This window comes from Microbacterium galbum (assembly GCF_032464915.1).
Taxonomy (GTDB): domain Bacteria; phylum Actinomycetota; class Actinomycetes; order Actinomycetales; family Microbacteriaceae; genus Microbacterium; species Microbacterium galbum.
This window is the reverse complement of sequence record NZ_JAWDIS010000001.1, coordinates 1130306-1186459: the sequence shown is the minus strand read 5'-3', so window position 1 is coordinate 1186459 and position 56154 is coordinate 1130306. Positions and strand designations below refer to the sequence as shown.

Here is a 56154-nt window from a genome sequence, read left to right as displayed (position 1 = left end):
TCGTCGACCAGCAGCTGACGAACCTCGGCTTCGAGGTGAACCTCGAGACCTACGACGTTCCGACCTACGGGCAGAAGGTCATCGGCAACGCCGCGGTCCCCGCGAACGAGATCACCCGCAGCTTCGTCGACGTCGGGACCGTGGCCGGCGTCCTGACCTCGCAGAAGAAAGGCGACGAGGACTGGTTCAAGGTCGGCACCTCGGATGCCACGCTGAACGACCTGTCGACGCGCATCGCCACGGCCACCGACCGCGACGCCCGCGCGAAGGTGGCCGACGAGCTGCAGGGCTATGTGCTGCAGCAGGGCTACTTCGTGCCGCTCACCCAGATCGTGCAGCGCGTCTACGTTCAGGCGCCCGAGGTGAACGGCGTCTCGTACAACGGCCTCGCCTACGCGTACTACCTGGACGCCTGGCTCACCCGCTGACGTCCTCCCGACCTTCGCGAACGAAAGGAGAGAGCATGCTCGGCACCTACGGCCGCTTCGCGCTGCGGCGCACGGGCCAGGCGCTCGTCGTCGTGCTGCTGGCGTACCTGTTCACGTTCTTCGTGATCAGCATCCTGCCCGGCGACCCGATCACGAGCACCCTGCGCAACCCCGACAACGGCTTCACCGAAGACGACATCGCCCGCATCGTGTCGTACTACGGCCTCGACCAGCCGTGGTGGGTGCAGCTGGGGTCGTCGCTCGGCCGCTTCGTCGTCGGCGATCTCGGCGTCTCCCTGCGCTCGAACCTGCCCGTCGGAACCCTCGTGCTCGACGCGCTCGGCTCGACGCTCAGTCTTGCGGCGGCCGCCCTGCTGGTCGCCGTGGTGCTGGCCGTCGCGATCGCGTACGGCACGCAGTTCCTCCCGCCCCGGTTCGGTCAGGGAGTGCTGCGCTCGCTGCCGTCGCTCTTCCTGTCCGTGCCGAACTTCGTGATCGGCCTGCTGCTGATCCACGTGTTCGCTTTCGGGCTCGGGCTGTTCAGCATGATCGACACCGAGACGCCCTGGGGAACGTTTTTCGCGGCGGTGGCCCTCGGCATCCCGGTCTCGGCGCAGCTCGCCGAGGTGCTCATCGCCTCGCTCGACCACGAGTCGCGGCAGGAGTACGTCGCGGTGGCGCGCTCACGCGGCCTCGGTCAAGGCGCGCTGTTCCTGCGTCACCTCGTGAAGCCCTCCGCGCTGCCGACGGTGACCGTGCTCGCGCTGATCGTCGGCGAGCTGCTGGGCGGCGCGCTCATCACGGAGGCGATCTTCGGTCGCGTGGGCATCGGGACCCTCGTGGAGCAGGCCGTCGCGAGCCAGGACCTTCCGGTGCTGCAGGCGGTGGTCTCCCTCGCGGCGATCGTGTTCGTCGTGGTCAACCTCGTCGCCGACCTGGCCTACCCGCTCCTCGACCCGCGGGTGTCGATCGGCTCGCGCGGGAGCACCGTCGCCGCCCCCGCGGCCGATGCACCCGCACCGGCGCTGCGTGAAGAGGTGAGCATCGTATGACCGCCGCACCCCTGTCCCCGGTCGCATCCCCGGTGCCGCCCGCGGCCGACCCGTCGCAGGGATCGGTGTCGGGATCCGCCCCGGGCGGGCCGCTCGCCCGCATCCGCGGCATCCGTCTGTCCGTTCCGGTCGACGTGATCGTCTCGTTCGCGGTCGTCGCCGTGGTCGTGGCGTTCTCGCTCGCGCCGTGGCTCTTCACCGCGCAGAATCCGGCGCAGGGCGTGCCCGCCGACAAGCTGCAGCCGCCGAGCGCGGCGCATCTGCTGGGCACCGACCACCTCGGTCGCGACCTGTTCGCGCGCATCGTCTTCGGCGCGCAGTCGTCGGTGACGAGCGCCCTGGTCGCCGTGGCGATCGGGGTCGTCGTCGGGGGCCTCATCGGCTTGCTCGCCGGATTCCTCGGCTCGTGGACCGACACCGTGCTCGCCCGCTTCGTCGACGTGCTGTTGGCGATCCCGGCGTTCCTGCTCGCCGTCGTGATCGTCAGCTCGCTCGGCTTCCAGACGATCAACGCCGCGATCGCGACGGGCGTCTCGGCCGTGGCGGTGTTCGCGCGGGTCATGCGGTCCGAGGTGCTGCGCGTGCGCTCGTCGGTGTTCGTCGAGGCGGCGCGGCTGCAGGGCGGATCGACCCTGCACGTGCTGTTCCGGCACGTGCTCCCCAACGCCTCGCGCTCGCTCATCCCGCTCGCCGTGCTGCAGTTCGGGCTGTCGATCCTCGTCATCGCGGGGCTCGCCTTCCTCGGCTACGGCGATCCGCCCCCGGCATCCGACTGGGGTCTGCTCATCTCGGCGGGCAAGGACTACCCGCGCGCGCCGTGGCTCGTCGTGTGGCCGGCCCTGGTGACCGTGGCCACCGTGCTCTCGATCAACCGCATCAGCCGGTGGCTGAGGAGGACGTCATGACCATCACCCTTCCCCTCCGCGAGGAGGCGGGCGCGACGCCCGCGCCCCTGCTGCACGTGCAGAACCTCTCGGTCGCGTACGGGCGCACCCCCGTGGTGCACGACGTGTCGTTCTCGATCCCGCGCGGCGGCAGCCTCGCGCTCATCGGCGAATCCGGGTCGGGGAAGTCGACGATCGCACGGTCGGTGCTGCGGCTTCTGCCGCGCGACACGGGTCGGGCGAGCGGGCGCGTGGAGTTCGCCGGCGACGAGGTGCTGGGGCTTTCCGAGACGCGGTTCCGGCCGTTCCGCGGCCGCCGCATCGGTTTCGTCCCGCAGGACCCCTCGCACGCGCTCAACCCCGTGCGCACGGTCGGCGCGCAGGCGCTCGAGGCGGCGGCGCTGACCGACGCCCCCGGCCGCCGCGCGGCCGTCCTCGACATCTTCGCCCGGGTGGGTCTGCCCGACCCGGCCCGCGTCTACGACTCCTACCCGCACCAGCTCTCCGGCGGCATGCTGCAACGCGTGCTGATCGGCCTCGCGGTGCTGCCGCGGCCCGATCTGCTCGTGGCCGACGAGCCCACGAGCGCTCTCGACGTCACGATCCAGAAGCGCATCCTCGACCTCCTCGACGAGCTGCGCGGCGAACTCGGAATCGGTCTGCTGCTGATCACCCACGATCTCGCGATCGCCGCCGAGCGCACCGACGAGATCGTGGTGCTCAAGGACGGGCGGGTCCAGGAGGCGGGCGCCACCGGAGACGTCTTCGCGGCGCCGACGTCGGATTACACCCGGCAGCTGCAGGCCGACGCCCCGGCCCTCAACCCCGACCGCTACCGTCACGCCGACGGGCGCGGGGTCGACGCGTGGACCACCGACACCACCGCCGCCCGCATCGAGGTGCACGAGATCTCGAAGAGCTTCGTCGTCGACAGCACCGCTCGCGCCGCCGTGGCCGGGGTCTCCTTCCGCGTCCCGCCGGGCACGACCCACGCGCTCGTGGGCGAGTCGGGTTCGGGGAAGACCACCACCGTGCGCCTGCTGCTGGGGCTCGAGACCCCCGACGCCGGCGAGATCCTCGTCGACGGCGCGGCGGTGACCGGGCGCACCGAGGCGGAGCTCCGCGGCATCCGTCGTCACCTCCAGCTCGTGTACCAGAACCCCTTCACCTCCCTCGATCCCACGTGGAGCGTCGGGCGGATCATCCGCGAACCGCTCGACCGGTATCGCGTCGGCACGCGCGCCGAGAGGTCCGCCAAGGTCGCCGAAGCCCTGGATGCCGTGGGCCTGCCGCCGCAGCTCGCTCGCCGCCGCCCCGACGCGCTGTCGGGCGGCCAACGTCAGCGCGTCGCGATCGCGCGCGCCCTGGTGCTCGAGCCCGACGTCATCGTGCTCGACGAGCCGACCTCGGCCCTCGACGTCACCGTGCAGGCGGGGGTGTTCGACGTCCTCCGCCGCCTGCAGCGCGAGCGCGGCCTCACCTACCTGTTCGTCTCGCACGACCTGGCGCTCGTGCGGCAGATCGCCGACACCGTCTCCGTGCTCCGGGGCGGACGCGTGGTCGAGGCCGGGCGCGTGGCCGACGTGCTCTCGCACCCGCGCGAGGAGTACACGCGCGCCCTCGTTGACGCGATCCCGTCCCCCGATCTCCGGAGCTCCCGATGACCGTTCTCGCCCCCTCCCGTCCCGTGCTCGTCCGGGCCTTCAGCGCGCCGAAGGGGTTCGGCGACCAGACCCTGCGCGAGCGCCGTCCGGACGCGATCGAGCTGCTCGGCGGCATCCCGGATCCGTCCGTGCTGCCGACCGCCGAACTCACCGAGGCCACGGCCCGCGTGGTCGCCCGGCCCGGCGCGCCGTCGCTGCAGTACTCGCGGACCGAGGGCATCCCGGCGCTGCGCGAGTGGATCGCCGCCCACGAGGGCGTGGCCGTGGAGCGGGTGCTCGTCACCAACGGCGGATTCCACGGGCTCGCCATCGCGGTGCAGACGGTGCTGGAGCGCGGCGACCTCGTCGCGGTCGACAACCCGGTGTTCCCGCTGTTCCTGCGCGGGCTCGAGCTCGTCGACGCGCGCGTGCTGCCCATCCGCGTGGGGGCCGAGGGACTCGATGTCGATGCGCTCGCCGCGGAGTTGCGCGCCGGAGCCCGGCCCGCCGCGGTCTACACGGTGCCCGAGTTCCACAACCCGTCGCAGTCGTCGCTGCCCACGGCTCGCCGCCGCGAGCTCGTCGACCTGGCCGAGAAGTACGGCTTCATCGTCTTCGCCGACGACCCCTACCGCGAACTGCGTTTCCACGGCGAGCCCGAGTCGCTCGCCCCGTTCCACGACTCCGACCACGTCATCCACGTCAACACCTTCACCAAGACCCTCGGCCCGGGTCTGCGCCTAGGCTGGGTCGTGCTTCCCGAACGCCTGGTCCCGGATGCCGTGGCCCTGCGCAGTCGCCAGGACTCGCACTCGTCGACGCTCGTGCAGGCCGTGGTCGCCGAGTTGTTGACGGGGGACGCCGGGCTGTTCGACCGGGTCCTCACGGGCGCGCGGGAGCTGTACCGGTCGCGGGCGCACGCCCTGGCCGAGGTGCTCTCGGCATCCGGTTCCTTCGACGTCACGGTGCCCGACGGCGGACTGTTCCTCTGGCCGCGACTCGTCGACGACCGGGTGGATGCCGATCGCCTCGCCGCCGACGCGAGCGCCGAGGGCGTGGAGTACCAGCGCGGCTCGTTCTTCCCCTCGGGGCCGGGGACGGATGCCGACCGGCACCTGCGCCTCGCTTACGGCGACGTCGACGAGGAGCGTCTGCGCGAGGCGGCGGCGCGGTTGGGGCGGGCGGTGGCGCGGCAGCGCTGAATCGCACGGCGGGACCGACCGGACTCGCGCAGGCTGGGCGGTTCGCGGCTCTCGCGAGCCGCGCGACCCCCGCGTTATGCGCGGTTGCGGTGAGCGGCGCCCGGTCAGTGATCGCCGGTCTCACGCCGCGACGGGCGTCAGGTGGCAGGCGCCCATCCCAGCAGCGGCCCGAGACGCCCCGCGATGTCGTCCAGGATCTGCGCGTAGTCATCGGCCGCGAAGTCGAACGGCAGCGCGAAGGCCACCTCGTCGACCTCCGGGAACGCCCGCGACGACAGCAGCTGCTCCGCGATCTGCTCCGCGGTGCCGACGAGGTCTTCGGCGAAGAGCAGCCCGCGCGGGCCCTGGGGGATGCCGACCCGCCCACGCCGCGCATCGGCATAGGCCTCGTAGCGCCGGCGCTGTTCGGGAGTCGCCGAGTCGGTGGGGATGACGACGAGTCCCTGCGAGACGCGGGCGTGCTCGCCCGCGGGATGCGACTCGCGGTACAGCCGGATCTGCGTGTGCTGCTCCTGGTCGAAGTCGGTGCTCTCGCCCGCCTGCACGACGCTGCTGGTCAGCAGGTGGAAGCCGTTCTCGGCCGCCCAGGCCGCCGACCGGGCGCTTCCCGCCCCGTACCAGAGGCGTTCGGCCAGGCCGGGGGAGTGCGGCTCGACGCGCTCGGAGAACTCCTCGATCCCCTCGATGCCGGCGCGGGTGCTCACGGGTTCGCCGGAGATGAAGCGGCGCAACCGCGCGAGGCGTTCGTACCCGAACTCCTCGTGCTCGACGGTGTCGGGGTACAGGGCAGCGGCGACATCGTCGAGACGCGGGGGAGGGCCCACCGAGAAACCCGGCTCAAGGCGACCGCCGGAGAGGACATCGACGGTGGCGAGGTCCTCGGCCAGCCGCAGCGGGTTCTCCCACCCGAGGGGGATCACGGCCGTCCCGAGCCGGATGCGACTCGTGCGCTGTGATGCCGCGGCGAGCACCGCGACGGGAGAGGAGATCCCGTACTGCAAGTGGCGATCGCGCAGCCATGCGCTGTCGAAGCCGAGGTCCTCGCCCCGCTCGATGATCGACAGCGTCGTCTCGTGTCCAGCCCGCGGATCGTCGCGGTCGAACAGGCCGATGGTGAGGAAGCCGAGGGAGCGCAGGCGGCGGGTCATGCCGGCGTACGCACCGCCGCGAAGCGGTTGCGCCGCCGCAGCGCGAAGCCGAGCTTCTCGTACGCGGCGATCGCGTTGACGTTCGTCGCGGCGGCGTGCATCATCGCGCGATCGCCGCGCTGCTGGATGTGGAAGGCGACGTCGAGCACGAGGCGCGAGGCGAACCCCTGGCGCCGGTGGTCGGCATCCACCGCCACCGCACTGATCTCGGTCCAGCCGGCGGGGTGCAGACGCTCGCCCGCCATGGCGACGAGACGACCCTCCCGACGGATGCCGATGTACCGGCCGAGCTCGTACGTGCGGGGTCGGAACGGGCCCGGCTGGTTGCGCTCGACGAGCGCGATCATGTCGGCGGCGTCATCGGCCCCGAGCTCGATCGCCTCCTCGAAAGGGCGCGTGTGCAGGGCGTCGGTCTCGACGAGCTGCACGCCCTCGCCGCCGCCGAGGTACTCCCAGCCCGCCGGGAGCTCGCCCTCGTAGCCCGACAGGCCGACCTCGGCGCCGGGTCCGACGAGCTCGTGCAGGGCGTCCCACACCCCGGGCTCGTCCCACGAGCGCACGGCGACGAAGGGTGCGACGTCGGCCGGATAGCGCCGCGCGAGGTCGCCCCCGATCGCGAACGAGGCGTGCGGGCCGGCGAGCGAATGCCACGCGGCGTTGTCGAGGACGGTGGCGTCGGCGTGGGGGAGAGGCAGGGTCGAGGCGGAGGTCACCGGGACACTCTGCGCCGGTCGCGGGCGCGGTGCAACTCGTCGGTCATCACGCGCAACCCGAAGCCGCGAGAAGGGCTGCCATTTCGTGTCCCGAGCGACGCTGAGAGGCGTGTTACCGGTCGTTTCGCCGTCTCGTTCCGTCCTCCGGGACGAAGGCGATACTGACCAGATGACGGCTTCGCACGCGACATGGGTCCTCGAGAGCGTCGACTGGGACGACCGCCGCGCGGTCGCGCTGCGCGAGGCGATGGATGCCGAGGTCTCCCCACGCTATGCCGAGGTCTTCGCCGCCTTCGACGCCGAGGTCGCCGCGCTTCTCGCCGAGGACTTCGCGGTCGATCCCGCGAGCATCGTCGACGCGGTGCTGGTGATCGACGCGTCGGGGGAGCCCGTCGGGCATGCGGCGCTTCGTGCCCTCGGCGACGAGCTGGAGGTCAAGCGGGTGTACGTCGACCCGAGGGCGCGGGGCCGGGGCGCCAGTCGCGCGCTGATGGCGGAGCTGGAGCGCCTGGCGCGCGGGCGCGGCGCCGACAGACTGATCCTGCAGACCGGCGATCGTCAGCCCGAGGCGATCGCGCTCTACGAGAGCATCGGGTACCGGGCGGTCGAGGTCTTCCCGCCGTACCAGCGGTTCCCGTCGTCGAGGTGCTTCGCCAAGCCGCTGCGCTGACCGAGCGCGGGGCACCCGACGCTTGCGCGACGCGGCCGAATTCTGTGCGGTTCCGGACCAGATCGGCCGCCATCCCGGCATCCGCTGTTGACTGGGAGGGTGACCCAGGAGCTTTCGCGCACCCGTGTCCGGCCGTCGAGCGCGGGGGCCAGGCTTCTGCCCGCCGTGCAGACCTCGTGGGAACCTCTCGCGAAGCAAGCCGTCGTGGCGGCTCTCGTCGTGGTGGCGGGTGTCGCGAGCGGGTCGATCCCCTGGCTGCTCGTCACCGATGCCGCGCGCATGTGGCAGGGCGTGGGTGTGGCACTCGCCCTGGTCGTGGTGACGCTGCTCATGGCGCGATGGCCCGCCCTTCGCCGGGCCGAGATCGTGGTCCCGCTCGGTGACTTCCTCGCCATCGGGTTGCTGCGGTACGGCACCGGCGACAGTCAATCGGTCTTCTTCGTCATCGTCGTGCTCCCGGTCATCTGGATCGCAGCCGGACGCGGCCGGTGGCGGATCCTCGTCCCGCTGCTCGGGGTCTGCGCGGCGCTCCTGCTGCCGCTGCTGCTCTCTTCGGAGCGCGGCCTGACACCCAGCGAGCTCGTCCGCCTCTCCATCGCGATGCTCGTGTACGCCGCGGTCGGCGGGGTGGTGAACGAGTTGTCGCGTCGGTCCCTGCTCAAGCTCTCGCTTTCGCAGCACCGTCGACGGCTCGCCGAGGCGGAGGTGTCGGAAGCCGCTTTCGTGCAGCGCTCGCTCCAACCCGCCGACGGCTCGGATCTGCCGGACGCGTTCCGGGTCGCGGGTGCGTGCGTTCCGGCTCGAACGGTGGGCGGCGACTTCTTCGACTGGTATCCGACGCCCGACGGGGGCGCGGCCGTCACCCTCGGCGATGTGATGGGCAAGGGCGCGGGCGCCGGCATGATCGCCGCCGCGGTGCGCACGGTCATCCGCAGCGGTCGCGACGATGCGGATCCGGCCGTGGCCTTCGAACGGACGGCGGTCGGCCTGAGCACAGGGCCGACCGATATGGTCGGCGCGCAGTTCAGTACGTGCTTCCATGCGCGCATCGCCCCCGACGGCACGATCCGGTGGGTCGACGCCGGTCACGGTCTGACCGTGCTGCGGCGCAGTGACGGCGCTGTCGAGTTCCTCCGGTCCGGTCACCTGCCCGTCGGTGTCGGCACCAGCTGGTCCAGCTTCGACGCGGCTCTGCATCCCGGCGACAGCCTCGTCAGCGTGAGCGACGGAGTGCTCGACCTGTTCGGAGGCTCCCTCGACTCGATCGACCGCTACGCCGCCCTGGTCGCCGCGCACCACGACATCGACGCCCTCGTGGACGACCTCATCACCCGCGCCGGCGCCCAGGAGCAGGACGACGACGTCACGGTGCTCGCCGTCACGTGGTCGCCACGCTGAGCGGATCCGGAACGTCTCAGAGGTCGTATCCGAAGGCCTTCAGGTCGAGGAAACGCCCCGGTTCCACCTCGACGGGGTTCTCGCGTTCCGTGAGCCGGCGGAACCCCAGCTTGCCGTAGAGCGCGTGGGCGCCGAGCATCTCGGGCCCGCTGTTCATGACGACGCGCGCCGCCCCGCGCTCGCGCGCGATCGCCAGCACGTGCCGCGTGAGCAGCTCCCCGATGCCACGACCGCGCGCCGACGGTGCCACGGCCAGCTGACGGAAATCGAGTTCGCCGTCCTCGGCGAGGGGTGACAGGCGCTCGCCGGGTCGGGGCGTCCACACCGTGCCCACGATTTCGCCGCCGTCCACCGCGACCCAGACTTCGCCCTGCGAGACGCGGCCCGCGACGTCGGCGAGCGAGTCGAGATACGCCTCGGACAGGCCGTCGTAGCTGTGACGGTAGGCGTCGGCGGTGACGCGACCGGCCTCGGCGTACTCGTGCGCTTCGACGAGACGGATCGTCACGGTCGATGGGGGCGTGGGGGTCATGGCATCCATTCTTCTCGCAGGACAGGCAGCGGGGCCCGGTCGCGGGCGACCGGGCCCCGCTGGAGGGTCAAGACTTCGGGAGTCCGGGAGGGTTGATCTCGCTCTTGTCGACGCCCTCCGACGTCAGGCCCCAGGCGTCGAGCACCTTCGCGTAGGTGCCGTCGGCGATGTAGGCGTTCAGCACGATGCCGACGGGCTCGATGAGGCCGTTGCCCTTCTTCGTCGCCGCGGCGATGTCGGCCGCGAGCGGCCAGCCGCCGGGGATGATGCCGACGAGCTTCGTCTGGCCGGTCTCGCGCGCGGCCCAGGCGGCGGTCGCGTTCGGGCCGAAGGTGGCGTCGACGCGGCCCGACTGCAGGGCGAGGGTCGCGGCGGCGGTGTCGTCGTAGTAGTTCAGCTCGGCGGGGGCCTTGCCCGCGGCGGTCAGCTCTTCGTTCCACTTCAGCAGCACCTTCTCCTGGTTGGTGCCGGAGCCCACGACGATCTTCAGGCCCGAGATGTCATCGGCCTCCTCGATCTTCGAGATCGCGCTGTCGGAGCGCACGTAGAAGCCGAGCAGGTCCTGGCGGTAGCTGGCGAAGTCGTACAGCTCCTTGCGCTCGTCGGTGACGGTGACGTTCGCGGTGATCAGGTCGTACTTTCCCGATTGGATGCCGAGCGGCCAGTCGGCCCACGCGACCACGACCGGGTTGTACTCCAGGCCGAGACCCTCGGCGATGAGCTCACCGATGTTCGGCTCCGTGCCGGCGACATCGGTCGCGGCTGTCGTGCCCTCGCGCTGGTAGCTGAGCGGCGGGACGAAGGCGCCGACCGCCACGGTGAGTTTGCCGGGTTCGATCGGGGTGAAGCCGCTCGCCTTCAGGGCGGCGACGGCCTCGGGCACGGCCGTGCCCGTGATGCGGGGGATGTCGCCCGTGTCGGGGTTCGCGCCGGCGGTGGCCGTGGGGGCGGCCGCGGCCTCCGCCTCGACGGGGCGGGTGAGGCCGATCGTGACGCCCACGCCGACGACGGCGACGAGGGCGGCGGCGATCACGCCGAGGGCGATCCCCTGTTTCTTGCTGAGGGCCATGGTGTGTGTCTCCTTGTGAGGGTGGGATGCCGCGGCGCAGGGTCGCGTCGCGGGGTCGGAGGTGGCTGAGCCTGTCGAAGCCACCGGGCGCATCGTGGGTGTCGGTCCCTTCGACGGGCTCAGGGACCTGGATTGCACCGGGCGCTTCGCCGGTCCCGGTCCCTTCGACGGGCTCAAAGGCCTGTGTCGGGGGTGCGCGTCAGCCGAGCACCTTCGCGAGGAACTCGCGCGTGCGCGGGTGCTGCGGGCGCACGAGCACGTCGTCGGGTGTGCCCTGCTCGACGATGCGCCCCTGGTCGAGGAACACCACGCGGTCGGCGACCTCGCGGGCGAAGCCGATCTCGTGCGTGACGATGACGAGCGTCGTCCCGAGCTTCGCCAGGTCGCGGATGACGTCGAGCACCTCGCCCACGAGCTCCGGGTCGAGGGCGCTCGTCGGTTCGTCGAACAGCAGCACCTTCGGTTGCAGTGCCAGGGCGCGGGCGATCGCGACGCGCTGCTGCTGGCCGCCCGACAGCTGCCGCGGGTAGGCGTCGGCCTTGTGCGCGAGCCCGACGCGGTCGAGCAATCCGCGCGCGAGCTCGGCGGCACCATCCTTGCCGAGGCGTCTCAGGGCCAGGGGTGCTTCGGTGACGTTCTCGAGCGCGGTCAGGTGCGGGAACAGGTGGAAGTTCTGGAAGACGATGCCCACCTGGGTGCGACGTCGCAGCACCTCGCGCTCGCGCAGTTCGTGCAGTCTGCCGTGGCGGAGCTCGTAGCCGATGAATTCCCCGTCGACGGTGACCGAGCCGGCATCCACGGTCTCGAGGTGGTTGATCGTTCGCAGCAGCGTCGACTTGCCCGAGCCGCTCGGGCCGAGCAGCGCCACGACTTCGCCGGGGTGCACCGTCAGGTCGATGCCTTTCAGCACCTCGGTGCCGTGGAACGCCTTGTGGACGTTGCGGACCTCGACGAGTCCGCGGGTGGGGGCGATGGCGCTCATGCGCGCACCCCGTTCGCGGCGGCGGGGCCGTCGGCATCCGTTCCGCCGGGAGGGGCGTCGCCGAGCCGTGCCCATTGCGCGCTGACCCAGCGGCGGGTGCGCTGCACCGGCGTCGGCGGAAGAGCGCGGGCCGAACCGCGGGCGTAGTGCCGCTCGATGTAGTACTGCGCGACGCTGAGGATCGTGGTGATGAGCGTGTACCAGACCACCGCGACCAGCAGCAGCGGGATCACGCGACTGTTGCGGTTGTAGATGACCTGCACGGCGTAGAACAGCTCGGGGATCGCGATGACGAACACCACCGACGCGCCCTTCACGAGCCCGATCACCTCGTTCGTGGCGTTCGGCACGATCGAGCGCATCGCCTGCGGGAGGATGATGCGGAACAGGCGACGGGATGCCGGGATCCCGAGGGCCGCAGCCGCTTCGTGCTGGCCCGGGTCGACCGAGACGAGCCCTCCGCGGATGATCTCGGCGGAGTACGCCGCCTGGTGAAGGCCCAGGCCGAGGATCGCCGCGGCGAAGGCGCTCACGAGCTGCACGGTGGGGAACTCGACGATCCAGAAGTCGGTCGTGAACGGGGTGCCGAGGCCGAGCGTCGGGTAGAGGTAGCCGAGGTTGTACCAGACGATGATCTGCACCACGAGCGGCACCGACCGGAAGAACCAGATGTAGCCCCACGCGACGGCGTTCAGCAGAGGGGAGGCCGACAGGCGGCCGAGGGCCAGCAGGGTCCCGAGCGCGAAGCCGACGACGGCCGAGATCGCGGTGAGCCCGAGCGTGTACCCGATGCCGATCAGCACCGGCTCCGCGAAGAAGTACTGCGCGAAGGTGCCCCACATGTAGCGGTCGTTCGTCACGAGGCTCCAGGCGAACTGGGCGACGACGAACAAGAGCAGGGCGCTGAAGATCCAGCGCCACCAGTGGCGGGTGGGGACCACGGCGATCGTGCCGAGGTCGACCTCGGCGGTCGACGCGGCAGGCGGTGCCGTGCGGTCGGCGGGTGCCGGCGCGGTGGTGGTCATGGCGTGCTCCTCGAGACTCCGGAACGACGCGGGGGCGTCGGTGGGTGAGGGTCACGGTACGACCGCCTCGGAGAGCTCCGCGAGGCGCGGATTCACGGGTCGAAACGCTCCGCCACGCGCCGAAACCCGGTGTCACGGGCGGTAATGCGCTCGACGGCAGAAGGGCGGCGCGCTAGCGGTGCGGACCGGGGTGCCGCGGTCCGGAGAGGCGCGCTGAGACACCGGCATCCGGAAGGCTTCCCACGGTGGGGACCCGACCTCGCCGGAGTCCGGCGCGGCTCGCGGTGCGGACCGGGCTCCCGGGCGGTGTTTCAGGCCTCGCGCAGGATCCGCGCCGTCACCCGCGTGCCGAACGCGAGCGCCTCGACGGGAACCCGCTCGTCGGCGGCGTGGAATTGTCCGAACACGTCGAAATCGGCGGGCACGCGCAACGGCACGAACCCGTACCCGCGGATGCCGAGCCGGCTCAGGTGCTTGTTGTCGGTGCTCGCCGGCAGCAGGTACGGCACGACCACCCCGTCGGCATCCTCCGCGCTGATCGCGCGCTGCAGCACCCCGACCAGCGGTGCGTCGACGGGCGACTCGATCGCCGCGATGTCGCGCGCCCACGTCACCTCGACGTCGTCGCCGACGACGGCGGCCAGCTCCGCGCGCACCGTGTCGTGCTGCCCGGGGACGATCCGCACGTCGAGGACGGCGCTCGCCGAACCGGGGATGACGTTGGGCTTGCCGCCCGCGGTCAGCACCGTGGGCGACGCGGTGTTGCGCTGCCCCGCGTCGAGGAGGGATGCCGCGAACCCGAGGTCGTCGATCCGCCCGCCCGCGCGCTCCCAGGTCTCGACGAACCGTTCGAGCGTCGCCGTGCGGACCACGGGGAACGCGTGCGCACCGACCGCGGCGACGGCCTGCGCCAGGCGCACGACGGCGTTGTCGGCGGTCGGACGCGAGCCGTGCGCGGCGCGGCCTCGGGCGGTGAGGGTCGCGGTCGAGACCCCCTTCTCGGCTGTGGCGACGAGGTACGCGCGCCGGTCACCGGGCAGCGGTAGCGAGAACCCGCCCACCTCGCTGATCGCCTCGGTCGCCCCGGCGAACAGCTCGGGGCGGTTCCGCACGATCCATCGCGCACCCCACACGCCCCCGGCCTCCTCGTCGGCGAAGAACGCGAAGATGAGGTCGCGGCGCGGCACGATCCCCTCGCGCCGGAATGTCCGCGCGATCGCCAGCAGCATGCCGGCGAAGTCCTTCATGTCGACGGCTCCCCGGCCGTACAGCATGCCGTCGTGGATCTCGGCGCCGAACGGCGGATGCGTCCAGTCGGCGGCATCCACCGGCACCACATCGAGGTGCGCGTGGGCGACGAGGGCACCGGCATCCGGATCCGACCCGGCCAGGCGCGCGATCACGCTCGCCCGCCCGGGAACGGGCTCGACAAGCGTCGTGTCGTACCCGGCGTCTTCGAGCTGCGCCTGCACGAACCGCGCCGCCCGGGTCTCGCCGTCGCCGATCGTCGCGGGGTCGCCGGTGTTGACGCTGTCGATGCGGATCAGGGCGCGGATGAACTCCAGCGCCTCCGCCTCGAGGGCGTCGGGCTGCGGGCCGCCCGGATGCGGCGACCCGGCCCCGGTCTCGTCGTCCACGGGGAGGAGCCGTCAGTGCTCGTGGGGACGGGCGTCCTCGCCGAGCTTGAACGCCAGGCGGCCGTGCGCGTACCCGCCGCCCGCGCGGATGGCGGTGGCGACCCAGGCGGCCTCGGCCAGCTCGGCCTCGGTCGCACCCGCCTTGACCGCGTTCTGCGAGTGCCCGTCGATGCAGTAGACGCACTGCGTGGTGATGCCGACGGCGAGGGCGATCAGCTCGCGGTACTTCAGCGGGATCGCGCGCCCCTCGGGAGCGAAGACCGCCTGATCGAACGCGGCGAATGCGGCGAGGATGTCGGGCGTCTCGTGCTTGTAGACCTTCGTGTAGGTCTTGTCGGCGGTGCGGTCGAAGTACTCGGACATGTGCTCTCCAGGTCGGGAACGGCGGGACGGATGCCAGAGCCCTACCGTAACCACCGCCCTCCGGCGCGCCGCGGGGCCGCCGTCACGCGCGGTCACACGCCGCTGTTCACCGCGCCCCCGCCTCAGTGCATGATCATCCCGCCGGTGACGTTGATCGCCTGCCCCGTGAGGTAACCGCCCGCGGGGGAGGCGAGGAAGTGCGTGACCCCGGCGACGTCCTCGGGCACGCCGAGTCGGCCGAGCGGTGACTTCGCGCTCCACGCCCTCACGTCGTCCTCCGAACGCGTGTCGGCGCCCATGTCGGTGAGCACGTAGCCGGGGCACACGGCGTTGACGCGGACGCCGTGGCATCCCCATTCCTGTGCGCCGGCGCGCGTGAGGGCGACGACCGCCGCCTTCGAGGCGGCGTAGTGCCCCTCGCCGCCGCCACCTTGTTTGGCGGCCATGCTCGCGATGTTGACGATCGTGCCGCCTCGCGCCTCGAGCATCCGGGGGGCGACGGCCTGCATCGTCACGAGCGTCGCTCGGGCGTTGACGTCGAGGACGAGATCCCAGTCGTCGACGGTGATGTCGAGCAGCGATGCGTGCTGGAACACCCCCGCGCAGTTCACGAGCACGTCGATCCCGCCGAGCGCCTCGACGGCTTCTCCGACCGCTCGTCGCGTGTCGAGGGGATCCCGCAGGTCGACGGCGAAGAACGCGGATGCCGCATCCTCGGCCGGGGCGCGGCGATCGAGCACCGCGACCCGGTCCCCGTCGGCGGTGAACCGGGCCACGATGGCGGCGCCGATGCCGCCCGAGCCTCCCGTGACGATGACGCGCTGCGACATGAGGTTCCTCCCGCGGGCATCGGGTCGCCCTGGCGGTCACGGTACGCCCGGCCCCGTACGCCGCGGAGACGGCGCTGTTTCGCGGCGGTAACAGGCGTCGGGGGGTGGGGAGGCGCCGATGTTTCGGCGGCGTGAAGCTTCGTCGTGACGGCGGCGACGGCGGCATCCGGCGGTCTACGCTCGGGGCGTCGTGCGATCAGCGGCATCCCGAACCCCACCGGAAGGACCCCCGTGACCGACGCCGTGCACCCGGCCATCACCGATCCGCCCGTGCGTGCGCACCTCGCGCGCCTCGCCGCTCAGGCAGGGACGATCCCGTCCGGGGCGACGGATGCCGACGGCGACGACGCCACGCGGATCGCCGAGTTGCGCGCGAACCCGTCGTGGGTGCGTCTGCCCGACGACCACGACCTCGAGTCGTTCGACCTGGATGCCGACGGCCTCGCCCTGCGCCTGTACCGGCCACGCGCCGGTCACCGCGGCACGCTCGTGTTCGCTCACGGCGGGGGATGGGTCGCCGGGGACCTCGACAACAACGACGCGCTGTGCCGCGCGCTGGCGCTCGCCGCCGGGACGCAGGTGCTCAGCGTCGACTATCGACTGGCGCCCGAGCATCCCTTCCCGGCCGGACTCGACGACATCGAGAGCGCGCTGCACTTCGCGGCGACCGGAGTGGAGGGGCTGATCGACCCCGCGCTGCTCGGAGTCGCCGGGCACAGCGCGGGCGGGAACCTCGCGGCCGCCCTCGCCCTGCGTGCGCGGGACGGCCGCGCTCCCGGCATCCGGGTGCAGGTGCTGCTGTGCCCCGTTCTCGACGCCCCCGATCCCGACCGTCCCAGCTACCGCGCCCACACAGAGAACCTGCCGCTGACCGCGAAGGGGATGCAGTGGTACTGGGGGCTGTACCTGCAGGATGCCGGTGGCGGGGCGCCCGTGGCCGCGTCGCTACCGCGGCCGGATGCGGCCGGTGCGGCGCCGGGTGGCACGACGGGGAACGGCGCGGCTGAGGTTCCCGTGGAGGCCGCGCCGCTGCGGGCGCCGGAGCTCGCCGGCTCCGCGCCGGCGGTGATCGTCGCGGCGGCCGTCGACCCGCTCTCGGACGAAGCCGAGGAGTACGCCGCGCGGTTGGCGGCATCCGGAACCCCCGTCGAATTCGTGCGGCGCGAGGGCGTGCCGCACCTTTTCCTCGTGTTCCCGTCCACGCCCGCGCGCGACGAGGTGCTCGCGCAGATCGCACCGGCGGTGCGGGCGGCGTTCGCCTGACCCGCTCGACCCTCGTCCCACTTGTGGTGGGTTGAGGGGCGCTGCACAGGCCCTTTCTGGGACACGCACCGCCAGAAGTGGGACAAGGTTCTGCTGGGGCGCTGCCTTCGCGCTGCGCTGCGCACCCCTGTCCCACTTGTGGTGGGTTGAGGGGCGCTGCACCGGCCGTTTCTGGGACATGCACCGACATAAGTGGGACGAGGCTCCCTGCAAAACCCCCGCCACCGGCCCGGAACACCGCGGAAACACGCCATTGTTACCGTCATCAACATGTCGCTCCTCGTCACGAACGCACGTCTCATCACGGTCCCCGCGGGCACCGACGACCCCGGCTACATCGAGCGCGGGTACATGCTGGTGCGGGACGGCCGTATCGCCGCGATCGGCGCGGGCGACCCCGATCCGGGACTCACCGCCGACGAGGTCCTCGACGTCGACGGCAAGTTCGTCGCCCCCGGCTTCGTCTCGAGCCACAGCCACCTCTTCACGAGCGGTTCGCGCGGACTCGGCGTCGACCAGACGCTGTACGGCTGGTGCACCTCCATGTTCAGCGTGCTCAACAACGCCTCGCCCGACCAGATCTATTGGGCGACGCTGCACGGTTCGCTCGACTTCCTCGCCAACGGCGTGACGACCGCCTACAACTTCACCGACCCGCTCCTGCCGTGGGAGCCGATGGTCGAGGGCAAGCGCGCCGACGGCGGCGGCATCCTGCGCGATCACGCCTGGCACACCCGACAGGCCGACGGATGCCATGACGCCGGGCTCCGCTTCGTCGACTCCATCGCGCTCGACGCGACCGTCGGCACCGACGACGAGATCTTCGCCCGGTTCGAGGCCTCCCTCGATCACGTCCTGGCCATGGACCCCGACATCGCGCTCGGTGCCTCGATCATGGGCCAGGTGCAGTGGTCGACCCGCCCCGACGCCGCCGAGATCGAGGTCGCCGTCATGGACCGCTTCGGCGTCACCAACCAGGCGCACTTCCTCGAGACGTACGAGGCGATCGAGCACCAGCAGACGAAGTTTCAGCTGTACAAGAACGCCGGCGCCCTCCGCCCCGGCATGATGTTCGGTCATTTCATCCAGACGACGCCGGAGATCATCGCGGATGCCGCCGCGGGCGGCGCGAGCATGTCGTGGCAGCCGGCATCCAACGGACGTCTGGCGTCCGGCATCGCGCACGTGCCCGAGATGCTGGAGCAGGGCATGAAGGTCGGCATGGGCCTCGACGACCAGGCGTGCACCGACGTCGCGGACCCGTGGCAGAACATGCGCGTGGGCATGTTCATGCAGCGCGCCCGCACCCACGACCCGCTGTCGATGATGCCCGAGCGCGTGCTGCGCCTGCACACCCTCGGGGGAGCGGAGATCATGGGTGTCGACGACCGGGTCGGCAGCCTCGAGGTGGGCAAGTTCGCCGACTTCGTGGTCGTTGATCCGCGGAAGCCCGACGTCGGCCCGCTGTGGAACCCGGTGCGCAGCTACGTGCTCGCGTGCGGCCTCCGCAACCTGACGCAGGTCTACGTCGGCGGGAAGCTCGTGAACGAGAACGGCGTCTCGACGAACCCGCTCGCGGTCGAGGCGTCCGAGGTGCTGCACACGCAGCTGCCCGCCCTGGCGGACGAGTTCGGCGTCATCCTCTAGTCCGACGGTTCCGCCAGCCCTGCGGCTCCGTTCTGCCCCGCGCCTCGCGCGCGCGGCGGTTCCTATCGCCCCGAGCGTCCAGAACGCCCGGACGTGCCGTGGCAGGCGCCCGGGTGTTCTGGACACTCAACCACGGGGACGCGCGCGTCACCCTCCGAACTCGGCCCGCACCTCGGCGATGTCTCCGAGCTCGTCCCGGAGCCGCGCGACGAGCTCCCCGCCCTCGGCGACCCATCGATCCCGGTCGGGGATCTCCTCGTCGAGGTCTCGGTCCTGCCAGTGCTCGTTCCAGGCCTCGAGCGCGTCCTGCAACTCGGGCGAGAGCGGCAGGACGTCGCGCTCGAAGGGATAGTTCTCGGTGTAGCTCTCCCACAGGGGAAGGCAACTGACCCACTCCGGGAAGACGCGGATGAGCCGACGACCGTCCTCGAGCCGCGGCGGCTGGGTGGATCGCAGGGACCGTTCCTGCCAGCTCCGGTGAGCCAGGCGCGATCGCTGCTCCTCGGTCTCGGGCTCCATGAGAACCACGCTACGCGTCACGTGATCGCCGCCGAGAGGATTCCGGTCCGCTCGACAGGCTCAGAGTCCTCGCTCGCGGCCGCGGCGCAGGCGCTTGAGCTCGCCGGAGCGTCCGGCCGAGCGCGCGGCGGTGAATGGCCGTCAGATCACCGACCATCCCCCGTCGCTCGGCAGCAGCGCGCCGTTGACGTTGGCGGAGTCGTCGCTCAGCAGCCAGGTGATGGCGGCGGCGAGCTGTTCGGGCTGGGCGACGGGCGGGACGACGACCTGCAGAAGAGGGCCGACGCGTCCCGCGGCGTAGGCGCTCCCCATCGGAGCCTCGATGTTCGTCGCGACCGCTCCCGGGGCGACGGCGTTCGCGCGGATGCCCTGCGGTCCGTGGAAGAACGCGACGCTCTTGGTGAATCCGGCGATCGCGTGCTTAGACGAGGTGTACGCCACACCGGCGGCAGATCCGCGCAGCGCCGCCTCCGAGGCGACGTTGACGATCGCGCCCCCGCCGGCCGCGATCATGAGGGGGAGCACGGCGCGCGTCAGGCGCATCGGGCCGGTCAGGTTGACGCTCAGGACCCGGTCCCAGGTGGCGTCGTCCACCTCGCTCGGCGGCAGGAAGGCATCCATGATCCCGGCGACGTTCGCCAGTCCGTCGACGTGATCCCCCGCCGCCTCGATGAGGGCGGCGATGGTGTCGGGCGCCGAGACGTCTCCGACCACCGTCTCGACGGCGAGGCCGCTCAGCTCCTCGCGCAGGGCGTCCAGCCGCTCGGCGACGACGTCGGTCGCGATGACGCGGCCGCCTTCGTGCGCGATCCGCGTCGCCGTGGCGCGCCCGATGCCGGACCCGGCGCCGGTGACGATGATGGTCTTGTCTGCGAATCGTGCGACGGTCGACGCGGTCATGATCTTCTCCTCCGTGAGGGCGCGAGTGCGCCACTCCCGGTTTTAGCACTCAGTGCCGAAAGGTGTCTATGGAACATCCGAACGAGCGTGCCGCGGGGCGACCGCGCACGATCGATCCCGGCCGCGTCTCCCTCGTCGCGCTCCGTCTCTTCGATGAGCAGGGGTTCGACGCGGTGTCGATGGACGACGTCGCAGCCGCGGCGGGAGTGAGCAGGCGGTCACTGTTCCGCCTGTTCCCGAGCAAGGCCGCTCTCGTCTGGGACGGGTTGGAGGAGTCGCTCGAGCGCTTTCAGGCCGCTCTGACCGAGAGCGCGAAGGAAGACCCGGTCTGGGAGGTGATCCGCCGCGCCTTCGAGGCCAGCGCGGCCATCCCCGCCGAGTCGATCGAAGTCACGCGCCACCGGCTTCGCGTCATCCGTGCGAACCCGTCCCTCGCGCAGCTCGGTGCCCCGACGATCGGGACGATGACGGATGCCGCGGCGCTCTTCGCCGCGGAACGGACGCACGCGCGACCCGACGACTTCTCGATCGTCGTCCGCGTGCATGTGCTCGCCGCGGCGGTCGATGCGTCCGTGGTCTGGTGGGCGCTCCACGGGGGCGAGGAGACTCCGCGGAGTGTGGCGGGGCGAGCGCTCCGCGAGATCGCGATCTGATCCCGAGGGCCGGGTCTCGCGCGTGCGTCCCGGGCTCTCGACGGACTCGGGGACCTCGCTCGTGCAGCGCCGCCGCGTCCGTGGTCACCGCCGCGCCACCCGCAACAACGCCTCACCCGCAGCCGCGATGCCCGCGGCCAGCGCCAGCGACACCGCGATGGTGACGAGAGCCGTCGCAGGCCCCGTGGCATCCAGAGCCGCTCCGGCGATCACCCCGCCGATCGGCACGCCGAGCGACATCGCGGCGGTCGGGTAGGCGAGCGTCTCGGTCACGCGGCCCTCGGGGGCGCGCGCGGATGCCACGAGGATGCCGGAGACCATCACCGGCGACACCGCGAGACCGAGCAGCAGGATGACGCCGAAGAGCAGCGGCACCGAGCCCTGGGCGAACGGGAGCCCTGCGGCGACGACGGCGGCCAGGGCGGCGAAGCCGATGTACCGCGCGGCGGGGGACAGTCGCCACGTCCGCGCCCCGGTCACGACCGATCCGATCGCGATGGCCACCGCGAGGGCGCTGAAGGCGGGCCCGGCGAGCCAGGGACGGTCGCCGACGTCGGCCCACCCGACGAGGCTGACGTCGAACGCCCCGAAGACGCCGCCGAGCGCGACGCAGGCCAGGGCGATCGGCACGACGCCCGCGGGCGGGAGGACGAGCCCGCGGCGCGCCCCGCCCGGCTGCGGGGGAGGCTGCGTTGCGCGCTGGGCGGCGAGCCATACGCCGCCGACCACTCCGAGCCCGAGCGAGCCCAGCATCGCCACCGCCGGATCCAGGGCGGCGGCCACCGCCGTGATCGCGGGCGGACCCGCGATGAACACCATCTGATCGGCGATTGTCTCGAGCGCCAGCGCCGGGGTCCGCTGGGACTCCGGCGCGAGCACGGTCCATCGCGCACGCACCGCGGAGGTCAGGTCGGGGGTGGCTGCTCCCGTCGCGAACGCCGCGACAAGCCACGTCCAGAACGGCGCGCCCGTCAGCACGAGCGCGAGCAGACCGGATGCCGCGAGCACGAGGCATCCGAGCGAGATCAGGATGACGCGGGCCTGGCCGTGCCGGTCCATCCGCGACGACCAGAGAGGTGCGGCCACGGCCATGCCGCCCACGAGCGGCGCCACGACGAGCCCCGCCGAGGCGAAGCTCCCGGTCGTGGCCGACACGAGCAGGATGATGCCGAGCGACAGCGTCGCGCGCGGGAAGCGCGCGAGGATGCCGGCGGCCACGAAGCTGCGGGCCCCGGGCAGGCCGAGCACCTGTCCGTAGGCGCGGACGCCGGTGGCCGGGGCGGCCGTGACGCTCACGTCGTCATCCCTCGGATGCCGGCATCCGGATTCGTCACGCCGTGTAGTCGAATCGGCTGATCTCCTCGAGCGCCTCGACGACGAACGAGACGCTGTCCTCGAACAGCTCCGCGCCGTGGGCGGCGTTCGCCCCCGTCGGGTCGCCGAGCACGCCGGTGGGGCCGAAGTCGTTCGAGAGCCACCCGAAGGTCACGGGCTTGCCGTTGAAGCCAATGTGCCGGAAGTCGCCGATGTGCGCCGGAACCGTGGCCTCGAATTTCGTGGCGTCCACGAGCTCGGGGCGCAGGTGCATGATCATGCTCGTCTCGCCGTGACCGGCGTGGATGCCGGTCCCGTGCTCGTCGGGGCCCCCGTCGGTGCCGTCGAACGAGGGCACGCGCGCGGCGGGCATGAAGAACGTGCGCAGTCCGAAGCGGCGCCGCAGCTCACGGTTCGCGACGTTCAGCAGCGCGACGTTGCCGCCGTGGCCGTTGAGGAACACGAGCGTGCGCGCCCGGGTCGTGAGGATCGAGCGGCCGATGTCGACGATGGTCTGCAGCATGGTCTCGGGCGTGAGCCACAGCGTCCCGGGGGCCCACGAGTGCTCGTCCGACTTCGTGATCGACAGCGTCGGCAGCTGCCACACGTCGAGCCCCTGGGCGGCGGCGCGCGCGACGGCGGCCGTGGCGGACGCCTCGGCGACGATGGCATCCGTCGCCAGGGGCAGGTGCGGTCCGTGGTGCTCGATCGCCCCGGTGGGCAGCACCAGGATCGAGTCCTCGGTGAGGGCCTCGGCGGCGGCGGAACCGCTCAGCTCGGCGAGAAGACGGGTCATGAGATGATCGCTCCCTTGCGCGCGCCGGTGTAGTCGGGGTTGAGCTTGCCGGGGTTCAGCAGGCCGTTCGGGTCGGTGAGGCGCGCGGTCTCGACCGTCTGCTCGACGTTGAAGTCGACGTTCCACTGGTGGGGGTTGTGCACGCCCACGCCGATGGCGTTGAGCGCGGCGATGCCGCGGTAGACGTCGTCCTCGCTGACGTAGGGGGCTGCCAGCATGCCGATCGGGAACGCCTTCGTCGACTCGATGTGCAGCTTGCCGCCGGCGAATACGCTCTCGACGGCCTCGATGTCGTCCGCGAGCGGCGCACCCGCGACCTCGAGGTGGAACACCTCGTGCGGCTGGCTCTTCTGGTACCACTCGATCGGGTGGTTGTAGCTGAGCATCGACAGGCGGATGCTGGCCTGCGGCCCCTCGCGCACCGCCTCGACACGTCCGCCCGCGCCCTCGACGATCGCGGTGATCTCCTCGATCAGCGACGCGTCGACGATCGCGCGCAGGCTCGATCGGCCCTCGGGGATCGCCTCGTCGGAGGGGAGGGATGCCGAGATCTCGGGCCCGTCGCCCGACACGAGCCGCGGGGTGGGCTCGAGATTGCCGATGGTCTGCAGCACGGCGAGGGTGCCGGCGAAGTCGGGGAAGCTCGCCCACAGCCCACGCCACTCGCGCAGCGGTTCGAGGCGGACCGTCGCGCGCACGATGACCCCGGCGGTGCCGTAGTTGTGCACGTACTTCTGGGCCTCGTCGCCCTCGACGTGGATGATCTGGTCGCTGCCGTCGGCGTGCACGACGTCGAGGGCGGCGACGAAGCCCCGATCGTTGGAGCCGTGTGCGATCGACCCGGTGCCCCCGGAGCCGCCCGAGAGGAAACCGCCGATCGTGGACTGCGCGGTCGACGGGTACATCCACAGCGCCTGGCCGGCGGCCCACGCGGCCTGCTCGAGCAGCACCATCGGAGTCCCGGCCTCGGCGGTGATGTACCCGTCGCCGACCTCGACGATGGCCTTGGCGCGCGTGGTGTCGATCACGAGGCCGCCCTGCATCGGGATGGCCTGACCGTAATTGCCGGTGCCCTTGCCGCGCACGGTGATCGGTACCCCGTGACGGGATGCCGCGGCCACGGCCGTGGCGATCTGCTCGGCGTCGGCGGCGAACACGACGAGGTCGGCGAGGCCCAGGGGGAGCTTCGCGGCGATGATCGGTGACATCGGGGAGCCGTCGACGCTGGCGCGCTCGCGCACGCGCGGTTCGGTGCTGACGGCGGCGGGGCCGAGCAGGTCGAGCAGTTCGTCCTCGAGGGAGAGGACGCGGGTGGCGGTGTCGCTCATGGGTGTTTCTCCGGGTGGGGCGGGTGGGGTGGATGCCGCGGTGCGGCCGAGCTCGTCGTCGTCACCGGTCGTGCGGTGGGGCGGAGGTGGCTGAGCCTGTCGAAGCCACCGGGGGTGTCGGGGGCTCCGGTCCCTTCGACGAGCTCAGGGGCCCGGGGCGCGAGAGGGAGCCGAACGGCCCGGCCCGCACGAGGCGGACCGGGCCGAGCGGGTCAGAACGAGATCGAGGTGTCGATGAACTCGTTCGTGTAGAGGTCGGCCGGGGTGTAGCCCGACGCGGGCGGGGTGCCGAGGTCGGTGTAGACCTTGCCGGCCTTGTCGAAGAAGTCCGCGAAGCGGTCGTCGTCGAAGTTGCCGTAGGTGGAGTCGGGGCCGTCGCCCACGAGGCCGAGGTCGACCTGAGTCTTCACGGAGTAGTCGGCCACGCCCTGCGTGTAGGTCCAGCCGGTGGCGTACTCGTCGACGAGCTTCAGGATGAGGTCGTTCGCGGCGGAGGGGTCCTTATAGTACGCGACGCCGGCCTTCTGCAGCACGGGCACGAGCTTCGACAGGCACGGCGACAGCTCGTCGAAGGAGTCGGACTTGACCGAGACCGACGACTGGTAGGTCTGCCACCCGGCGTCGTGGATCAGGGCGAAGTCGACCGGCTTGCCCCAGGCCGACACCTCGTTCTGGTAGACGTACGGCTCGGCCGAGGCGAAGCCCTGCTGCATGTCCTTGCCGCCGGCGGCGACGAAGTTCGAGGGCGTGCCGTCGTACGAGCCGTCGAGGATCGCCGAGTCGGCGAGACCGGCGCTCTTGAGGTACTCGATGTAGGCGGAGCCGTCGAAGTAGCGCCAGACGCCGCCCTTCGCCGTGAGGGCGGCCTTGACGTCATCGATCGTCTTGACGTCGGGGTAGGTCTCCGGGTCCCACATGACCATCGTCGGGCTGATGTCGAGAGGGGCGAAGACGGCCTTGGTGGGCGTGGTCGACGAGAGCTGGATCGCCTCGTCGGTGCTGATGTAGCCGAGGGTGATCGCGTCGTCCTGGTACATCTGCGCCGAGACCGTCTGGAAGCCGATGGCGGGGCCGCCGGCTCGGATCTCGAGGTTGACGCCGGTGTATTCGCCGTCCGACATGAGGGGACCCGTGACCGCCTTGGTGTTGGCGTCGATCGTGTAGTCGTCCTTGATCATCTCGTAAAGGTGACCGTGCTCGGCCTCGGGGTTCCAGTCGGTCTGGACGACGATCGTCGAGGGGCAGTCGGTCGAGAGGTCGACCGAACCGATCTCCATGTCGGAGGAGGCGGCCGGCGCACTCTCCGCCGCGCTGCCGGCGCAGGAGGTGAGGGTCAGGGCGATCGCGACGGCGCCGGTGACGGCGGTGCCGCGGAGAAGGGTGGAGCGCTGCATGCTGGTTCGCTTTCTGTGACGTCGGTGGTGCTCGGGTGCGGGAGGGGGAGCTGCGGTATTTCGGGTACGCCGGATGCCGCCTCCGGCGCATGCGCGCGGGAGGGCGGTGCGGTGGCATCCGGGGTCTAGAGGGCGCTTTCGTACCAGCGGCCGACGGCCACCTTCGACAGCCAGCCGAAGAACGCGAAGATCGCGACGCCGAGCAGGCAGGCCGCGAGGATGGCGGCGAACAGCTCGGCGCTCTGCAGGCGCGACTGGTAGTTGGCGATGAGTGAGCCGATGCCCGGCTCGCCGCGGCGGAAGAAGTAGTCACCGACGATCGCGCCGATGACCGACAGGCCCGCCGAGGTGCGCATGCCGACGAAGATCGAGGGCAGGGCGGCGGGGAGGGTGAGCTTGGTCAGCACCGTCCACTTGTTCGCCTTCTGCAGGCGGAACAGCTCGCGCTGCGACTTGTCGACCGACTGCAGGCCGAACAGCGTGTTCGAGACCATCGGGAACAGGGCGATCAGCACGCAGACGATCACGCGGGCGGTGAACTCGTACCCGAACCAGAAGCCGACCAGCGGCACGAGCGCGAGGATCGGGATGCACTGCAGCATCACCGCGTAGGCGTAGGTCGAACGCTCGACCCACCGCGCCAGCGACATCGCGATCGCCCAGCCGATGCCGAGGATCATCGCCACCGCGAGGCCGGTGAGCGCGACGCCGGTCGTCCGGAACAGGGCGATCCAGATGTCGGCGCCCACCTGCGGGTCGAAGAACCCCAGCGTGAACATCTCGTGCGGCATCGGCATGAGGAAGCCCTTGCCCGACGCGGCCAGGGCGATCGACACGGCGTACCAGCCGCCGAGCAGCACGACGAGGACCGCGAGCGGGGGACCGATGACGGCGGCGCGGGATCCGAAGCCCCGACGACGCGGTGCCGTGCGGGTGCGGGGCGGCTCGACCGGGGGAGTGGATGCCGGGGGTACGGCCGCCTCGTCGACGACGGGCTCAGCGGAGGTGGTGCTCATGAGTGTCCTTCCCGGAGGGCGTGGGAGACCTCGCCGACGAGCTTCGCGAACTCGGCGGTGTAGCGGATCTCGGGGTCGCGCGGCATGTCGAAGGGGACCTCGAACGTGTCGACGAGGTGGCCGGGGCGACCCGACATCACGACGACCTTCGTGGAGAGGTAGATGGCCTCCGAGACCGAGTGGGTGATGAAGAGCCCGCCGAACTTCTGCTCGACGAAGATCTTGATGAGCTCGTCGTTCAGGCGTTCGCGGGTGATCTCGTCGAGCGCACCGAAGGGCTCGTCGAAGAGGAAGAGCTCGGGGTCGAGCGTGAGGGAGCGGGCGAGCGAGGCGCGCATCTTCATGCCGCCCGACATCTGCTTGGGGAGGTGCTTCTCGAACCCCTTCAGGCCGACGAGGTCGATCGCCCACTGGGCCTTCGGGGTGCGCACGCGCTTGGGCTGCCAGTTGAGCTCGGCGAGCAGCTCGACGTTGGCCTGCACGTCGCGCCACGGCAGCAGGGTCGCGTCCTGGAAGACGTAGCCGATGCGGTCGGTGTTGACGGTCGCGGTGCCCTCGCTGGCGGATTCGAGACCCGAGGCGATGCGCAGCAGCGTGGATTTACCGCAGCCCGAGGGGCCGACGACGCTGACGAACTCGCCGCGCTCGACAGTGAGGTCGACGCCCGAGAGGGCGGTGGTGCCGTTGGGGAACGTCATGGCGACGTTGCGGAAGTCCAGGATCGGCGCGGTGGGATCCGCGACGGATGCCGGGGCGGGGGAGGCCAGGGTCACGGGGGCGCTCACTTTCCGTGGGGTCGGGTTACGACGCCGTCGCGGGTGCGGCGGTGCGGGTGGGGACGGACGAGGAGAGGGCGGCGGTCTCGGTCGCGACGCGGGTGCGGCTGACGAGACGTCCCCGATGGATGACAACGCGGTCGGCAGTGGCGAAGGCGACGGCTTCGCCGAGGGAGTCCGCCTGGATCGCCAACAGTTCCGCCCGCGCGCCGGCGACCGGTCCCGCGAACGGCAGCCCCATCACGTCTCGCGCGCCGACGGTGACGGCCTCCAGGGCGTCCTCCGGGGCGAGGTGCCCGGCGCTGACGAGCAGCGAGGCGGTCTCGAGGTGGTCGCAGCGGCCCACCGGGTTGAAGGGGTCGCGCACGTTGTCGGCTCCGGCCGCGACGCGGACGCCGGCGGTCTTGAGCCGTCCGATCGGCGCGATCCCGCGGGGCACGGCGTGCTCGGCATCCCATCCCTGCAGGTACAGGTTGGTGATCGGCAGGGCGATGACGCCGATGTCGGCGGTGCGGACCTGCTCTGCGAGGGCGGTGAGGTCGGCCGCGGGCATCATGCTCAGCCGCACGCAGTGGCCCGCGGTCCGTGGCCGGTGCCAGCCGGTGACGGCTCGGGCGTAGGCGGCCAGGGTGTCGGCTCCCGCGAGGCTCTCGTCGGTGTGCAGGTCGAGGCCGACGTCGCGGCGCCGGGCGAGGGCGACGAGGCGTTCGAGGTCGGCGACCGGGTCGTCGGCGAGATGCGGCGCACCGCCCACCAGGTCGACGCCCGCGTCGAGCGCGGCCTCGAAGACCTCGTCGGCGACCGTGGGGCCGCCGAGGGCCACGAGCTCGAGGTCCATGACTCCCGCGAGCTCCGCCCGCAACCGGACCAGGGCGCGGACACCGGTGAGGGCGTCCTCTCCGCGCAGGAGGTCGACGTGGGTGCGGACGGAGGTGATCCCGGATGCCAGCATCCGCAGCGCCGTGGAACGGGCCCGGCGCAGCGTGTCGTCCTCGTCCAGGGTCAGGGCGAAGGCGTGCCAGCTCTCGATGGCGCGCTCGAGGTCGCCGAACGGGGGCCGGATGGCATCCCACGACTGCGACTTGTCGAGGTGGGCGTGCGGCTCGGCGCCGGCGGCGGTGACGAGGTAGCCGGGGAGGTCGAGCACGACGCCGTCGGTCTCGGGCAGCGGGGTGCCGGCCGGGACCACCGCGAGCACCGTGTCGCCGTCGAGCGCGATGTCGACGATGTCGCCGGAGGCGAGTCGCACACCCCGCAGAGCGGCGATCGAGACGGGTGGAACGGCGGACACGAAGACCTCCGGAGAGTCGGGAAGGCAGGAGTCGAGACGAGCGCCACGGCGATGGGGCGAGCCGCTCGGGGCGGCTGCGTCAGTGTTGGTGTGAGCAACATCTGGCGGTGATCCGATGCTAGGAAGCGTGCGTTTCCGCCGTATTTCTCCCGCGTGACCCTCATGACAAACATGTCGGACAGGCTGCGGTTCGGTGCGTGAACGCGGGATGCCGACAGCGTCCATGCGTTCGTCGCGGACGACGCGCGCCCCCGCCTCTCGCGAGGGTGGTCGACGTCGGCTCAGCGCGCCCGAGCGAAGATCCCGCGCGCGTCGGCGTAAACCGCCTGCACACGGTCGACGTGGCGACCGAAGTCGAGCGCCGCGGCGCTCGCGGCGGCCCCCCGGGCCAGGCCCTCCCGCAGCGTCGCATCGTGCGCGAGGCGACGCAGGGCGCGGGCGAGCGACCCCGGTGTGGCGTCCGTCGTCACGAGTCCGTTCTCGCCGTCTCGCACGAAAGCGCCGGCGGCCTGGGGGGTCGCGATCACCGGGCACCGCATGAGCAGGCTCTCGGCGATCACGAGCCCGAACGTCTCGGGCCAGAGCGAGGGGAACACCAGCGCCGTCGCGGAGGCGATCAGGTCGGCCTTCTGCTGGGCGTCGACCCATCCGGCGTAGGTGATCCTCCCCGTCGCCGCCGCGCGTTCGATGGTCGGCCGCTCGGGGCCGTCGCCGGCGACGACCAGCTCTGCGTCGATGTCGGCCTGCTCCCACGCCCGCAGCAGCAGGTCGATGCCCTTGGTCGCCTGGAGCTTGCCGAGGAACACGAAGCGCGGACGGGTGCGTCCCCCGGTCTCGATGTGGGCGGGTGAGACGGCGGGTGCCGGCCACCCGTGCGGAACGACCCGCTGCTCGACACCCTCGGCGGGCATGCCCAGGGCATGGTGACGGGCCAGTGCGCGCTCGCTCGGGAACACCAGGATGCTGGCGCGTTGGGCCGCGAGCCAGTTGGCGCGAGCGCGCAGCCGCTGCACGCCGCCGAGACGCGCGGGCTCGTGTCCGTCGCGGATGGAGGTGGACGTCGTGTCGACGAGGCAGTAGTCGTGCGCGGTGTGCACCACCGCGCCGTGTCGAGCCCGGAGCACCTGAGCGCCCACGCCTTGGAAGCGGTGGACGTGCACCACTGCGTCGGACCGCGCCTCCTCCGGCATCCAGGTCGCCGGTCCGAGGGTGCCGAGCACGTCGAGCGCGTGGAACGCGATCTTGGCGGCGGTGCCCGCTCCGTGCTGGTCGGGGCGATACGGGCGATAGGTCGCGCGCACGCGCACGGCCACGCCGGCTCGGCGCGCCCGCTCGACGGTGTCGGGGTCGGTCCACGCGGTGAGGATCTCGACCTCGTCACCTCGCCGGGCCTGCTCGGAGGCCAGGGCGAGCACGTACGACTCGGCCCCGCCCAGCGATGCGACGAAGCTGCTCTGGACGTGCGTGATCCTCACCTCGGCTCCCTTCCCGGGCGGACACTACGCGTCGGTGGAAGCGTCGACGCCCCCGGTCTCGCGTGGCCGCGCGGCATCGTGAGCGCGCACCGTCCCCGTTCTCACCCGCTGGCGGAACTCGCCGCGACCGGCTGCTTCACCCGCCCTGTGCGGGAGCGCGGCCGGGGGAGTGCGCGAGCGATATCCGCAGAGTGGGCTCGAGCGCCGCGCCGTCGGCGCCGGGGAGGACGCACGTGAGGATCGTCAGTGTCGCGCCGGTGGTGCCGTTCGACGGCATTCCGCACGCCGGAGGCCAGTACTACCTCCTCCACCTGCGGGCGCTCGCCGACGACGGACACGAGGTCACCCTCGTCGCCCCCGACTCCGACGACAATCGCGCGGCCCGCGCGCGATCCACGGTGACCGCGACCATCGTCCTCGTGCCTCTCCCCGCCCCCCGACGCGGTCTGCGGCGCCTCACCGCTCTCGACGAACGGCAGCAGCGGCGGTTCTTCCCCGTCCGCCCGGTGAGGCGCGTGCGCCGCGCCTTCGCCCAGTCGGCCGAGGTGCGCGCGCTCTTCGCCGCGGCCGATGCCGTGGAGTTCCAGTGGACGCAGATGGGGTGGTTCGCCCGCTGGGTGGGGGCTCCGGCCCGACGCCTCGTCTTCGCGCACGACGTCATGCTGCAGAGCGCGGAACGCTTCCTCGCCGCGGCCGGATCGCGGTGGTCTCCCCGGGGCCTGGTCGCCCGCGTGCGACTCGCCACCGTGCGCCGTGACGAGCGGCGGGTCTACACCGACGTCGGCACGGTTCTCGTCTTCAGCGCGAAGGATGCCGCGGTGGTGCACCGCGCGGCGCGTTCCGCGGCCCCGGTCCGCGTCGTGCGGCCGCCCCTTGCCGAGCCGGCCGCGCCGGGTGCCGCCTCCGTCGCAGCGTCGGCCGTCGCGACGGCCACGGGTGGGGGAACGGTGCTGTTCGTGGGGGCGTTCGACCGCTCCGTCAACGCCGACGCCGCCCTGTGGACCCTGCGCGAGATCGCTCCCCGCGTCCACCGGCGGCACCCGGGCGCGCGGTTCGTCTTCGCGGGCGCGAACCCCACCGACGAGATGCGGCGGGAGGCGGAGCTCGTGCCCGACACCGTCACGGTGACCGGTCGCGTCGACTCCCTCGAGGAGTACTACGCCGACGCCGCCCTGGTCCTCATCCCGCTGCGATCGGGTGCCGGCGTGAAGTTCAAGACGGTGGATGCCATGGTGCGCGGCATCCCCGTCGTGTCGACCTCGATCGGCGTCGAGGGCATCGTCGACGACGTCCTCTCGGCCTTCGCCGTCGCCGACGACGCCGCGGGTCTGGCGGACGGCGTCTGCGCTGCGCTCGACGATCCTGCCGGCGCGCGCCGCCAGGCTCGCGCGGTGCAGCCCGCGGCGGCTGCCGAGTTCTCGGTGGAGCGCTTCCGGCGCACGCTGGCCGATGTCTACGCCCCCGCCTCCGACGAAAGCTGAGCTCGTGACCTCTTCTTCTCCTCTCCCCCGCGTGGTCGGGGCCACCGTCACCTACGGCGCGCGATCGGCGTCATGTCTGGCGACCGTCGACGCGTTCCTCGCCGCGGGGGTGAGGGAGGTCGTCGTGGTCGACAACGGCTCGACCCCGTCGTCCCGGCAGGCGCTTGTCGAGTATGCGCGCGAGCACGCGCCGCGGGTGCACCTGCACCACCTGGAACGCAACGAGGGATCGGCGCTCGCGTTCGGGATCGCCCTCGCCCGGGCCGTCGAGGCGGGGGCCGACCATGTGTGGGTGCTCGATGACGACAACCTTCCCGCCGGCGACGCGCTGGCGGCGCTCCTGCGCGAGGAGCGGGCTCTTCGCGCGGCGGGACACGGGCTGTGCGCGGTCGCCCCGACCCGGGCCCCGGGAGCCGCGCCCGCCGAGGTCGCCGAGGCGAGCCGGGTGGAGCAGGCGCGGGAGCAGCCGCGCGAAGACCGGTCGTTCGCCGGCGTCGAGCTGACCCTCTTCGCCCGCCGCGCGGGGGAGCGCCTGGGGCTGCGGCGTCCGGCGGCTGCGAGCGGGGCGGATCTGGCCTACGCCCCGTATGGGGGGCTCCTCGTGGGGGCGGACGTCATCCGGCGCATCGGCTTCCCCGACACCGCTCGCGTGCTCTACGGCGACGACCTGGAGTACACCTCGCGCATCGTCGCGGCGGGCGGGCTCATCCGTCTGTCTCGCGACGCCGTCGTGGTCGATCCGCGCGGCGAGCGATGGATGCCGCCCGGGTTCGAGGTCCTGGCGATGTTCCGGTCCACGAACGACGCCCTGCTGTACTACTCGGTCCGCAATCGCATCCACCGTGAGCTGCGCACCGGTCGTCGGCGCAGTCCCGCCCGCTCGGTGAATGCCGCCCTGTTCTGGGCCCTGTGCCTCGGCTGTACGGTGCTGACGGGGCGTCCCGGGAAGCTGCGCGTGCTCCGTCGGGCGGCTGCCGATGCGCGGGCCGGCCGTTTGGGTCGCCGCGTCGAGTTCTGAGTCGCCGTGCGCGAGGGGTCCTGCGACCAGCGGGTGATCGTGAGGGTGAAGCCCTAGAGCTCGAGGGTGATCCGATCGCACGCGGCTCGCGAGACGCACGGCATCATCGTGCGGTTGGCCTCCTGCTCTTCCGGAGACAGCACGGAGTCGCGGTGCTCGACGTCGCCGTCGACGACCGCGACCTCGCAGGTGCCGCACGTGCCCACGCGGCAGCTCGAGGGCACGACGATGCCGTTCTCCTCGACCACGTCGAGGATCGACCGCTCCGGCGGAACGGTCACGGTCAGGCCCGACATCATGAGGTCGACCTCGAAGGGCTCCGTCCACACGGGCGGACCGAGCACCTTCGCCTCGAAGCGTTCGACGTGCAGGCTCCCGCGCGGCCAGACCGCCATCGTGGCGTCGAGGGCCTCGAGCAGACGCGCGGGTCCGCACGCGTACACGACCGTGCGGGCGACGGGCGTGCCCAGGCGTCGGGGGATGTCGAGTCGGCGCCCCTCGTCTGCGGCGAACACCTCGACGCGGTCGCCGTGGCGCTGCTCGAGCTCATCGACGAAGGCCATCGTCGCACGCGACCGTCCGACGTAGAGCAGGGTCCAGGCGGCCCCCGCCGCCTCCGCGGCCTCGATCATGGGCACGATCGGCGTGATCCCGATGCCGCCGGCGACGAACACGTACGAGCGCCCCGCGGTCGGGGCGAAGAGGAAGTGGTTCGCGGGGCCCCGGACCCGCAGCGTGGCCCCGACGTGCGCGTTCTCGTGCAACCACACCGAGCCCTCGCGCTCGCGGAGCACCCCGATGCGCCACGTGCCGCGCGCGCTCGGCGAGCCGCACAGCGAGTATTGCCGCTCGAGTCCGTCGGGCAGCACCACGTCGATGTGCGCCCCCGGTGACCAGTGCGGCAGCGTCCCCGTCGCGCGCTCGAGGTCCAGCACGACGATCCCGTCGGCGGCATCCCGTCGCTCCCGCACCACGGCATCGAAGCTCACCCCTGCGCTCACGCGTTCTCCTCCTCGGTCAGACGTCGGTCGGATCGTCGGCGCCGTCGCCGTGGACGACCTCCTTGACGATCAGCAGGCGATAGGGCGTGCCGTCGGGCGAGTGCCAGCGGTGCGGCGTGCCCGAGCGGCAGTACACCGAGTCGCCGACGTGCAGCGTGCGCTCGCCGAAGGCGCCGAACGAGATCACGATCGAGCCCTCGAGCACCGTGAGGAACTCGTCCTCGTCGTGCACGTAGTGATCGCCCGGCTGCGGGTTGGACCCCGTGAACTCCAGCGGCTCGAAGCGGCGCGGGCCCTCCGCGAGCAGGCGCGCGGTGCCCTCCGCGTACGGACCGGTCACGCCCTCTCCGGCCGCGACGAACGACGGCTGCGCATCGGCGTCGGCACGCGGGGGCTCGGAGCCCGCGATCAGCTCGACCCGGCTCGTACCCAGGGCCCGTGCGAGCCGCTCGAGACTCGCCATGCTCGGCCGGGCGAGCCCGCGCTCCAGCTGGCTGAGGAACGGATGCGACAGCTCGGCCGCCTCGGCGAGCTGGGTGAGCGTGAGTCCGCGCGCCTTCCGCAGGCTGCGCAGGTGCGCGCCGAGGCGCTCGTCGCTCGTGGGGGTGTGCGTGTCGGGGGTCGGAAGCGCGGAGAGGGGGACCGCCGGTGGAGCCATGGACGTCATCGTGCCACCCTCTCGAAGAGGCGGGCGACGATCTCGCCCTCGTCGGCCGTCGCGAGGCGGCCCTCGTCGACCACGATCCGCCCGCCCACGACGACCGTGCGCGGGCGCCGGCCGGGCGAGGCCCAGAGCAGCCCCGCGACGGGATCCGCGACGCCCGCATCGGCCACGCCCGAGACGTCCCACAGGCACAGGTCGCCGGCCGAGCCCGGCGTCAGGCGTCCGAGTTCGGGGCGACCGAGACCGTCGGCGGAGCCCTCCGTGGCCATCGACAGCACCTCGGATGCCGGCAGCTGCGGTCCCACCAGCGCCGAGACCTGCATCGCCAGGCGCGCGTCCGCGAGAAGATGGCCCGCGTCGTTGCTGCCGCCGCCGCTGGTTCCCAGGCCCACCGCGATCCCCGCGTCGAGGAGACGCCGAACCGGGGCGACTCCCCAGCCCATCGGCACGTCGCAGCCGGGCGCATGGGTGGCGGTGACCCCGGATGCCGCGAGGCGGGCGATCTCGTCGGGGGCGACGTCGCAGAGGTGGGCGAGCGTCACGTCGGGAGCGAGCCAGCCCCACTCATCGAGCAGATCGAGGGGTCGTCGTCCGTAGCGCTCGAGCGCGATCGCGACGTCGACCACCTCGTTGGCCTGCGTGCGTCGTCGGAGCCCGTGGCGTCGGGCCACCTCGCCCAGCAGCTCGAACGTCTCGCGGGGATCGCTGTGCACCCCGGCGGGCCCGACCGCGACCTGCAGCATCCCGTCGACCGAGACGCCGCCGGCGCCCTCGGACACGAGCGCCGAGACGATCGCCTCGGCCGAGGCGGCGGCCTCCTGCGGGTCGTCGCGCGCGGTTCCCCGCACGAACGCGAGGCGTGCACCGAGCCCCGCGGCGGCGTCGGCCGCGGCCCGCGCCATCCCGACGGTGTCGGCACCGCTCGGCCAGGTCAGATGGTGATCGGCGACCGTCGTCACCCCGCTCAGCAGCGCTTCGGCGAGGCCGGCACGCGCGGCCAGCAGCGTCAGGTCGGGGTCGACGCCCGCTTCGCCGTATGCCGACGCCATCGCCGGAAGCCACTCGCGCATCGGGATGCCGCGGGTGCCGGGGAGCGTACGGAACGCGGTCTGCAGCAGGTGGTGGTGGGCGTTGACCAGGCCCGGCGTCACGACGCACCCGCTCGCGTCGACAACCCGCGCTCCGGTGAGGTCGGCCGCGTCGACGACCCGCCCGTCGGCGATCACGACGTCGCCCGTGCGCACGCGGCCCGCCGCCTCGACGACGGCCACGGCGCCGCGCACCACGAGCGCGCTCATGCGGTCCTCACGCCGCACGCGAGGCCGGCGTCGTCCGCGGCCGAGACCCGGGCGCGCGCTCCCGAGGAGGGGCCGTGTCCCGCGGCACCCGGTCCGTGCAGCCTCGCCCCCGCCTTCTCGCGCAGGGGTCGTGCGCTCGCCGCGTTGCGGGATGCCACGATCTCGGCGATCACCGACAGGGCGGTCTCTTCGGCAGAGGCGCCTCCGAGGTCGAGGCCGAGAGGGGAGTGGAGCCTCGAGAGCTCGGCATCCGTCACTCCCGCGTTCCGCAGCAGTTGCGCGCGGCGCGCGACGGTCGCCCGCGCGCCCATCGCGCCGACGAAGCCCACCGGCATCCGCAGTGCCGTGCGCAGGGCAGGGATGTCGAGCCGCTCGTCGTGCGTCAGGACGCACACCGCGGTGCGCTCGTCGGCGTCGTCGACGGTCGCGAGGTACTCGTGCGGAGCGGCGACGACGACCTCGGCGGCGTCGGGGAAGCGCTCGCGCGTGGCCAGGAGCGCCCAGTCGTCGCACACCGTGACCCGGAATCCGGCGGCCGAGCCGAGCCGGCACAGCGCCGCCGCGTGCTCGCCGGCGCCGAGGACGATCAGGCGCGGGGCCGCGGGCCGCTCGAGCACGACCGGTCCTCCGTCGAGATCGAGGCGCACGGTCGCCTTCCGTCCGGCGCGGGCTGCTTCGAGCGCCGGGCGGACGCTGTCGTCGAGCGGGTAGGCCACGACGTCGACCGCACCCCCGCACGCGAGGCCCGCCGCGATCGGGGTGACGGTGCCGTCGTCGGTGAACCCGAAGCGCGCGCGACGCACGTGTCCGGTGCGCAGGGCGTCGAGACCGAGCATCACGGCGTCGTTCTCGACACAGCCTCCGGAGATCGATCCGATGACGCGCGCGTCGCGCGTGACGACGAGGGTCGCGCCCACGCCGCGCGGGGCGCTGCGCACCACGGCGGTCACCGTGACGGCCGCGAGCGGCACCCCGGCATCCATCAGAGGCACCAGGTCGGCGGCCAGATCGAGCATGGGACGACGGTAATCGGGGCGTGTTTCGCGCACGCTACGCTGTCGTGACCATGCCCGCCGCGCCTCCCGTCGCCGTCTCGGGGCTCGTGCTGGCCGCGGGCGCGGGTCGTCGTTTCGGCGGTCCCAAGGCTCTCGCGCGCACCCCCGCGGGAACGCCGTGGATCGCCCTCGCCGTCCGCGCGCTGACGGAGGGCGGATGCCGCGACGTCACGGTCGCGCTGGGAGCCGGGGCTGAGGAGGCCGTCGCTCTCGTTCCTCCTGTGGCGACGATCGTGACCGTGGCCGACTGGGAGTCGGGGATGGCGGCCTCCCTGCGGGCCGGCCTCGGCGCGCTGGGATCCGGGGCGGGGATCGCCGCTGTCGTCGTCCCCGTCGACACCCCGGGGATGCCGCCCGCGGCCGTGGCGCGCATGCTCCGGCACGCGGATCGGGACGCGCTCGCGCAAGCGGCGTACGCCGGGGCCCCGGGTCATCCCGTGCTGCTCGGCCGATCGCATTGGGCCGCCGTCGCGGACGCCGCCCGGGGCGACGTGGGCGCGCGGCCGTACCTCGTCGCGCAGGGCGCGTCGCTCATCGAGTGCGGCGATCTGTGGTCGGGCGCCGACCGCGACACCCGCTGAAGACTGTCTCGGCCGCGTCTTTCCGGGGATCCGGCACGTTCGGTCACGGTCTGATCACGGCGTGGACAATTTTGACGTGCCTATAGACAAAACCCCCCGCGGTGGATATTTTTTCGGAGCCGTCATAATTCGACGGACCAGAGTGCCGGGACGATGACGTACCCGATCCGACGCCGGGGAGGGCGCGGGTACGGACCACACGGTCCCTGCTGTTCAGAGAGGAACGCAGATCACATGCTGAAGAAAATCCTGACCGGTGCGGCCATCGCCGCACTCGCGGTGGGCCTCGGAGCCTGCAGCTCGACGCGCCCCGCCGAGGGCGGCGGAGACGCCGCCGGCGCGAGCGGCGACTGCAACGTCGGCATCGCGATGCCGACCCGCAGCCTCGAGCGCTGGATCAACGACGGCGAGCAGCTGCAGAAGAAGCTGCAGGATGCCGGGTGCACGGTCGACCTGCAGTACGCCGACAACAAGACCGACCAGCAGATCAGCCAGATCCAGAACCAGATCTCGGGTGGCGCGAAGATCCTCGTCATCGCCGCCATCGACGGTTCGACGCTCGGCCCGGTCCTCGAAGAGGCCAAGTCGCAGAACGCCACCGTCATCGCCTACGACCGCCTGATCAACGGCAGCGAGAACGTCGACTACTACGCCACCTTCGACAACTACAAGGTCGGCACCCTGCAGGGCCAGTACATCGAGGAGCAGCTGGGCCTGAAGGACGGCAAGGGTCCCTTCAACCTCGAGCCCTTCGCCGGCAGCCCCGACGACAACAACGCCAAGTTCTTCTTCGCCGGTGCCTGGGACGTGCTCCAGCCCTACGTCGAGAAGGGCCAGCTGGTGGTCCCCAGCGGCAAGTCGCCCGCCAACGACGACGCATGGGCGTCGATCGGCATCCAGGGCTGGGCGTCCGACAAGGCGCAGGCCGAGATGGACAACCGTCTCTCGTCGTTCTACGGCGACGGCAAGAAGGTCAACGTCGTGCTCTCGCCCAACGACAGCCTCGCCATCGGCATCGAGGCGTCGCTGAAGTCGGCCGGCTACACCGCCGGCGCCGAGTACCCGATCATCACGGGTCAGGATGCCGACAAGGCCAACGTCAAGGCGATCCTCGACGGCACGCAGTCGATGACGGTCTGGAAGGACACCCGTGCCCTCGGCGACCGCGTCTTCACGATGATCCAGGAGATCAAGGACGGCAAGGAGGTCGAGGTCAACGACACCAAGACCTACGACAACGGCAAGAAGGTCGTCCCGTCCTACCTGCTGACCCCCGAGGTCGTCGTCAAGGACGACGTGCAGTCCAAGCTCATCGACTCGGGCTTCCTGAAGGCCTCTGACGTCGGGCTCTGATCCCCATCGGCCGGGGCGGGCTCGCCCGCCCCGGCCCTCTCGCGGCGGGGCGGGTTCGCCCGCCCCGCCGCTCGATCCTCGCCATCGCAGCGAGGGAGCTGACGGAGGAAACACACCATGACCGAACCGATCCTGCGCATGGCGGGGATCTCGAAGTCGTTCAACGGCGTGCCGGCCCTGGCCGACGTGTCGATCGACGTGTACCGCGGTGAGGTCCACGCGATCTGCGGCGAGAACGGCGCCGGCAAGTCGACCCTGATGAAGGTGCTCAGCGGCGTCTACCCGGCGGGCTCCTTCGAGGGCACCATCACCCTTGAGGGCGAGCGGATGGAGTTCCGCTCGATCAACGACAGCGAGGCCGCCGGCATCGTCATCATCCACCAGGAGCTGGCGCTGAGCCCCTACCTCTCGATCGCCGAGAACATCTTCCTCGGCAACGAGAAGTCCAAGCGCGGCGTCATCGATTGGAACGCCACCAACACCGCCGCCGCCGACCTGCTCAAGCGCGTGGGGCTCCGCGAGAACCCGGCCACCAAGATCTACGAGCTCGGCGTCGGCAAGCAGCAGCTGGTGGAGATCGCGAAGGCACTGGCCAAGGAGGTCAAGCTCCTCATCCTCGACGAGCCGACCGCCGCCCTCAACGACGACGACTCGGCGCACCTGCTCGACCTCATCGACCAGCTGCGCACGCAGGGCATCACGTGCATCATCATCAGCCACAAGCTCAAAGAGGTGCTGCGCATCGCGGATCGCATCACGATCATCCGCGACGGCCGCACCATCGAGACGATGCACCGCTCCGACCCCGACACCGACGAGGGGCGCATCATCCGCGCCATGGTCGGCCGCGACCTCAACAGCCTGTTCCCGCCGCGCGAACCCGACATCGGCGAAGAGCTGTTCCGCGTCGAGAACTGGACCGTGCACCACCCCGTCGACACCGAGCGCGTCGTCATCCAGGACGCGTCGTTCATGGTGCGCGCGGGCGAGATCGTCGGCTTCGCCGGTCTCATGGGCGCCGGTCGCACCGAACTCGCGATGAGCATCTTCGGTCGCATGTACGGCACCGGCATCTCGGGCGAGGTCTACAAGAACGGTCAGCAGATCGACGTGCGCACCGTCGACGCGGCGATCAAGCACGGCATCGCCTACGCGACGGAGGACCGCAAGAAGTACGGTCTCAACCTCATCGGCGACATCCAGGTCAACGTGTCGGCATCCGCTCTGGCCCGCCTCGCCCGCCTGGGCGTGGTCGACCGCTATCGCGAGTACAAGGTCGCCGACTCCTACCGCTACAAGATGAACATCAAGGCGCCCAGCGTCGCCGCGATCACCGGGCGCCTCTCCGGCGGGAACCAGCAGAAGGTGGTCCTGTCGAAGTGGATGTTCACCGGACCCGACGTGCTGATCCTCGACGAGCCCACCCGCGGCATCGACGTCGGGGCCAAGTACGAGATCTACGGGATCATCAACGAGCTCGCGGCCCAGGGCAAGGCCGTCATCGTCATCTCGTCGGAGCTGCCCGAGGTCATCGGCCTCTCCGACCGCATCTACACCATCTCCGAGGGACGCATCACGGCCGAGGTCAGCCGCGACGACGCGACGCAGGAGACCCTCATGCGGCACATGACCGCCGGAAGGAACTGACAGCAATGGCCACCGCATCCACCCAGACGGTCGAGGCGCCGACGCAACCGGGTCCGCGCCGCCGCGGCATCCTGTCGCGCATCAACTTCCGTCAGTTCGGCATCCTCGCCGCTCTCGTCATCATCATCGTGTTGTTCCAGGTGCTCACGGGCGGGCGCCTGCTCATGCCGGGCAACGTCAACAACCTCATCCAGCAGAACGCCTATGTGCTGATCCTCGCGATCGGCATGGTGATGGTGATCATCGCCGGCCACATCGATTTGTCGGTCGGTTCGGTCGTCGCGATGGTCGGCGCCATCGCCGCGATCGCGATGAATCAATGGGGTCTGCCCTGGTTCGTCGCCGTACTGCTCTCGCTCGTCGTCGGTGCCGTGGTCGGTGCGTGGCAGGGCTTCTGGGTCGCTTTCGTCGGCATCCCGGCGTTCATCGTCACCCTGGCCGGCATGCTGCTCTTCCGCGGCCTCACGCTCGTGCTCCTCACCGGTGGCACGATCAGCGGCCTCCCCGACGGCTTCACCGCGATCGGCGCCGGCTGGCTGCCGCCGTTCCTGGGCTACCTCGGCAACTGGGACTCCCTGACCCTCGTGCTGGGCGCGATCGCGTGCGTGCTGCTGATCGTCCAGCAGCTGCGCACCCGGGCCACGCTGCGCCGCCTCGAACTGCCCCGCGAGCTCGCGTGGTCGTTCTGGCTCAAGAACGCCATCGCGGTCGTCGCGATCATGGCGGTCGCCTTCACGATCGCCGCCTACAACGGCACCCCGATCGTGCTGATCATCCTCGCCGTGCTCGTGCTGGCGTACACGTTCGTGCTCAACCGCACCACGTTCGGTCGCCACATCTACGCGATGGGCGGCAATCTCTTCGCCGCCGTGATGAGCGGCGTGAAGACGAAGTGGGTCAACTTCTTCATCTTCGTGAACATGGGCGTGCTCGCGGGCCTCGCCGCGGTGGTCAGCACCGCTCGCGCCGGTGGCGCCGTGGCATCCGCCGGTCAGAACTACGAACTGGATGCCATCGCCGCGGTGTTCATCGGCGGCGCCGCCGTGCAGGGCGGCATCGGAACGGTCGTGGGCGCGGTCGTCGGTGGCCTCGTCATGGGCGTGCTGAACATGGGCCTGTCGATCCTGAGCGTGGACGCCGCCTGGCAGATGGCCATCAAGGGCATCGTGCTGCTCCTGGCGGTCGCCTTCGACATCTTCAACAAGCGCCGCAACGGCGGTGTCTGACCGGATGGGGAGCGCGGCCCCGGGGCCCGCTCCCCATCCGCGTCGCCGCTTCACCCGCCGCGTGCTCCGCTGCGTTTCTCGTCCGTGTGACTCCGATGGGATGATGGGGGAGGTGCTCCCCTCATGACCCCTGCCGTGTTCGAGCCCGCGACCCCGCTCGCGCCCCCGGCCGGTCGTACGACGAACGACCTGATCCGGCAGCAGAACCTCGCGTCGGTGCTCGCGCTGCTCCACTCTCGGGGAGCGCTCTCACGCGCGCAGCTGGGGGCGATGACGGGGCTGAACCGCTCCACCGTCACCGGGCTCATCATGGAGCTCACCGAGCTCGGCCTCGTGCGCGAGGCGCCGAGCGGGGAGCGCACCGGCAAGGTCGGGCGCCCGACCCTCGACCTCGAGCCGGAGGACCACGTCGCCGCCCTCAGTGTGCGGGCCGAACCCCACGCGGTCACCGTCGCGCTCGTCGGTCTCGGGGGAGTGGTCCACGCCCGACTCCGACACGACACGGCCTCGGCGCCCTCGCCCCGCCGCTTCGTGCAGATCGTCGCGTCGTCGGTCGAGGCGATGCGCGCCGACATCGACCGGCACTACCGCGTGGTGGGGGCGGGTCTCGCCGTGCCCGGGCTCGTCAACGCCAACGGCTCCGTGCTCGTCTCGCCCACTCTCGGCTGGCGGCGCGATCCGGTGTCCGCCCGGCTGAGCGACGAGCTCGGGATGCCGGTGACCGCGGGCAACGACGCCAGCATCGGCGCCCTGGCCGAGTCGCGCTTCGGGGTCGGGGTGGGCGTCGGCAACCTGCTCTACCTCGGTGGCGCCATGCACAGCATCGGCGGCGGCCTCATCATCGACGGCACCCTGCTGCGTGGCACCTCCGGCTATGCCGGGGAGCTCGGGCACACCGTCGTCGACCCGCGGGGTCGCGCGTGCGTGTGCGGACGTCGAGGGTGCCTCGAGGCCGAGGTCAGTCTCGACATCCTCGAACCGCTGCTGGGCCGTCGCAAGCTCGACGAAGACGAACTCGACGTGGAGCTCGGCGTCGCCCGCAACCCGCGCGTGATGACCGAGGTCACGCGTCAGGTCGAGATGCTCTCGCTCGCCCTCACCAACTTCGTCAACGCCTTCGCCCCCGAGACCGTGGTGCTCTCCGGGTACCTCGGGGCGCTGCTCTCGGTGAGCCGTGAGCGTCTCGCCGACGCCGTCCGCGTGCATCCCCTCGGCGCCGAGGGTCGCACCATCCGGCTCGAGCGTGCGCACCTGCGGTCGCGGCTCATGCTCATCGGCCCGGCGGAACTCGCCTTCGCCGACCTGCTGTCGAACCCGGCGGGCTTCCGCGGCTGACCGCCGTGGCCCGGCGGCCTGCCGTCGCCTCGCGGCCTCGCGGCCTCGCGCCCCGTCCCCCCGCGCCCGCGCCCCGGCGAATCCCCGTCGAGTGTCCAGGACGCGCCGCATCCGCCGGACGGCGGCGGCGTGTCCTGGACACTCAACGGGTGAGGGGGCGGAGGCGTCAGCCGCCGAGCACGACGTTCAGCGGCTCCTCGCCCGCGGCGAGGCGTTCGATCTGACGGCGGACGAGGCGCGCGATGCGCGGGCGCATGGCATCCGTCGCCCCTCCCACGTGCGGGGCGATGAGCACGCCCGGAAGGCTCCACAACGGGTGGCCCTCGGGCAGCGGCTCGGGGTCGGTGACGTCGAGCGCCGCACGGATGCGACCGCGCCGCACGTGGTCGACCAGAGCGTCCGTGTCGACCAGCGGTCCACGTCCGACGTTCACGACGAGCGCGCCGTCGGGCAGGGCCGAGAGTGCCGCGTCATCGAGGATGTGGCGCGTGGAGTCGCCGCCGGGGAGCGAGGCGATGACGATGTCGGTGTCGGCGAGAACCTCGGCCAGCTTGCCGAGGGGGAACACCTCGACGTCGTCCTGCAACCGGCCGTGTGAGGCGACGGCGCGCAGGTGCACCTCGAAAGGCTTCAGGCGCGCGGCGATCGCGCGGCCCACCCCGCCGAAGCCCAGCAGGGTGACGCGGGCGTCGGCGAGGCCGGGCGCCCCGCCGCCGGTCCACTCGCCGCGGTCCTGGGCGCGCACGAACTCGGGCAGCCGACGTCGAGCGGCGAGGGTGAGGGCCACGGCGAGCTCCGAGGTCGCCGTCTCGTGCACGCTCGCCGCATTGGCGAAGACGAGTCCCTCGGGCAGTCGTCCCTCGACGTTGTCGTACCCGATCGACTGGCTCTGCACGAGCCCCACCTCGATCTCGCGCAGACGCTCGATCACGCCGGTCATCGACATGTACGGCGGCACCACCATGTCGAAGCGTTCTCGGGGAGCGGCATCCTGCATGTCCCACACGACCACCTCGACGCCGTCGGGCAGTGCGCCCAGGTCGTCGCGCAGCTGGGGGGTGGGCACGGACACGAGAAGAGGGGTGGAGGTCGTCACCCGATCGACGCTACCCGCGGATCCCGCGGCGGGGAGGAGTCTTGCGCGCGGCGGCCGATGTGCACGCCCACCGGCACGTCGTAGGCGAGGTACTCCGCGAGCAGGCGGTCGGAGTCGCGCTCGAACAGGCGACGCGAGAGGGCGGCGGCGAGCTTCGTGGCGCCGCCGACGAGGCCGGGGATCTGATGGCTCAGCATGCCCTGGCTGATCCGCGCACCGTGATTGAACATGTGGATGCGCGACAGCGCCGAACGGCGGGGCGCACTTCGGCTGACGAGCCCGAAGTCGTCGTCGAGGTACGGGAACGCCGCCAGCCCCGGGTTCTGCGCGATCTGCGCGGGCGACAGGCGATCGCTCCACCGCACGGCGTCCGCGGCGACGCCCGCCAGCTCGGGGCGCCGTTCTAGCTCGGCCACGATCCCCGTCGCCGCGAGCACGACGTCGTAGTGATGGATGCCGTGCGGCGTCGCCACCGCGATGTCGCGGCCCGTCCACGACACGCTCTCCCACGGCGAGGAGGTGAGGAAGCGGAACGTGTCGAACGCGTGCGCCCGCCACAGCGCGTTCTGCGTCGCGGGCTGGTCGACCGCGGAGAGGTGCACGTTGAACGCCCATTTCTGCGCGTCGGTGAAGGAGCCGTAGTTCTCGATGAGTCCGGCGAACTCCATCCAGCGGTACGGGCTCACCTGCGGCATCGACGGGCGGCGCATGTGCACGTCGACGCTCGCCGCCCCGTGCTCGAGGGCGGTGGCGGCGTTGTCGAACGCCCCGGTGCCGGCCCCGAGGATGCCGATGCGCAGGCCCGCGAGGGCGGAGAAGTCGATGTCGTCGTGCGTGTGATGGACGCGATCGGCCGGTAGGCCGTCGAGCAGAGGGGGAAGGTGCTTACCGCCCGCGCCCTCGATGCCCGTGGCCAGCACGACGTGCCGGGCGGGCAGCATCCACTCTCCGTCAGGCCCGTCGAGGTGCATGGTCAGGGGGTCGTCGGCGCCCCCGACGACGAGGGAGCGCACACGGGTGGATGCGACCGTGGTCACGGCCGAGGCGTCGCGGTACCAATGCAGGAAGCCCTGCCACGCCACCGTCGGGAAGTACTCGATGGCCTCCCAGGCCGCGTCGCCGTAGACGGCCTCGAACCACGCCCGCGGGCTCACCGCGGGGGTGCCCCAGGTCGGCCACGCGATGTCCTTCGGGGTGCGCAGGGTGTGCATGCGCGCGTAGGTGGTCCACGGGCCGGCCGCGTCGGCGCGGGCTGCGTCGATCACGACGACGTCGTCGATGCCGCGGCGCCGCAGGCCCCGGGCGAGGACCAGACCGGCTTGACCGGCGCCGACGATGACCACCGGGCGCACGCCGTCGCGGGTGCCGGCCCACGTGCGTCCGTCCCCGGCGCTCAGCTCCGCCTGGTGCGCGGCGTCTCGTTCGAGCGACGCCAGGCGTGCGGCGGCGTCGGGGAGGGGGGTGAGCACCCTCACTCCCCGTCGATCACGACGCGCACACCGTAGGCGTCGTCGAGACGGTGGTTGTGGTGGTCCGAGACGTTGGTGTCGTCGAGCTCGAGGTTGACGAAGTCCATGCTCGGGTCGGCGAAGAACGGGCCTGCGTGCCAGGTGCCCTTGCGCATCGTGACGGCGGTGCGCGGCGGGATGCGGAAGGCCCGCAGGTCGCCGAGCGCGGGCTCGTCGATGCCGGGGGCGGCGACGGCGAGGGTCCACTCGACGTCGCCGACGGCCATCAGCGTCTGCGTCGTCTCGAGGTGACGGGTCACCCGCACGAATTCGGCGGGCTTGTCGTCGAGGCGCATGAGGTAGAAGCGCGGGATACCGCCCGACACGTCGAGCACGGCCTCCTCGGCGGTGAACGGAGTGCCGTCCTCCAGGGGGATCAGGACGACGCCGAAGGCCTCGAAGGCCTCGGCGGAGACGACCTCGGATCGCAGGGGGTGGACGGTCAGGGTGTCGGTCATGACGGCTCGCTTTCGTCGGGTGACCCTGACGTTACGCTTGTCCAACAAGGCTCTGAGTCGCTTGTCGGACAAGTTCACCGTGCTGTTACGCGTCCGAAACGCTCACGCCCGTACGCGCCGGATCAGCGCGTTGCGCAGCCCCGGGGGTGCGGGGAGCTGAACCTCGCGCGACCAGTAGCCGATGGCGTCGTCGGCGCCGTACCCGCAGTAGGTCATCTCGATGACCGGCGTCGTGGGTGTCGACGACAGCAGGGCCGCGCGTTCGGCATCCAGGCCGCTCGCCTCGATCCACAGCGTCTCCCATGCCACGCGCACGCCGTTCGCGGCTTCCGCCAGGGCGAAGACCGGGCTGTGGGGGTCGAGCTCCCCCTCGCGCGTGATGGGCACGAGGTCCTCGGCGAGGGCGTACGGCTCCCCATCGACGCGCCACATCTTCACCGTGCGCAGCACGCTCGTGCCGTCGGGGAGATCGTCGAATCGATCGATGCCGGGAGTCAGCATGACGCGCTCGGACGACACCAGGTCGAGGGCCGCGTCGTAACCGGCGGAACGGATCGACAGGAGATGGTCGAACTGCTGGTCGATGCGGCGCCCGACGCCCGGCAGGCGCCGGTTCGGCGAGGTGCGCGCCCCTTGCGTGCGGTGGACGTATCCGCGCTCCTCGAGGCGGATCAGCGCCTCGCGCACCGAGTTGCGACTCGCGCCGGTCAGCTCGGCCAGGCGCGGCTCGGACGGCAGGGTGTCGGCATCCGCTCGCCAGAGGTGCAGGATGCGATCGATCAGCGCGTCCTGATCGGGGGCGCGCTTGTCGGTCACGGCGGGGCCGGGTCAGGCGGCGGCGTTCACCGCGGCGGCGATGGCCGACGTGAAGAAGCCGAGGCCGTCGACGCCCGAGCGCATCGCTGCGGCGGTGCCCGGGCCGAAGCCGGGCTCGACCGCGTGCTCGGGGTGGGGCATGAGTCCCACGACGTTGCCGCGCTCGTTGGTGAGGCCGGCGATGTCGTCGAGGGAGCCGTTCGGGTTGACGCCGACGTAGCGGAAGGCGACGAGGCCCTCCCCGTTCACGCGGGCCAGGGTCTCGGCATCCGCGATGTATCCGCCGTCGGCGTTCTTCAGCGGGATGACGATCTCGTCGCCCTCGGAGAAGTCGCTGGTCCACGCCGTCGAGGCGTTCTCGACGCGCAGGCGCTGGTCGCGACGGATGAACTGCTGGTGGGCGTTGCGGATGAGGCCACCGGGCAGCAGGTGCGCCTCGACCAGCATCTGGAAGCCGTTGCAGATGCCCAGGACGGGCATGCCCTTGGCTGCCGCGTCTTTGACCTCGGCCATGATCGGCGCGAATGCGGCGATGGCGCCGGCGCGCAGGTAGTCGCCGTAGCTGAAGCCGCCGGGCAGCACGAGGGCGTCGACGCCCTTCAGGTCGTGCTCACCGTGCCAGAGCGCGACGGGCTCGCCACCGGCGAGGCGGATCGCGCGCTGCGCGTCGCGGTCGTCGAGGGAGCCGGGGAAGGTGATGACCCCGATGCGTGCGGTCACCGCTCGATGACCTCGATGTTGACGACGTCTTCGATGACGGCGTTCGAGAGCATCTCGTCGGCGAGCTCGCGGGCCCGGGCGAGCGTGGCCTCGTCGACCTCGCCCTCGACGGTGAGCTCGAAACGCTTGCCGATGCGGACGTCGGAGAAGCGGTTCTCGCCGAGCCGCGAGAGGGCGCCGGCGACGGCCTTCCCCTGCGGGTCGAGAAGCTCGGCCTTGGGCATGACGTCGACGACGATGGTGGGCACTGCAGCTCCAGAAGTCGGGTGGCGTTGTGGAAGTCATCTTACGCGAGCGCGCCGACGCCTCGTGGTGCGGGGTGCGCTGCGGGGGTGGGGGTGTGGTGGGGCGCGCCACGGGCCCGCGGACCGCCGCCGGGTGGAGCGCGGCGGGAGGGGGCGTCGCGCCGCTCCACCCCCGGGTGTGAATGCTCGCAGCAGGGATGAACGCCGCGCCTGGGGGTTTCCCCTGACGGCGGGCTTTTCCTGACCCGAACACTCCCCGGTCTCGGGCCGGTAACGGTATGGGAGCGCTCCCTTGACGCCGTGGGAGCGATCCCATACTCTCGACCCGATCGGTGAGAGCGCTCCCACAGCGCGACTGCTCGCACCGCTCCACACCCACCACAAAGGAGTGATCTGTGAACACCCATGCCCTGCGCCGGACCGCGCTCGTCGCCGCGGTCGCGTCCACCTCCGCCCTCGTCCTCGCCGGTTGCTCCGGCGCCGGGGGCTCCGCCTCGGGCGGAGACGGCGACGTGACCCTCACCATCGCCACCTTCAACGACTTCGGCTACACCGACGCGCTCCTGCAGGAGTACATGGACGCGCATCCGAACGTGAAGATCGTGCACAACAAGGCGGCCACCAGCAACGAGGCCCGCGAGAACTACTTCCAGAAGCTCGGCAAGACCGGCCTCGCCGACATCGAGGCCATCGAGGTCGACTGGCTGCCCGAGGTCATGGAGTACGCCGACCTGCTCGCGCCCGTACCCGACGACCTCAAGAGCCGTTGGCTCGACTACAAGGTCGAGGCCGCCACCAGCGCCGACGGCAAGCTCGTCGGCTACGGAACCGACATCGGTCCCGAGGGCGTCTGCTACCGCTCCGACCTGTTCGCCGCGGCGGGGCTGCCCACCGACCGCGCCGAGGTCGCCGCGATGCTCGAGGGCGACTGGTCGACCTACTTCGCGGCGGGCGACACGTACGTCGCCGCCACGGGCAAGGCCTTCTTCGACTCCGCCGGCGGCACGTACCAGGGCGCGATCAACCAGGTCGAGGCCGCGTACGAGAACCCGGATGACGGGTCGATCACCGCCACGAGCAACCCCGAGGTCAAGAAGATCTACGACCAGGTGCTCGCCGCCAGCGCCACGCAGTCCGCCCACCTCGGTCAGTGGTCCGACGACTGGTTCGCGGGCCTGTCGAACGGCGCGTTCGCCACGATGCTCTGCCCCGGCTGGATGCTCGGCGTGATCGAGGGCAACGCCCCCGAGGTGAAGGGCTGGGACATCGCGAACGTCTTCCCCGGCGGCGCGGGCAACTGGGGCGGTTCGTACCTGACCGTCCCCGGCAACGGCAAGAACGTCGAAGCCGCGCAGGAGCTCGCCGACTGGCTGACCGACCCCGAGACCCAGGTGAAGGCGTTCGAGAACGCCGGCACGTTCCCGAGCCAGACCGACGCGCTGAAGGCCGACGCCCTCACCGGCAGCGTCAACGCGTACTTCAACGACGCTCCGGTCGGCGAGATGCTCTCCGAGCGCGCCCAGGCCGTGAAGGTCTCTCCCTTCAAGGGCCAGTTCTACTTCCAGATCAACGACGCGATGCAGAAGGCCCTGACCCGCGTCGAGGACGGAACGCAGAGCGCCGCCGACTCGTGGAAGCAGTGGGCGACCGAGGTCGACGCCCTGTCCTGACCCCGCGATCGGATGCCAGGGGCCGCGGCCTCGCGCCCCTGGCATCCGTCGCCCGTCCCCTTCTCGCGTGAGGGGTCGAGACCCGTCGCTCCCGCATCGTCGCGGGCGATGGCTTCCGGCCCCTCGCGCAACGGAAACGGAGCACAGATCGTGACCAGCACACTCGAACGCCCCACGGGGGGCGCGGCGCCGCAGACGCGCGCCCGCGAACCCCGACGCGTGGGATTCAGCACGCGCCGCAGCACGTGGGACCTCAAGCTCTCGCCCTACCTCTACATCTCGCCGTTCTTCATCCTGTTCGCGATCACGGGGCTCTTCCCCATCGCGTACACCGCCGTGATCTCGTTCATGGACTGGGACCTGGTGCGCAACTCCGGCGAGTTCATCGGCTTCGACCAGTACGCGTGGGTGCTCTCGCAGCCCAAGTTCTGGATCGCGCTGCGCAACACCTTCAGCATCTTCCTGCTCTCCAGCGTCCCGCAGCTGATCGTCGCCATCTTCATCGCCGCGATGCTCGACCAGAACATCCGCGCCAAGACCTTCTGGCGCATGAGCGTGCTGATCCCCTACGTGATGGCGCCGGTGGCCGTCGCCCTCATCTTCAGCAACATGTTCGGCGACCAGTACGGCGTCGTGAACACCACCCTGCAGAACCTGGGCCTGCCCGCGGTGCCGTGGCATTCCGACGCGTTCGCGAGCCACATCGCCATCGCGACGATGGTCAACTTCCGGTGGACCGGGTACAACACCCTCATCCTGCTCGCCGCGATGCAGGCGATCCCGCGCGAGTACTACGAGGCCGCGACGGTCGACGGCGCCGGCAAGATCCGCCAGTTCTTCTCCATCACGTTGCCCAGCCTCAAGCCCACCCTGATCTTCGTCATCATCACCGCGACGATCGGCGGACTGCAGATCTTCGACGAGCCGCGCATGTACGACCAGTACGGCACGGGCGGAGCCGACAACCAGTGGCTCACCGTGACCCTGTGGCTCTACAACGTCGGCTGGGGGGAGTGGAACTTCGGCCGCGCCGCGGCCCTCGCGTGGATCCTGTTCCTGATCATCCTCGCCATCGGCGCGATCAACATGGTCGTCACGCGTTCGCTCGTGCGCGACGACGGCAGCCGCGATCCCCGCAGCCGCCGCGAGCGGCGGGCGCAGGCCCGGGCCGCCGAAGAACGATTGAGGGCGGATGCCGCGTCTGTCGGCATCCGCGGAGAGGAGACGCGTCGATGACCGCCGTGAACGCCGCACCCGTCCCGATCGTGGAACGCGACACCCCGTCGCCTTCGCGCCGCCGCCCGCGTCCGGTGCGCGGATCGCGCCCCGGCTGGATCGTCTACGCGAGCCTCGGTGCGGTGCTGCTGGCCAGTGTCTTCCCCTTCTACTGGTCGCTGTTGATCGGCTCGGGCGACTCCTCCACCATCCGCGACGCGAACCGCTCGTGGATCCCGGGCGGGAACTTCTTCACCAACGCCGCCGCCGTGATCGGCGACTCCGCGGTCAACTTCTGGCCCGCGCTGCTGAACTCGATCATCAGCTCCGGCCTGATCGCGGCATCCGTCGTGTTCTTCTCCACCCTGGCGGGATGGGCGTTCGCGAAGCTGCGTTTCCGCGGCGGGCCGTGGCTGCTGGTCTTCGTCGTCGGGACGATGGCGGTGCCGATGCAGCTGGGCGTGGTCCCGCTCTACATCCTCTTCAGCGAGCTCGGGTGGACCGGGCAGCTCGGCGCGATCATCATCCCCGCCCTCACGAGTGCGTTCGGGGTGTTCTGGATGACGCAGTATCTGCGTCAGGCCGTGCCCGACGAGCTCATCGAGGCGGCCCGTGTCGACGGGGCGAGTTCGTTCCGCACCTTCCTCACGGTGGGCGTGCCCGCCGCGCGCCCTGCGGCGGCGATGCTCGGCCTGTTCACGTTCGTGAGCGCCTGGAACAACTTCTTCTGGCCGTTCATCGTGCTCGACCGCCAGAACCCGACCCTGCCGGTGGCCCTGTCGCTGCTGCAGTCCAACTACTTCGTCGACTACTCGATCGTCCTCGCGGGCGTGCTCCTGTCGACGATCCCGCTGCTGCTGCTGTTCGTCTTCGCGGGCAAGCAGCTGGTCAGTGGCATCATGCAAGGGGCGGTCAAGGGATGACCCTCGCGCCCACGGAAGGAACCCGATCCATGTCCACCACCCGTTCGTTCCCCGACGGCTTCCTCTTCGGCGCCGCGACCGCCGCCTACCAGATCGAGGGCGCCGCTTTCGAAGACGGCCGCACCGCGTCGATCTGGGACGCCTTCAGCCGCGTCCCCGATGCCGTCATCAACGCCGACAACGGCGATGTCGCGTGCGATCACTACCACCGCTACGCCGACGACGTGCAGCTGATGAAGCAGCTCGGCCTGCAGACGTACCGCTTCTCGACCTCGTGGTCGCGCGTGCGCCCCGACGGCGGCGCGCTCAACGCGAAGGGCGTCGACTTCTACAAGCGCCTCGTCGACGAACTGCTCGATGCCGGCATCCTGCCCTGGCTCACCCTGTACCACTGGGACCTCCCGCAGGCCCTGCAGGAGCGGGGCGGGTGGACCGTGCGCGAGACGAGCGACCGCTTCACCGAGTACGCGCTCGACATGCACGACGCCCTCGGCGACCGCGTCGACGTGTGGACCACGCTGAACGAGCCCTGGTGCTCGTCGTTCCTCAGCTACACCGCGGGCATCCACGCCCCGGGGCACTACTCGCAGGCCGAGGGGATGCTCGCAGCCCACCACCTGCTCCTCGGTCACGGGCAGACCGTGCGCGAGCTGCGGGCGCGCGACTCCTCGCTCAACCTCGGCATCACGCTGAACCTCACGGTGGCGGATGCCGTGAATCCGGCCGATCCCGCCGACCTCGACGCCGCACGGCGCGTGGACGGGCAGTTCAACCGGTGGTTCCTCGACCCGATCTTCCGCGGCTCGTACCCGGCCGACATCATCAAGGACTTCCGCGACACCGACGCCGAGGCCGTGGCGCGCTGGCAGGAGGCCGTCCACCCGGGCGACCTCGAGGTCATCTCGACCCCCATCGACTCGCTGGGCGTGAACTACTACCACGGCGAGTTCGTGGGCGGCACGCCGCCCGAGGTCGACCCGCCCGCGGGCGACGCACCCACCACGCGTCCGATCGGTGTGCCGTTCCCGGCGCACGAGAAGCTCTACTGGCACGACCGCGGTCTCCCTCGCACCAACATGGGCTGGGAGGTGCAGCCCGAGGGCCTGACGCGCCTGCTGGAGCGGGTGAGCGAGGAGTACGCCGCCCCCGCCGACGTGGCTCTGTACGTCACCGAGAACGGCGCGGCGTACGACGACGAGGTGGTGGCCGACGACGGCGACGAGCGCGTCCACGACATCGACCGCGTCGAGTTCGTCGAGGCCCACCTCGGGGCCGTCCTCGACGCCGTCGAGCGCGGCGTCGACGTGCGCGGCTACTTCTACTGGTCGCTCATGGACAACTTCGAGTGGGCCTGGGGCTACGCCAAGCGTTTCGGCATCGTGTACGTCGACTACCGGACCCAGGAGCGCGTTCTCAAGGACTCGGGCCGGCAGTACGCTCGCATCATCGCCGAGCGTGCTCTGGCCGCGGCCCCCGCGGTCTAGAGCTCGACCACCGGGTACGCCAGGAGGCAGGGCTATGGAGATCGCACCCGTTCGCGGTACCGCCACGATCGAAGAGGTCGCGGCGCGGGCCGGCGTCTCCCGCTCGACGGTGTCACGCGTGGTCAACGGTTCCACGGCCGTCTCTCCTGCCGCGCTCGAGGCCGTGCGCCGCGCGATCGACGAACTGCAATACGTTCCGAATCGCGCGGCGCGCTCCCTGGCCAGCCGGCAGACGCGGGCGATCGCACTGGTCATCCCCGAGCAGACCGACCGCTTCTTCGGCGATCCGTTCTTCGCCTCGATCGTGGCCGGAATCGGCGAGGTGATCGGCGACAGCGACTACATCATGAACATGCTGATCGCCAGCGACGACGCCAGCGCGAAGGCGCTCGCTTATCTGCGCGGCGGCAGCGTCGACGGGGCGATCGTGGCCTCGCACCACACCAGCGACACCTTCCTCGACCGCGTCGCCGACGTGGTGCCCGTCGTCTACGGCGGGCGCCCCGCCCGGGTGCGCGCCGACGACTACTACGTCGACGTCGACAACGTCGAGGGCGGCCGGGTCGCGACCTCGTACCTGCTGGCCCGAGGACACCGCCGCATCGCCACGGTGTCGGGTCCGACCGACATGCCCGCCGGCATCGACCGTCTGCAGGGCTTCCGCGACGCGATGGCCGAGGCGGGGCTGCAGCCCGTGGCCGTCGAGAACGGCGATTTCACCGAGGTGGGCGGGGCGCTGGCGATGGCCCGCGTGCTCGCCGCGGGCGAGTGCCCCGACGCGGTCTTCGTGGCGAGCGATCTCATGGCGCGCGGTGCCTACACGGTGCTGCGCGAAAAGGGCCTGGAGCCCGGGCGCGACGTCGCCGTGATGGGTTTCGACGACTCCGCGGTGTCGACGGCCCTCAGCCCCGCCCTGACCACGGTGCGGCAGCCCTCGCTCACGCAGGGGCGGTACATGGCATCCGTGCTGCTCGACATCCTCGCCGGGCGGCCGGCTGCGCACGCGACGATCCTGCCCACCGAGGTCATCGAGCGCGGCTCCGCCTGATCACTCCCAGCGTGCGGTGTCGGGGTCGATGCCGTGTGCGCGGGCGCTCGCCTCGATCGCGTCGCGCAGCCACATGGCGAGCCCGGGGCGGATCGCGTCGTAGTGCGCGGCGAAGCGCGGGTCGGCTGCGTACATGCGGCCGAGGTGCACCTGCATCTGCCGGGTGAGGGGGAAGTACTGCGAGAACACCGTGCGGTGCCGCTCGACGAGCGCGTCGGCCAACGCGTCACCGGGCTCGACGCCGGAGGCGACGGCGTCCGCGAGCTCCGCGTCCACGGCGGAGACCGCCCGCGTCACCTCCGCCCAGTCGTCGACGGAACGGGATGCCGAGCGCTCGGCGTACTGCTGCCATTGCGGTGATCCGCCATAGGCGTCTCGCGCCTCGGCGGGCCAGCTCGTGTCCCAGCCGGGCCCGAACGTCTCGTGCTGCTCGTCCTCGGAGAGGAGGATGCCGCGCTCTTGCGCCGCGATCATGCGCTCGAGGTCATCGTCGACGATCTGCAGCTGCGCGATGCGCTGAGAGACGTGGGTCCGCTGGACCCGGAGCTGTGCGGCGACGTCTCCTCCGGGCTCGTCGATCACCGCGCGGATGGCATCCAGGTCGAGACCGAGCTCGCGGTAGACCACGATGCGGCGGAGGCGCTCGAGGTCCTCGTCCGTGTAGAGCCGATAGCCGGCGCTCGAGCGTGCGGCCGGGCGCGCGAGACCGATCTCGTCCCAGTGATGGAGCGTGCGCACGGTGAGACCGAGCCGAGCGGCCGTCTCGCCCACCGGCATCCCCTGCTCACTCATGGGACCCATTGTCGTCGCGCCCGATCCCCACCGACTGCAGGTTGCGGCCTTCGACGGTCGCCGGGTCGAACACCTTGGCCGCGGTGAAGACGACCCGCGCCTTCTCGGGGGTGATCACCTCGACGTCCCGGGTGTTCCACGGGGTCTCGCGCACCTCGGGAACGGTGCCGAGGGCGCGCACCGACGAGACGACGGTGTCGATCTCGTCGAGGACGCAGGCGAAGCTCACGCTGGCGGGCGGGGCGCTCGAGCTCTTCTCGCCGACCACGAGCAGCACGTCCTGGAAGGCCCATCGTCGAAGATGGACCATCTGCCCGGGGATCGCGAACAGCTCGAAGAAACCGAGGCCCCGCGTCCAGAAGTCCACGGATGCCGGCAGGTCGGCGGTCGAGAGGGTGACGAACATGGGCATGCCGTAGATGCCGCGGTACAACGGGGGCGCGACGGCATCCGGTCCGGGAGGGGGCACGGGGCTGACCGCGAAGGCCTCGAAGTTCTCGTCCATGGCCCCAGCGTCGGCCCTCACGCCGCGTGAGGGTCAAGAGCGTGATGAGGCAGCGCTGCTCTCGGGGCTATGGTGAGCGCAGAGAGTGGTCGGTGCGGGACAGCGCCGTCACGCGGAGGGGGTCTCGCCATGAACCGTGCATTCATCGCCGTATCGGGCGCGCTGCTGATCGCGGCTGCGGCCCTTCTGACGGGGTGCGTCCCCGAGCCCCCCTCGCCGGCGTCGACCGCGACCGTCGACTCGCCGTCGGCGACCGCCCCGAGCGCCTCGCCGACGGGCTCCGCATCGACCCCGACCCCGACCCTGACGGCCGCGCCGACCGCCCCGACCGTCGACCCGGCCGCCATCCCGGGATCCTGCGACGATCTCGGCACGGCGGCGACACGGCAGCAGACGGTGGGGGGCCTGACCGCCCAGCACGCCGACGGCTTCGTGCGGCCGGCACCCGCGAACGCGACGACCGAGCTGTCGTGCAACTGGATCCAGGAGGAGTCGGCCGGCGTTCTGCTCCTCATCAGCACCGCGTCCGCCGCCGACGTCTCCACCGGGGTCGACGGGCTCGACGCCCAGGGGTACGAGTGCCAGGCCGCGGAGGACTTCGGCGCCCAGTACTGCGTGAAGGCCGGCGGCACGGCGCAGACCGAAGACGTCGTGGTCGCTCGAGACAGCGTGTGGATCTATCTCGAGACCGTCAACGTCGACGCGCGCGCGTGGCTGTCGGAGATCTCGTCGCAGATCTTCGGCTGACGGTGACGCCTCAGCGTCGCGGCTGCTCCGGCTGCTGGTACACGTCGGGGACGTCGTCTCCGTCGGCATCCACCTCTTCGGCGAGGGCGAGCTGCTTGTAGCGCCGGTTGCGCACGAGCAGCACGGCCGCGGCGAGGACGGATGCGAGCAGCGAGGCCGCCATGATCGCGATCTTCGCGTCGTCGGTGTGCGGGGAGCCGGCCGGGAAGCTGAGCTCGGCGATCAGCAGCGACACCGTGAAGCCGATGCCCGCGAGCAGCCCCACCCCGGCGAGGTCGATCCACTTGAGGGCCGGGTCGAGGCGCACCTTCGTCACGAGC

55 protein-coding genes (2 of these 55 only partly in view) are annotated in these 56154 nt (G+C 71.4%); 23 read left to right on the top strand and 32 right to left on the bottom strand.

Translation table 11 applies throughout. The annotated features are described in order from the left end of the window. The 5 genes in view from RWH45_RS05595 to RWH45_RS05575 are tightly spaced (at most 35 nt apart) and all read left to right on the top strand, a layout consistent with a single transcriptional unit that may run on beyond the window. Positions 1 to 428, top strand: the 3' portion of a protein-coding gene (locus RWH45_RS05595; protein ID WP_315993891.1) for an ABC transporter substrate-binding protein. 1219 nt of this gene lie to the left of the window's left edge; the window shows 428 of its 1647 coding nt (coding positions 1220-1647); its start codon lies off the left edge, out of view; its stop codon occupies positions 426 to 428. A gap of 35 nt (positions 429 to 463) precedes the next feature. Beyond that, positions 464 to 1480 (top strand): ABC transporter permease, encoded by a 1017-nt coding sequence (locus RWH45_RS05590; RefSeq protein ID WP_315993890.1) that lies wholly within the window; start codon positions 464 to 466, stop codon positions 1478 to 1480. After that, complete coding sequence (locus RWH45_RS05585; protein WP_315993889.1) at positions 1477 to 2385, top strand: ABC transporter permease; 909 nt, start codon at positions 1477 to 1479, stop codon at positions 2383 to 2385. The genes RWH45_RS05590 and RWH45_RS05585 overlap by 4 nt, the downstream gene beginning before the upstream one ends. After that, complete coding sequence (locus RWH45_RS05580) at positions 2382 to 4028, top strand: dipeptide ABC transporter ATP-binding protein (RefSeq protein WP_315993888.1); 1647 nt, start codon at positions 2382 to 2384, stop codon at positions 4026 to 4028. Before RWH45_RS05585 ends, RWH45_RS05580 begins: the two co-directional genes overlap by 4 nt. After that, positions 4025 to 5209 (top strand): aminotransferase-like domain-containing protein, encoded by a 1185-nt coding sequence (locus RWH45_RS05575; RefSeq protein ID WP_315993887.1) that lies wholly within the window; start codon positions 4025 to 4027, stop codon positions 5207 to 5209. The genes RWH45_RS05580 and RWH45_RS05575 overlap by 4 nt, the downstream gene beginning before the upstream one ends. Before the next feature lie 137 nt (positions 5210 to 5346). Here RWH45_RS05575 and RWH45_RS05570 read toward each other — a convergent pair whose 3' ends face one another. After that, a complete protein-coding gene (locus tag RWH45_RS05570; RefSeq protein ID WP_315993886.1) occupies positions 5347 to 6357 on the bottom strand; it encodes an LLM class flavin-dependent oxidoreductase in 1011 nt (336 codons plus the stop codon). Beyond that, positions 6354 to 7070 carry a GNAT family N-acetyltransferase gene (locus tag RWH45_RS05565; RefSeq protein ID WP_315993885.1) on the bottom strand — a complete coding sequence of 239 codons (717 nt, stop codon included), beginning with the start codon at positions 7068 to 7070 and terminating at the stop codon, positions 6354 to 6356. Before RWH45_RS05565 ends, RWH45_RS05570 begins: the two co-directional genes overlap by 4 nt. 169 nt (positions 7071 to 7239) lie before the next feature. On the opposite strand from RWH45_RS05565, the gene RWH45_RS05560 reads away from it, so the two are divergent. Together RWH45_RS05560 and RWH45_RS05555 are read left to right on the top strand one after the other, a co-directional pair. Beyond that, positions 7240 to 7740 carry a GNAT family N-acetyltransferase gene (locus RWH45_RS05560; protein ID WP_315993884.1) on the top strand — a complete coding sequence of 167 codons (501 nt, stop codon included), beginning with the start codon at positions 7240 to 7242 and terminating at the stop codon, positions 7738 to 7740. A gap of 99 nt (positions 7741 to 7839) precedes the next feature. Continuing rightward, on the top strand, positions 7840 to 9138 hold the full coding sequence (locus RWH45_RS05555; RefSeq protein WP_315993883.1) for a PP2C family protein-serine/threonine phosphatase: 1299 nt from the start codon (positions 7840 to 7842) through the stop codon (positions 9136 to 9138). Between the two features lie 16 nt (positions 9139 to 9154). Here the strand turns inward: RWH45_RS05555 and RWH45_RS05550 are convergent, their stop codons facing one another. The 7 genes from RWH45_RS05550 to RWH45_RS05520 all read right to left on the bottom strand — a co-directional run bounded on the left by RWH45_RS05550 (position 9155) and on the right by RWH45_RS05520 (position 15576). Further along, positions 9155 to 9670 (bottom strand): GNAT family N-acetyltransferase, encoded by a 516-nt coding sequence (locus RWH45_RS05550; protein WP_315993882.1) that lies wholly within the window; start codon positions 9668 to 9670, stop codon positions 9155 to 9157. A gap of 67 nt (positions 9671 to 9737) precedes the next feature. Further along, positions 9738 to 10739, bottom strand: coding sequence for an ABC transporter substrate-binding protein (locus RWH45_RS05545; protein WP_315993881.1), 1002 nt, complete (start codon positions 10737 to 10739; stop codon positions 9738 to 9740). A gap of 199 nt (positions 10740 to 10938) precedes the next feature. Continuing rightward, positions 10939 to 11721 (bottom strand): amino acid ABC transporter ATP-binding protein, encoded by a 783-nt coding sequence (locus RWH45_RS05540; RefSeq protein WP_315993880.1) that lies wholly within the window; start codon positions 11719 to 11721, stop codon positions 10939 to 10941. Then, entirely contained in the window at positions 11718 to 12746 is a 1029-nt protein-coding gene (locus tag RWH45_RS05535; protein ID WP_315993879.1) for an amino acid ABC transporter permease, read from the bottom strand. Before RWH45_RS05535 ends, RWH45_RS05540 begins: the two co-directional genes overlap by 4 nt. A gap of 311 nt (positions 12747 to 13057) precedes the next feature. After that, the gene (locus tag RWH45_RS05530) at positions 13058 to 14383 is read right to left on the bottom strand and encodes a M20/M25/M40 family metallo-hydrolase (RefSeq protein ID WP_315993878.1); all 1326 of its coding nucleotides are present in this window, start codon (positions 14381 to 14383) and stop codon (positions 13058 to 13060) included. A 12-nt stretch (positions 14384 to 14395) separates the two neighbouring features. Then, positions 14396 to 14746 (bottom strand): carboxymuconolactone decarboxylase family protein, encoded by a 351-nt coding sequence (locus RWH45_RS05525; protein WP_315993877.1) that lies wholly within the window; start codon positions 14744 to 14746, stop codon positions 14396 to 14398. 122 nt (positions 14747 to 14868) lie between these two features. Continuing rightward, positions 14869 to 15576, bottom strand: coding sequence for an SDR family NAD(P)-dependent oxidoreductase (locus RWH45_RS05520; RefSeq protein ID WP_315993876.1), 708 nt, complete (start codon positions 15574 to 15576; stop codon positions 14869 to 14871). Between the two features lie 231 nt (positions 15577 to 15807). Between RWH45_RS05520 and RWH45_RS05515 the strand changes: the two genes are divergently transcribed. Both RWH45_RS05515 and RWH45_RS05510 read left to right on the top strand, forming a co-directional pair. Further along, the gene (locus tag RWH45_RS05515) at positions 15808 to 16839 is read left to right on the top strand and encodes an alpha/beta hydrolase fold domain-containing protein (RefSeq protein ID WP_315993875.1); all 1032 of its coding nucleotides are present in this window, start codon (positions 15808 to 15810) and stop codon (positions 16837 to 16839) included. 270 nt (positions 16840 to 17109) lie between these two features. Continuing rightward, entirely contained in the window at positions 17110 to 18486 is a 1377-nt protein-coding gene (locus RWH45_RS05510) for an amidohydrolase family protein (RefSeq protein ID WP_315993874.1), read from the top strand. 147 nt (positions 18487 to 18633) lie between these two features. On the opposite strand, the gene RWH45_RS05505 is transcribed toward RWH45_RS05510, so the two are convergent. Both RWH45_RS05505 and RWH45_RS05500 read right to left on the bottom strand, forming a co-directional pair. Further along, entirely contained in the window at positions 18634 to 19005 is a 372-nt protein-coding gene (locus RWH45_RS05505) for an immunity protein CdiI family protein (RefSeq protein ID WP_315993873.1), read from the bottom strand. Between the two features lie 141 nt (positions 19006 to 19146). Continuing rightward, a complete protein-coding gene (locus RWH45_RS05500) occupies positions 19147 to 19905 on the bottom strand; it encodes an SDR family NAD(P)-dependent oxidoreductase (protein ID WP_315993872.1) in 759 nt (252 codons plus the stop codon). Between the two features lie 68 nt (positions 19906 to 19973). Between RWH45_RS05500 and RWH45_RS05495 the strand changes: the two genes are divergently transcribed. After that, a complete protein-coding gene (locus tag RWH45_RS05495; RefSeq protein ID WP_315993871.1) occupies positions 19974 to 20558 on the top strand; it encodes a TetR/AcrR family transcriptional regulator in 585 nt (194 codons plus the stop codon). A gap of 84 nt (positions 20559 to 20642) precedes the next feature. On the opposite strand, the gene RWH45_RS05490 is transcribed toward RWH45_RS05495, so the two are convergent. The 8 genes from RWH45_RS05490 to RWH45_RS05455 all read right to left on the bottom strand — a co-directional run bounded on the left by RWH45_RS05490 (position 20643) and on the right by RWH45_RS05455 (position 29948). Next, positions 20643 to 21854 carry an MFS transporter gene (locus tag RWH45_RS05490; protein WP_315993870.1) on the bottom strand — a complete coding sequence of 404 codons (1212 nt, stop codon included), beginning with the start codon at positions 21852 to 21854 and terminating at the stop codon, positions 20643 to 20645. A 34-nt stretch (positions 21855 to 21888) separates the two neighbouring features. Further along, a complete protein-coding gene (locus tag RWH45_RS05485; protein WP_315993869.1) occupies positions 21889 to 22668 on the bottom strand; it encodes a creatininase family protein in 780 nt (259 codons plus the stop codon). Next, complete coding sequence (locus RWH45_RS05480) at positions 22665 to 23996, bottom strand: FAD-binding oxidoreductase (protein ID WP_315993868.1); 1332 nt, start codon at positions 23994 to 23996, stop codon at positions 22665 to 22667. The genes RWH45_RS05485 and RWH45_RS05480 overlap by 4 nt, the downstream gene beginning before the upstream one ends. 212 nt (positions 23997 to 24208) lie before the next feature. Then, a complete protein-coding gene (locus tag RWH45_RS05475) occupies positions 24209 to 25390 on the bottom strand; it encodes an ABC transporter substrate-binding protein (protein WP_315993867.1) in 1182 nt (393 codons plus the stop codon). 125 nt (positions 25391 to 25515) lie between these two features. Beyond that, positions 25516 to 26406 (bottom strand): ABC transporter permease, encoded by an 891-nt coding sequence (locus RWH45_RS05470; protein WP_315993866.1) that lies wholly within the window; start codon positions 26404 to 26406, stop codon positions 25516 to 25518. Continuing rightward, positions 26403 to 27179, bottom strand: coding sequence for an ABC transporter ATP-binding protein (locus RWH45_RS05465; RefSeq protein ID WP_167494159.1), 777 nt, complete (start codon positions 27177 to 27179; stop codon positions 26403 to 26405). Before RWH45_RS05465 ends, RWH45_RS05470 begins: the two co-directional genes overlap by 4 nt. Positions 27180 to 27207: 28 nt before the next feature. Then, positions 27208 to 28473 (bottom strand): amidohydrolase family protein, encoded by a 1266-nt coding sequence (locus RWH45_RS05460; protein ID WP_315993865.1) that lies wholly within the window; start codon positions 28471 to 28473, stop codon positions 27208 to 27210. A gap of 281 nt (positions 28474 to 28754) precedes the next feature. Next, a complete protein-coding gene (locus tag RWH45_RS05455) occupies positions 28755 to 29948 on the bottom strand; it encodes a glycosyltransferase (RefSeq protein WP_315993864.1) in 1194 nt (397 codons plus the stop codon). Between the two features lie 233 nt (positions 29949 to 30181). On the opposite strand from RWH45_RS05455, the gene RWH45_RS05450 reads away from it, so the two are divergent. Further along, positions 30182 to 31429 (top strand): glycosyltransferase, encoded by a 1248-nt coding sequence (locus RWH45_RS05450; RefSeq protein WP_315993863.1) that lies wholly within the window; start codon positions 30182 to 30184, stop codon positions 31427 to 31429. A gap of 4 nt (positions 31430 to 31433) precedes the next feature. Beyond that, complete coding sequence (locus RWH45_RS05445; protein ID WP_315993862.1) at positions 31434 to 32447, top strand: glycosyltransferase; 1014 nt, start codon at positions 31434 to 31436, stop codon at positions 32445 to 32447. Positions 32448 to 32500: 53 nt separating this feature from the next. On the opposite strand, the gene RWH45_RS05440 is transcribed toward RWH45_RS05445, so the two are convergent. From RWH45_RS05440 to RWH45_RS05425, 4 genes are read right to left on the bottom strand one after another with little or no spacing between them, the layout of a single operon-like run. Continuing rightward, complete coding sequence (locus RWH45_RS05440) at positions 32501 to 33448, bottom strand: PDR/VanB family oxidoreductase (protein WP_315993861.1); 948 nt, start codon at positions 33446 to 33448, stop codon at positions 32501 to 32503. A gap of 16 nt (positions 33449 to 33464) precedes the next feature. Next, positions 33465 to 34115 (bottom strand): helix-turn-helix domain-containing protein, encoded by a 651-nt coding sequence (locus RWH45_RS05435; RefSeq protein WP_315993860.1) that lies wholly within the window; start codon positions 34113 to 34115, stop codon positions 33465 to 33467. After that, positions 34112 to 35410, bottom strand: coding sequence for an amidohydrolase family protein (locus tag RWH45_RS05430; RefSeq protein WP_315993859.1), 1299 nt, complete (start codon positions 35408 to 35410; stop codon positions 34112 to 34114). Before RWH45_RS05430 ends, RWH45_RS05435 begins: the two co-directional genes overlap by 4 nt. After that, the gene (locus RWH45_RS05425; protein WP_315993858.1) at positions 35407 to 36426 is read right to left on the bottom strand and encodes an XdhC family protein; all 1020 of its coding nucleotides are present in this window, start codon (positions 36424 to 36426) and stop codon (positions 35407 to 35409) included. Before RWH45_RS05425 ends, RWH45_RS05430 begins: the two co-directional genes overlap by 4 nt. Before the next feature lie 50 nt (positions 36427 to 36476). On the opposite strand from RWH45_RS05425, the gene RWH45_RS05420 reads away from it, so the two are divergent. From RWH45_RS05420 to RWH45_RS05400, 5 genes are all read left to right on the top strand, one after another. Then, on the top strand, positions 36477 to 37046 hold the full coding sequence (locus RWH45_RS05420) for a nucleotidyltransferase family protein (protein ID WP_315993857.1): 570 nt from the start codon (positions 36477 to 36479) through the stop codon (positions 37044 to 37046). 234 nt (positions 37047 to 37280) lie between these two features. Further along, the gene (gene chvE / locus RWH45_RS05415; protein WP_315993856.1) at positions 37281 to 38399 is read left to right on the top strand and encodes a multiple monosaccharide ABC transporter substrate-binding protein; all 1119 of its coding nucleotides are present in this window, start codon (positions 37281 to 37283) and stop codon (positions 38397 to 38399) included. Positions 38400 to 38516: 117 nt separating this feature from the next. Further along, entirely contained in the window at positions 38517 to 40046 is a 1530-nt protein-coding gene (gene mmsA, locus RWH45_RS05410) for a multiple monosaccharide ABC transporter ATP-binding protein (protein WP_315993855.1), read from the top strand. A gap of 5 nt (positions 40047 to 40051) precedes the next feature. After that, positions 40052 to 41272, top strand: coding sequence for a multiple monosaccharide ABC transporter permease (gene mmsB, locus RWH45_RS05405; protein WP_315993854.1), 1221 nt, complete (start codon positions 40052 to 40054; stop codon positions 41270 to 41272). A gap of 123 nt (positions 41273 to 41395) precedes the next feature. After that, a complete protein-coding gene (locus RWH45_RS05400) occupies positions 41396 to 42607 on the top strand; it encodes an ROK family protein (protein ID WP_315993853.1) in 1212 nt (403 codons plus the stop codon). Positions 42608 to 42773: 166 nt separating this feature from the next. On the opposite strand, the gene RWH45_RS05395 is transcribed toward RWH45_RS05400, so the two are convergent. From RWH45_RS05395 to purS, 6 genes are all read right to left on the bottom strand, one after another. Continuing rightward, on the bottom strand, positions 42774 to 43703 hold the full coding sequence (locus tag RWH45_RS05395) for a 2-hydroxyacid dehydrogenase (protein ID WP_315993852.1): 930 nt from the start codon (positions 43701 to 43703) through the stop codon (positions 42774 to 42776). Beyond that, positions 43700 to 45172, bottom strand: coding sequence for an FAD-dependent oxidoreductase (locus tag RWH45_RS05390; protein ID WP_315993851.1), 1473 nt, complete (start codon positions 45170 to 45172; stop codon positions 43700 to 43702). Before RWH45_RS05390 ends, RWH45_RS05395 begins: the two co-directional genes overlap by 4 nt. Before the next feature lie 2 nt (positions 45173 to 45174). Next, on the bottom strand, positions 45175 to 45669 hold the full coding sequence (locus RWH45_RS05385) for an ureidoglycolate lyase (RefSeq protein WP_315993850.1): 495 nt from the start codon (positions 45667 to 45669) through the stop codon (positions 45175 to 45177). 102 nt (positions 45670 to 45771) lie between these two features. Beyond that, positions 45772 to 46485 carry a GntR family transcriptional regulator gene (locus tag RWH45_RS05380; protein WP_315993849.1) on the bottom strand — a complete coding sequence of 238 codons (714 nt, stop codon included), beginning with the start codon at positions 46483 to 46485 and terminating at the stop codon, positions 45772 to 45774. A gap of 12 nt (positions 46486 to 46497) precedes the next feature. After that, entirely contained in the window at positions 46498 to 47205 is a 708-nt protein-coding gene (gene purQ / locus RWH45_RS05375; RefSeq protein WP_315993848.1) for a phosphoribosylformylglycinamidine synthase subunit PurQ, read from the bottom strand. Beyond that, positions 47202 to 47453 carry a phosphoribosylformylglycinamidine synthase subunit PurS gene (purS, locus tag RWH45_RS05370; protein WP_076673305.1) on the bottom strand — a complete coding sequence of 84 codons (252 nt, stop codon included), beginning with the start codon at positions 47451 to 47453 and terminating at the stop codon, positions 47202 to 47204. The genes purQ and purS overlap by 4 nt, the downstream gene beginning before the upstream one ends. Positions 47454 to 47845: 392 nt before the next feature. Here purS and RWH45_RS05365 point away from each other — a divergent pair, with 392 nt between their 5' ends. From RWH45_RS05365 to RWH45_RS05345, 5 genes are all read left to right on the top strand, one after another. After that, on the top strand, positions 47846 to 49120 hold the full coding sequence (locus RWH45_RS05365; protein ID WP_315993847.1) for an ABC transporter substrate-binding protein: 1275 nt from the start codon (positions 47846 to 47848) through the stop codon (positions 49118 to 49120). A gap of 108 nt (positions 49121 to 49228) precedes the next feature. Next, on the top strand, positions 49229 to 50356 hold the full coding sequence (locus RWH45_RS05360; RefSeq protein WP_437127321.1) for a carbohydrate ABC transporter permease: 1128 nt from the start codon (positions 49229 to 49231) through the stop codon (positions 50354 to 50356). Further along, positions 50353 to 51258 carry a carbohydrate ABC transporter permease gene (locus tag RWH45_RS05355; RefSeq protein WP_315993845.1) on the top strand — a complete coding sequence of 302 codons (906 nt, stop codon included), beginning with the start codon at positions 50353 to 50355 and terminating at the stop codon, positions 51256 to 51258. Before RWH45_RS05360 ends, RWH45_RS05355 begins: the two co-directional genes overlap by 4 nt. A 29-nt stretch (positions 51259 to 51287) precedes the next feature. Next, positions 51288 to 52742 carry a glycoside hydrolase family 1 protein gene (locus RWH45_RS05350; RefSeq protein WP_315993844.1) on the top strand — a complete coding sequence of 485 codons (1455 nt, stop codon included), beginning with the start codon at positions 51288 to 51290 and terminating at the stop codon, positions 52740 to 52742. 34 nt (positions 52743 to 52776) lie between these two features. Further along, positions 52777 to 53790 carry a LacI family DNA-binding transcriptional regulator gene (locus RWH45_RS05345; RefSeq protein ID WP_315993843.1) on the top strand — a complete coding sequence of 338 codons (1014 nt, stop codon included), beginning with the start codon at positions 52777 to 52779 and terminating at the stop codon, positions 53788 to 53790. Here RWH45_RS05345 and RWH45_RS05340 read toward each other — a convergent pair whose 3' ends face one another. Together RWH45_RS05340 and RWH45_RS05335 are read right to left on the bottom strand one after the other, a co-directional pair. Then, complete coding sequence (locus RWH45_RS05340) at positions 53791 to 54582, bottom strand: MerR family transcriptional regulator (protein WP_315993842.1); 792 nt, start codon at positions 54580 to 54582, stop codon at positions 53791 to 53793. It lies immediately after the preceding gene. Beyond that, positions 54575 to 55087 carry a VOC family protein gene (locus RWH45_RS05335; protein WP_315993841.1) on the bottom strand — a complete coding sequence of 171 codons (513 nt, stop codon included), beginning with the start codon at positions 55085 to 55087 and terminating at the stop codon, positions 54575 to 54577. Before RWH45_RS05335 ends, RWH45_RS05340 begins: the two co-directional genes overlap by 8 nt. Before the next feature lie 129 nt (positions 55088 to 55216). On the opposite strand from RWH45_RS05335, the gene RWH45_RS05330 reads away from it, so the two are divergent. Continuing rightward, on the top strand, positions 55217 to 55834 hold the full coding sequence (locus RWH45_RS05330; RefSeq protein ID WP_315993840.1) for a hypothetical protein: 618 nt from the start codon (positions 55217 to 55219) through the stop codon (positions 55832 to 55834). 10 nt (positions 55835 to 55844) lie between these two features. Here RWH45_RS05330 and nhaA read toward each other — a convergent pair whose 3' ends face one another. Further along, positions 55845 to 56154 carry the final stretch of a Na+/H+ antiporter NhaA gene (gene nhaA, locus RWH45_RS05325; protein WP_315993839.1) on the bottom strand. It continues 1022 nt past the right edge of the window, so the window shows 310 of its 1332 coding nt (coding positions 1023-1332); its start codon lies off the right edge, out of view — the gene reads right to left on this strand; the stop codon is at positions 55845 to 55847.

Coding starts and splice junctions, on each gene's coding strand:
- RWH45_RS05590 (WP_315993890.1), top strand. CDS start 464: ATGCTCGGCACCTACGGCCGCTTCGCGCTGCGGCGCACGGGCCAGGCG.
- RWH45_RS05585 (WP_315993889.1), top strand. CDS start 1,477: ATGACCGCCGCACCCCTGTCCCCGGTCGCATCCCCGGTGCCGCCCGCG.
- RWH45_RS05580 (WP_315993888.1), top strand. CDS start 2,382: ATGACCATCACCCTTCCCCTCCGCGAGGAGGCGGGCGCGACGCCCGCG.
- RWH45_RS05575 (WP_315993887.1), top strand. CDS start 4,025: ATGACCGTTCTCGCCCCCTCCCGTCCCGTGCTCGTCCGGGCCTTCAGC.
- RWH45_RS05570 (WP_315993886.1), bottom strand. CDS start 6,357: ATGACCCGCCGCCTGCGCTCCCTCGGCTTCCTCACCATCGGCCTGTTC.
- RWH45_RS05560 (WP_315993884.1), top strand. CDS start 7,240: ATGACGGCTTCGCACGCGACATGGGTCCTCGAGAGCGTCGACTGGGAC.
- RWH45_RS05550 (WP_315993882.1), bottom strand. CDS start 9,670: ATGACCCCCACGCCCCCATCGACCGTGACGATCCGTCTCGTCGAAGCG.
- RWH45_RS05545 (WP_315993881.1), bottom strand. CDS start 10,739: ATGGCCCTCAGCAAGAAACAGGGGATCGCCCTCGGCGTGATCGCCGCC.
- RWH45_RS05540 (WP_315993880.1), bottom strand. CDS start 11,721: ATGAGCGCCATCGCCCCCACCCGCGGACTCGTCGAGGTCCGCAACGTC.
- RWH45_RS05535 (WP_315993879.1), bottom strand. CDS start 12,746: ATGACCACCACCGCGCCGGCACCCGCCGACCGCACGGCACCGCCTGCC.
- RWH45_RS05525 (WP_315993877.1), bottom strand. CDS start 14,746: ATGTCCGAGTACTTCGACCGCACCGCCGACAAGACCTACACGAAGGTC.
- RWH45_RS05520 (WP_315993876.1), bottom strand. CDS start 15,576: ATGTCGCAGCGCGTCATCGTCACGGGAGGCTCGGGCGGCATCGGCGCC.
- RWH45_RS05510 (WP_315993874.1), top strand. CDS start 17,110: ATGTCGCTCCTCGTCACGAACGCACGTCTCATCACGGTCCCCGCGGGC.
- RWH45_RS05505 (WP_315993873.1), bottom strand. CDS start 19,005: ATGGAGCCCGAGACCGAGGAGCAGCGATCGCGCCTGGCTCACCGGAGC.
- RWH45_RS05500 (WP_315993872.1), bottom strand. CDS start 19,905: ATGACCGCGTCGACCGTCGCACGATTCGCAGACAAGACCATCATCGTC.
- RWH45_RS05495 (WP_315993871.1), top strand. CDS start 19,974: ATGGAACATCCGAACGAGCGTGCCGCGGGGCGACCGCGCACGATCGAT.
- RWH45_RS05485 (WP_315993869.1), bottom strand. CDS start 22,668: ATGACCCGTCTTCTCGCCGAGCTGAGCGGTTCCGCCGCCGCCGAGGCC.
- RWH45_RS05480 (WP_315993868.1), bottom strand. CDS start 23,996: ATGAGCGACACCGCCACCCGCGTCCTCTCCCTCGAGGACGAACTGCTC.
- RWH45_RS05475 (WP_315993867.1), bottom strand. CDS start 25,390: ATGCAGCGCTCCACCCTTCTCCGCGGCACCGCCGTCACCGGCGCCGTC.
- RWH45_RS05470 (WP_315993866.1), bottom strand. CDS start 26,406: ATGAGCACCACCTCCGCTGAGCCCGTCGTCGACGAGGCGGCCGTACCC.
- RWH45_RS05435 (WP_315993860.1), bottom strand. CDS start 34,115: ATGACGTCCATGGCTCCACCGGCGGTCCCCCTCTCCGCGCTTCCGACC.
- RWH45_RS05430 (WP_315993859.1), bottom strand. CDS start 35,410: ATGAGCGCGCTCGTGGTGCGCGGCGCCGTGGCCGTCGTCGAGGCGGCG.
- RWH45_RS05425 (WP_315993858.1), bottom strand. CDS start 36,426: ATGCTCGATCTGGCCGCCGACCTGGTGCCTCTGATGGATGCCGGGGTG.
- RWH45_RS05420 (WP_315993857.1), top strand. CDS start 36,477: ATGCCCGCCGCGCCTCCCGTCGCCGTCTCGGGGCTCGTGCTGGCCGCG.
- chvE (WP_315993856.1), top strand. CDS start 37,281: ATGCTGAAGAAAATCCTGACCGGTGCGGCCATCGCCGCACTCGCGGTG.
- mmsA (WP_315993855.1), top strand. CDS start 38,517: ATGACCGAACCGATCCTGCGCATGGCGGGGATCTCGAAGTCGTTCAAC.
- mmsB (WP_315993854.1), top strand. CDS start 40,052: ATGGCCACCGCATCCACCCAGACGGTCGAGGCGCCGACGCAACCGGGT.
- RWH45_RS05400 (WP_315993853.1), top strand. CDS start 41,396: ATGACCCCTGCCGTGTTCGAGCCCGCGACCCCGCTCGCGCCCCCGGCC.
- RWH45_RS05385 (WP_315993850.1), bottom strand. CDS start 45,669: ATGACCGACACCCTGACCGTCCACCCCCTGCGATCCGAGGTCGTCTCC.
- RWH45_RS05360 (WP_437127321.1), top strand. CDS start 49,229: ATGGCTTCCGGCCCCTCGCGCAACGGAAACGGAGCACAGATCGTGACC.
- RWH45_RS05355 (WP_315993845.1), top strand. CDS start 50,353: ATGACCGCCGTGAACGCCGCACCCGTCCCGATCGTGGAACGCGACACC.
- RWH45_RS05350 (WP_315993844.1), top strand. CDS start 51,288: ATGTCCACCACCCGTTCGTTCCCCGACGGCTTCCTCTTCGGCGCCGCG.
- RWH45_RS05345 (WP_315993843.1), top strand. CDS start 52,777: ATGGAGATCGCACCCGTTCGCGGTACCGCCACGATCGAAGAGGTCGCG.
- RWH45_RS05340 (WP_315993842.1), bottom strand. CDS start 54,582: ATGAGTGAGCAGGGGATGCCGGTGGGCGAGACGGCCGCTCGGCTCGGT.
- RWH45_RS05335 (WP_315993841.1), bottom strand. CDS start 55,087: ATGGACGAGAACTTCGAGGCCTTCGCGGTCAGCCCCGTGCCCCCTCCC.
- RWH45_RS05330 (WP_315993840.1), top strand. CDS start 55,217: ATGAACCGTGCATTCATCGCCGTATCGGGCGCGCTGCTGATCGCGGCT.